We start from the raw sequence: 46,205 nt of genomic DNA on the forward strand, positions 1-46,205 counted from the left end.
CACGGGGAAGCGTCCTCGGGCGCAACTCCCCCCTTGCGTGCCTGGGGAGTCCTTTGGTCCTCTTGGGCCACCGCCGTATGCCCATGGAAACCGCCGCCGACAGCCGAGAGTACCGCGTGGTCTTCTTCTGCCCCGCGTCGAACGCCCGGCTCGAGCGGCTGGAGGTCCCGGTGCGCCGGCTCTTGTCGCGCATCCAGGCACCGCCGGCGGAGCTGGCCCCACTGAGTGAGGCCGGGGCGCTCACGGAGGCCGGGTGGCAGGTCTACCTGGTGCGTTCGCTGACGGAGCGCTCCGCGGCGCAGGCCATGGCGGCCTACGTCAGCGAGGCCACCTGCGCGCTGGCCGCGGAGGTGGACGCTGAGGTGCTGGGGCTCTACGTGGACGTATCCGGGGACTCCGCGCGCATCTGCCGGTGCGGCCCAGAGGACGGGCCGGAGACCTTCGCCGGGCGGAGGCAGGCCGCGCTCACCCGCACGTCCGAGTGGCTGGAGGTCGCCCCAGCGAGCCTGTCCGCCCTCTTCCAGTTGGATCCGCCGGACGCTGAATACGAGCCGGACGCGGACGACCGCTTTGTCGAGGAGAAGCTGCGTGAGGCGCGAGCCCTGATGGAGCGCTACCGCACCGCGGCGAAATGAGGTCGAGCACCCCGGAGGACCTGTCGGGCCGCTGTGAGCGGTGCTATCTGCCCACGGCCCTGTGCCTGTGCGCGGACGTGCCCGTCATCCCCACGCGCACGGAGCTGCTGATCATCCGGCACAACAAGGAGTCGCAGAAGAGCACCAACACGGCGCGCATCGCGGCGCTCGCCCTGCCCCGCTGCCACATCGTGTCCTATGGAGCGCCCGGAGCGCCCTTCGACGCGTCGGTGCTGGACACGCCGGACACGTGGCTCCTGTTCCCGGACGCACCGGAGGCGGAGGGTCCTCCCCCAAAGCGGCTCGTGGTCATCGATGGGAGTTGGGCGCAGGCACGACGCATGGTGCAGCGAGTCCCCGCCCTGCGCAGGCTGCCGGGCATGAGGCTACCGCCACCCGCGCCGGACACGCGCCGCCTGCGCAAGCCGCCACACCCGGATGGGATGTCCACGCTGGAGGCCATGGCCGGCGCGCTCGCGCGGCTGGAGGGCGAGGAGCTCGCGAAGCCGCTGCTCACCCTGCACGAGCTGATGATTGAGCGCGTGCTCGCGAGCCGCGGTCGGCTGGGCTGGGAGAACTACCTCTAGCGACCTACTGCAGGACCTTCTGCATCTCCGCCGCGAAGGGCACGGGCTCCAGGAAGCCCGTCACGCGCGGCTTCGTCAGCACGGTGCCATCCGGGTTCACGAAGGCCACCGTGGGCAGGCCCTCCACACCCAGCTGCTCCATCAGCGCGTCCAGGCGGTCCTCGCTGTTGGTCGCGTCGATCTTGATGGTGAGGAAGCGGCTGCCCTCGGCCTGGGTGATGACCTCCGAGGACGGATACGTCAGCCGGTCCAGCTCCTTGCAGGCCGCGCACCAGTCCGCGAAGAAGTCGATGAGCACCGGACGGCCTTCCTTCTTCGCCGCCGCGAGCACCTGCTCGAACTGGCTGGCGTCGAACGTCGCCTTCTTCGCCGGCATCACGTGGTGCCACTGCCACGACGGCGCCACCGGGCGCTCCTGGAGGCCCATGCGCACCCACAGCTCACCCGTGGGCCGCGCGTCCAGCGCACCGCCGCGCACCACCAGCGCGCCCACCACCAGCGCAACACCCAACGCCTTGAAGCCGAAGTCGCGCGCGCCCTCCTTGAACGAACGGTGCACCGCGCCCACCAGTACGCCCACCACCACCAGCACCGCGGCCAGCACCGCGCCGGGCACCTGGCCCACCTCGGCGCCCAGCGCCTTCACGGTGTCGCGCGCCCAGGGGAAGGCGTCCTTCACGTACGAGAACGCGAGCGCCACCAGCATGATGCCCAGCACGCTCTTCACCCACTCCATCCACACGCCACCGCGCGGCAGGCGCACGGTGAAGACGCCGATGAGGAAGAACGGCACGCCGATGCCCAGCGCGTAGATGAACAGCAGCGTCGCGCCCAGCGTCGTGTTGGCGGACTTCGCCACGAAGGCCAGGAGGCCCGTGAGCACCGGCCCCGTGCACGGCGCCGCCAGGAACCCGGACACGCTGCCCATCACGAACGCGCCCGCGATGCCCGCTCCGCCCACGTTGCTCAGCTTCGTCTGCATGGACGACGGCAGTGCCAGCTCGAACGCGCCGAACATCGACGAGGCCAGGAGCAGCAGGAACGCCGCCAGCCCCAGCACCACCACGGGACTGCCCAGCATGGAGCCGAAGGCCTGGCCCGTCTTCGCCGCCAGCACGCCCAGCGCGCTGAACACCACGCCCATGCCCACGATGTAGGACGTGGTCAGCGCCAGCGAGCGGCCCCGCGCCTCCGCCTTCCTCGCGCCGAACACCGACACGGTGATGGGGATGAGCGGGTACACGCACGGCGTCAGCGCGGTGAGCAGGCCGCCGGCGAACACCACCAGCGCGCCCCAGGCGAGGTTCCCCGACTCCAGGAACCGGGCCGCGTCCAGCCCGGCGCTCGGCCCCGTGGGCAACAGCCACGGCACCACCGCCACCGCCACTCCCGCCACCACCGCCGCCAGCGTCAGCTTCTTCGTGTCCATGCGTGCCTTACGCCTCCGCGCGTCCGGACCTTCGGAGGCTCCCTTCTATATGCGGAGGCCGGGGACGCGGCTACCCCGCCGGCATCTGCGCGGGGGCGGCAGGCACCTTCAGCCCCGCGGAGCGCGCCAGCCCCATCACGCCCTCCACGGCGGCGGCGATGTAGCCAAAGGGGTTCGCTCCATCCACCGCCGTCACGTGCACCTCGCCCATCCGCTGCTGGAAGGCGGCCGCCACCTGAGGCAGCTGCTGCGCTAACGTCAACTGGATGACCTCTGGACTCACCGAGTTCTCGATGTCACGCAGCGTCTGCGCGCGCTCCATCTCCAACCCCTGCTGCGAGCGGGTGCGCCGCAGCTCCAGCTCCGCGATGCCGGCCTCCGCCTCCGCGATGGACTGCTTCGCCAGCAGCACCTGGAGCCGGGCGGACAGCTGCTCGGCCTCCTGCCGGGCCACGGCGAGCTGAACTTCGTGACGCGCGGCCTCCGCTTCCTGCTGGCGGCGCATCCGCTCCAGCTCCACCTGGGCCTTGGCGGCCTCCGCCTCCTGCTCCCAGCGCAGCTCCTCCAGTTCACCCTGCGCGCGGTTGTACGCGAGCTGCCGTTCGCTGGTGAGCCGCGCCTCCTCCAGGCGTGCGTCCGTGGCCAGCGCCTCCAGCCGGGCCTGCTCCTTCAGCGCCTCCGTGCGCGTGCGGACCTCCTCCTGTGCGGTCAGCTTCGCGAGCGCCACTTCACGATCCACGGAGGTGCGCTCCTGCTGCTGCTGACGCGCCTGCTCCATCTTCGCCTGGGCCAGCCGCGCTTCCTGCGCGAGCTGCTCCATCTGCGCCTGCTCCTCCGTGGCCTGCGTGCGCTGGCGGACCTCCTCGCGCGCGGCGAGCTTCTGGAGGTTGAGCACGCGCTCGGCCTCCGTCTCCTCGCGCCGCACGAAGCGCTCCTTGGCCAGCTCCGCCTCGCGCGCCTGCCGCTCCTGCTCCCGGCGGAAGCGGGCCTGCATGTGTTCGAAGACGGAGGAGGACAGGACGCGCACGTCCTGGATTTCAATCGTGTCCAGCAGCACGCCCCAGCCCACGTCGGTGCGGTCCTCCAGCCGGCCCCGTCCGGAGAGCACGGGGGCAATCTCGCGCATCAGCTCCGCCGCGATGCCCTCCTTGCGCCGGGTGAGGCACTCCTCCACGGTGAGGTTCGCCACCAGCCGGCGCGCCGCGCCCACGAACATCTCCCCGAGCAGCTCCGCCAGCTTCTCCTGCGCGCGCTCCGGGTAGCTGAAGTTGAGCATCCGGAAGGCCACCAGCGGATCCGCGATGCGGTACACCGCCAGGCCCGTCACCGCCACGCCCACCTTCTCGCTCGTCACCTGATCCGCGGTGAACTGGAACCGCTGGATGCTGGTGGGCACGATGGCCACCGAGTCCCCCGGCAGCTTGAAGCAGCTGGCGCCCTGGCCGCTCACCTCGCGCACGCGCCCCCGGCGCATGTGGATGAGGAACTCGCTGGGCCGCGCGGTGATGAGCCCCCACTTCTTCACCTTGTCGGGGTCCTCCGCTGGCTTGCCCGCCCGCCAGCCGTCCACGTAGCGGGAGCGATCCAACCCTCCCTCCAGGCGGACCAGCGACGGCCGCCCCGTCCCGTCCTGCTGCGTGTCCTGGGCGTTGCTCCGGGCCTGCGTCTTCGCGTTGGCGCTCATGTCTGGCACCCTCCGCGCTGGCTCCAGTGCAGGCGCCCGGCCATGCCCCGGGGTGCCACGAAACGGGCACTTATGGGCGCGCGAAGCACCGTTTCGGATCACCCCGCTCCAACCCGGCGCGGCCGGAGTGCTCCATTCCGGAGGAGCGTTGAACCCGGCCGGCGCATCCCACGACCCGGTGCGTCGCGGACAGAGGCCCTGGACCCCATGTTCCCTTGACCCGAGGGGGGTCGATTTTATAATTGACCAGTCCGGTCCACATTCGTGTGGGCCCATGTAGACCCTGCCGCTGCGCGCGGACCCACCGCGTCGCCGGGGAGCGGAGGGGTGTTCCACCCTCCTGCGTCACTTCTTCCTGAGGACTTCATGCTGAGCCTGCCCATCTACATGGACAACCACGCGACCACCCCGCTCGATCCGCGGGTGCTGGAAGTGATGTTGCCCTACCTCCGCGAGGACTTCGGCAACGCGGCCAGCCGCAATCACGCGTTCGGCTGGAAGGCCGAGGCCGCGGTAGAGAAGGCGCGCCGGCAGGTGGCGGACCTCATTGGCGCGTCGGAGAAGGAGATCGTCTTCACCTCCGGCGCCACCGAGTCCGACAACCTGGCCATCAAGGGCGTCATCGAGTTCTACAAGTCCAAGGGCGACCACATCATCACCCTGAAGACGGAGCACAAGGCCGTCCTGGACACCTGCAAGCGCCTGGAGCGCGTGCGCCAGGAGCGCCTGGACGAGCTCAAGCTGCTGCGCCTGGGCCAGCTGGCCGAGCGCGACGTCACGCCGGAAGAGGTCCCGGAGCTGGCCGCGAAGCTCAACCTGGACGCGGACGACACGTACAAGAAGTGGGCGGAGATGCCCACGGGTGGCGCGCGCGTCACCTACCTGGACGTGGAGAAGGACGGCCGCGTGAGCCTGGAGAAGCTGGCCGCGGCGATGACGCCCAAGACGGTGCTCGTCTCTATCATGTTCGCCAACAACGAGATCGGCGTGGTCCAGCCGGTGGCGGAGATTGGCAAGCTGTGCCGTGAGAAGGGCGTCCTCTTCCACTGCGACGCGGTGCAGGGCGTGGGCAAGGTGCCTTTCGACGTGGAGAAGATGAACGTCGACCTGGCCTCCATCAGCGCGCACAAGATGTACGGCCCCAAGGGCGTGGGCGCCCTCTACGTGCGCCGCAAGCCGCGCGTGCGCATCGCGCCCATGGTGGACGGCGGCGGTCACGAGCGCGGCATGCGCAGCGGCACGTTGAACGTGGCGTCCATCGTCGGCTTCGGCGCGGCGGCGGAAGTGGCGAGGCAGGACCTGCCGGAAGAAGCGGCGCGCCTGTTCCGCCTGCGTGAGCGGCTGCGCACCGGCATCATGGAGCAGCTGGACATGGTAACGGTGAACGGCAGCATGGAGCACCGCATGCCGGGAAGCCTCAACATCTCCTTCTCCTACGTGGAGGGCGAGGCCCTGATGATGTCCATCAAGGACGTCGCGGTGTCGTCCGGCTCCGCGTGCACGTCCGCGTCGCTGGAGCCCTCCTACGTGCTGCGCGCCCTGGGGGTCGAAGAGGACATGGCGCACAGCTCCATCCGCTTCGGCCTGGGCCGCTTCAACACGGAGGAGGAGGTCGACTTCGTCATCCGCCTCGTGGTGGACAAAGTCCGCAAGTTGCGAGACATGAGCCCCTTGTACGAGATGGCCAAGGAAGGCATCGACCTCAAGAGCATCGAGTGGACCGCCCACTAGGCGCTCCCCTCCCCTCAAGATTTCCCGCCGGGCACGGAACCCCCCGCCCGCCCGGCCGCGCATCGGTTGCCCGGATGGCGCATCAGTTCAAGCGTTGTGTGAAGGAGCGTTAGACGCATGGCTTACAGCGAGAAGGTCATCGAGCACTACGAGAACCCCCGCAACGTGGGGACGCTCGACAAGAACGACCCGAACGTCGGCACCGGCCTCGTGGGCGCCCCCGCTTGCGGCGACGTGATGCGCCTCCAGCTGAAGATCAGCGACTCGGGCGTGATCGAGGACGCGCGGTTCAAGACCTTCGGCTGCGGCTCCGCCATCGCGTCCAGCTCGCTCGTCACCGAGTGGGTGAAGGGCAAGACGGTGGATCAGGCCATGACCATCTCCAACAAGGACGTGGCCCGGGAGCTGGCGCTGCCCCCGGTGAAGATCCACTGCTCCGTGCTGGCCGAGGACGCCATCAAGGCGGCCATCGAAGACTTCAAGAAGAAGCGCGCGTCGCGGCAGGCCTGATGCCCCTCGCGGTACCTCTTCCAGGATCGAGGACGACCCCATGAACGAGCAGGCCCAGACGACCCAGGCCCCTCAGACGCCTCCCAAGCCGGCCCCCAAGGGCATTGGCCTGGCGGACAGCGCGGTGGCGCGCCTCAAGCAGCTACTGGAAGAGCGCCAGACTCCGGACGCCGGCCTGCGCATCGCGGTGAAGGGCGGCGGGTGCTCCGGCCTCCAGTACTCCATGGAGTGGTCGGAGAAGTCCCGCGAGCGCGACAAGGTGTTCGAGCGCGACGGCGTGCGCGTCTTCGTGGACCCGAAGAGCTACCTGTACCTCATCGGCACGGAGCTGGTGTTCGAGCAGACGCTGATGGCGTCCGGCTTCAAGCTGAACAACCCCAACATCAAGGCCGCCTGCGGCTGCGGAGAGAGCTTCTCCGTCTAAAGCCTGAAGCGGCCTTCCCGCCCGCCCTGTCGGTCAGGGAGCGGGCAGCAGGGGTCCGGCCCGGTGCCGGGCCCCTTTTTCGTTTCCCCCATGAGGATGTGCGCACCGTGAGGACCCACTTCGACGTGTTCGGGCTGCCCCGCTCCCACGCCGTGGACGTGCCGGCCCTGGAGAAGCAGTACCGGGAGCTGTCGCTCCAACTGCATCCGGACCGCGTCGGACCCGGTGACGCGAAGGCGCGCCTGGCCGCCGTGGAGGGCACCACCGCCCTCAACGGGGCCTTCAAGACGCTGAAGGACCCGGTGCGCCGCGCCTTCTACCTGCTCAAGCTCCACGGCGTGGACCTGGACCGCGAGGACGCGGGCGCCCAGAAGGACATGCCCCTGGAGTTCCTGGAGGAGGTCATGGAGCTGCGCGAGGCGTTGGATGAAGCCATCGCGGCCAGGGACCTGCCCAAGGCCCAGGCCATGGCGAAGGACGTGGCGGGCCGCAAGGCGGCGGCGCTCCAGGAGGCCGTGGCGTCGCTCGGCACGCTGGAAGGCGCTGGGGATTCTCCGGACGGGGTGAGAAAGGCGTCGCACGCGCTGGGGCGGGTGCGCTACTTCACGCGCTTCCTCGAGCAGGTGGACGCGTTCGAGGAGGAGGTGCTCGCGTGAGCAACAACGGCTATCTGCAGATCCACGACCCGCTCAAGCCGAAGGGGCACGTGGTGGGCATCGACCTGGGGACCACCCACTCGCTGGTGGCGTCCGTGTCCCAGGGCAAGCCCCGGTGCGTTCCGGTGGACGACGGCGACTCGCTCTTGCTGCCCTCCGTCGTGCACTACGGTAGGGACGGCGGCGTGGTGGTGGGCGCCCGCGCGCGGAAGCTCGCGGCCGAGGCCCCCACGGACACCATCGTGTCGGTGAAGCGCTTCATGGGCCGCAGCCCGGACGACCCGGAGACGCGCAAGCTGGGCCACTACGACTTCGCCCCCGGCGCCAACGTGGTGCGCTTCAACGTGGCCGGTGGCCAGCCGGTGACGCCCATTGAAGTGTCGGGCGAAATCCTGCGCGCCCTGAAGCGCCGCGCGGAGGCGCACTTCTCCGGCAAGGTGGAGCAGGCCGTCATCACCGTGCCCGCCTACTTCGACGACGCCCAGCGCCAGGCCACCCGCGACGCGGGGAAGCTCGCGGGCCTGGAAGTGCTGCGCCTGCTCAACGAGCCCACCGCCGCCGCGCTGGCGTACGGCCTGGACAAGGGCAGCCAGGGGATGTTCGCCGTCTACGACCTGGGCGGCGGCACGTTCGACATCTCCATCCTCAAGCTGGAGGACGGCGTCTTCGAGGTGAAGTCCACCGGCGGTGACTCCGCGCTGGGCGGCGACGACTTCGACCGCGCCATCGCGCAGCACGTGCTCCAGAAGATGGGCGTCCAGGCCCCCACTCCCGCGCAGGTGGCGGAGCTGATGGTCGCCGCTCGAAAGGCGAAGGAGGCGCTCACCGACGCGGCGGAGGTCACGCTCAGCGTGGAGGGCCATTCGCAGCCGCTGTCCCGCGCGGACTTCGAGGCGTGGATCCAATCGCTCGTGGCGAAGACGGGCACGGTGTGCCGGCGGGCCCTGAAGGACGCGGGCGTGGCGGCGGGCGAGCTGGACGGCGTCATCCTGGTGGGCGGCTCCACGCGCGTGCCCGCGGTGCGCCGCTTCGTGGCGGAGCTGTTCGGCCGCGAGCCCCTGGGCGACATCGATCCGGATCAGGTCGTGGCGCTGGGCGCGGCGGTCCAGGCGAGCCTCCTCACCGACGGCGACCGTCAGGACGAGGTGCTGCTGCTGGACGTCATCCCCCTGTCGCTGGGTCTGGAGACGATGGGCGGCATCACGGAGAAGCTGATCCCTCGCAACTCCACCATCCCCACCGCGGCGGCGCAGGTGTTCACCACGTTCAAGGACGGCCAGACGGGCCTGGACGTGCACGTGGTGCAGGGCGAGCGCGAGCTGGTGCAGGACAACCGCAGCCTCGCGCGCTTCACGCTCTCCGGAATCCCCACCATGGCGGCCGGCATGGCCCGCGTGGAGGTGCGCTTCCAGGTGGACGCGGACGGCATCCTGTCCGTCACCGCCAAGGAGCAGAGCACCGGCGTGGCGCAGGCCATCACCGTGAAGCCCAGCCACGGACTCACGGAGGAGGAGATTGAGAAGATGCTCCTCGACTCCATCGACTTCGCGGAGGACGACATCCAGGCCCGCCAGCTGCGCGAGCAGCAGGTGGAGGCCGAGCGCGTCCTCTCCGAGGCCGACCGCCAGCTGCGCGAGAACGCGGCGCTGCTCCAGGCCGGCGAGCCGGAGGCCATCCAGGCCGCCATGGCCCGCGTGCGCGAAGCCGCGCAGGGCAAGGACTACATGGCCGTGAAGGAGGCCCTGCACGCGCTGGACGAGGCGTCCCGGGCCTTCATCGAACGGGTCATGAACCGCGCCATCACCCAGGTGGTGTCCGGCCATTCCGTGGAGGAGTACTGAGCCGTGCCCAAGGTCACCTTCAAGAGCCCCCTGGCCGAGGTCGCCGTGGACGTGCCCCAAGGCACCACCCTGCTGGACGCCGCGGAGAAGGGCGAGGCCCAGGTGGGCCACAGCTGCGGCGGCGTGTGCGGGTGCTCCACCTGCCATGTCTGGGTCCGCAAGGGGTTGGACTCGCTGAGCGAGCAGCGGGACGACGAGATGGACCGCCTGGACATGGGCTTCGACGTCCGTCCGTACTCCCGCCTGTCGTGTCAGACGGAGGTCGGCGGCGAGGACGTCACGGTGGAAATCACCGAGGAATCGCTGGTCGCCTTCATGGACGAGAACCCGGCCATCCGCCGGAAGCTCGAGTCCGAGGGCCGCTGGCCGCTGAAGAAGTAGCCTGAAAAAGGGTGTTGACCGGGCGGGGGAGGTTCTTTATACGTCTCGCCCATCACGGCGCCGCAAGGCACCGCGAGCCACCTGCCCAGGTGGTGGAATTGGTAGACACACTAGATTCAGGGTCTAGCGCCTGCAAGGGCATGGAGGTTCGAGTCCTCTCCTGGGCATGAAGTAATCGAAGGGCCCCGACCACAAGTCGGGGCCCTTTTTGTTTTCCGGCCCTGCCCTCTTCGCGCGGCTCAGGGCGGCGCGGGTTCCACCGCTTCATGCGCCACGTGGTGCGCGGCGGCGTTGGCCAGCCGGCCGCCCTTGCGCAGGTCGCGGATCCGCAGCTTGGAGCGGTGCACGCACCAGGCGCCCACGGCCACCTGGCTGATGACGGTGCCCAGGTGGGTGAGCGTGGCGAAGGCCGCCGCGTCCTCCGGGTTGGAGCCCAGCGCGCGCGCCGCCCAGCTGGTGACGAAGTAGTAGATGCCCATGCCCGCCGGGACGCCCGGCAGCGACTGCCCCAGGGAGATGGCGCCCAGCACGACGGCGCCCGCGAAGAGGCCCCCGGGGATGTGCACGCCGTGCAGCGCCAGGCCGTACGCCAGCGCGGAGGCGAACACCGGGAAGATGGAGAAGAAGAACACCTTCGTCATGCCCTTGAAGGAGCGCGCGGTGCCCAGCCCCTCGCCCACGTGATTCAGGAAGCTGTCCACGCGGGGCATGGTGTGACGCTGGTGCAGCCAGCGGCCCAGGGGCGCCGCCCAGTGGGCCAGCAGCACCACCAGCGCCACCAGGCCGATGCACAGCGACAGCGCCACGTGCAGCTCCGTCCGGAAGTGGGCCATGGTCTCGCCGAAGGGGCCCAGGAAGGACAGGGCCACCAGCAGCATCAGACAGGCGAACTCCATCAGCTTGCACACGCCCACGGAGCCCAGGCTCCGGATGAAGGCGATGTTGTGCGTGCGCGACAGGAGGAAGGAGCGCGTCACCTCCCCCAACTTTCCCGGCAGCGCGTTGTGCACGAACACGCCAATGCCCACCATCTGGAAGCGGTCCTTGAACGGGATGTGCTTGCGCAGCGTGGCCTGCCACTGCACCGCCCGCAGCGGAACCAGCGACGCCTGCAGGAGCATGAACGGCACCAGCCACACCAGGTGTCCCGGCAGGTCGCGGACGAACTTGTCCAGCGGGAAGCGCGGCGTCAGCAGGTCCCCGGATCCGCTCAGGTTCCACTTGAAGAACGCGGTGGATAGCAGGAGCAGGGACAGGACGAGTCCCACCACTCCGCCCAGCACCTTGAGCCACGTGCGTCCACTGGCGTTGGGAAGCCGCATGGTCCTCCCCTTCCTCGGTCTCAATGGAGAATCCGCGGTGAGCCGGTGTCCAGGTAGGCCTCCGCCAGGCGCTCGTGCAACCGCGCGCAGTGGCTCAGGCCAGACAGGTCCACCGGGCCGTTCGCGGGCCACATCACCAGGCTGTCGGACTCCACGCGCGTCAAGCCTCCGTGCGAGCCGAACTCCCACGCGAAGCCCACCGTGCCGCCCTTCTGCACGGCTTCACCGAAGAGGACCAGGTCCCCCGCGGTGTCCATGCGTGGCAGTCCCTGGAGGAAGTCCGCCACGGCGCGCTTGCTGTATTCGGTGGTGAGCGGCGCACGGTCCAGGTCCTCCAGGCTGTAGACGCCTCCGCCCATCACCACCACCGCCTCGGTGCCCCGGCGCATCGCCACCATGCCGATGTCCGGGTTGTGGGTGGCCCGCGCCAGCACCTCCGGATGCAGCGCCAGCAGCTCGCGCGCCTCCAGTGGCGCGGGACGGCCGCTCAGGTAGATGTGCGCGAAGTTACCGGCCTCCACCACCACCGGGATGAAGGGCTCGCGCGCGGCGGTGTCCGGGGCTGGAGGCTGGCGCCCATCCAGCAGGCCGCGGCGCACGTCCGCGCGCAGCTCGGGCACCTCGCCTTCGAAGAGGACGGCCTCCAGGCGCCGGCCCTGGCGCTGCTCCAGGGGCAGGCTGTCCACGTGGCCGTGATCCGACAGGAGGATGACGTCGTAGGGCTCCGGCGCGGCGCGGGCCACGGCGAACAGCTCCGCCAGTGACGCGTCGACACGGTGGAGCTCCTGCATCGCCAGCTCCGAGCGCGGACCGCGGCGGTGCGCCACTTCATCGTAGTTGCCGTACACCAGATAGATGAGCGGCACGCCGCGCACCATGTCCACCAGGGACTTGGTGTACGCGAAGCTCCAGCCCAACCGCTGGAGGAGGATGCGGCTCAGGAGGAAACCCTGCTCGTGGCGCCAGTCGTTGAGCTGGCGCGCCCATTGGCGCACCTCGCGCACGGCGTGCCAGGACTCCATGCCGAAGGAACGCAGGAAGTCCCACGCCCCCCTCGTGCGCGCCGAACCCAGGCCCTGCATCTCGTACGCGAACGAGCGCGCCATCAGCTTGAAGCTCGACAGCGTGCTCATGCACATGCGGTTCGTGGCGCCCGCGTGGAAGAGCGAGAAGTACGTGTGGCCGCCGTGGTCCAACAGGCTCGTGCGGCCGTGTCCGCGCAGGCGCGCGTCAATGGCCATCGCGTCGCCCGGGGTGTTCATCTGCACCTTGCGGCCGAGCGCCCGGTCGTACCAGCTGTAGCCCGGCAGGTTCGGATGCCGCAGCCCGTAGAGCAGCCCCGCCTGGAAGAACGGCGTGGACGTGGGCGCTCCCCAGAACGCGTTCTCCAAGTGATACGCGCCAGAGCGGACCAGCTGTGAAACAAAGGGCATGCGCCCCGTGACAATGGCCTCGTCGAGGAGCGCCTTGGGCACACCGTCCAGATGGACGAGAAGAGCGTTCCGAGGCCGACGCGCCGCCACGGGCGGAACTTTCGATCCAATCCTCCGGACGAGGGTATTCGCCCAATTTCGTGAATTCTCGCTGACGAGCTCGTTGAGACTTTCGCGCACGTTGACGGCTCCCCCATCCCCCAAGGCAAAATGGGCATTCAGGGGGACAGGAGCTTCCGAGGCCGCGCTGCTCTCTTGGAGAGCAGGCGGGCGGAAAGGGTCTCTGTCCCGGGCTGGAATCGATGCGCCCCCTCGGGGCTTCACGGGGTTTCGATGCTGGCTCCAGTCGTCTTCCTGTTCTTCATGCTGCTGTCACTGAGTGCCGTGGCGGCCAGCCGCACGGCGCCCGGGCTCTCGCCCGTGAAGCGAACGCCTACGATGGACGGCATCGCGCTGCCGCTCCTGTCCTTCAGCTCGGATCAGGGCTTCGGCTACGGCGCTGTCGGCGGCATGTACCTCTATGGCGACGGCAGCAAGGCGCCCTACGCGCATGCCCTGTCCGCGCAGGTGTTCTTCACCGCGCGCGGCGCCATGAATCATTACCTCCGTTACGACGGGCCGCAGTTGCTGGGGCCCCTGCGTTTGGAGGGCCGGCTGGAATACCGGCAGGAGAAGAGCAGCCCCTTCTTCGGCGCGGGCAACCTGTCCGCCCCGGACTTCCGGGGTGACGTGGACGACCAGCGGTACAACTACGACAAGGGCTCGCCGGGCCTCTGGGTGCGTCTGCGCGGGCGGCCGTTCGGTGAGAATCACCCGTTCCAGTCGTACGTGGGCTACGGCTGGCGCTACACGCGCGTGTCACCCTACGAGACGTCCATCCTGGCGCAGGAGCGGCCCATCGGCATCGAGGGCGGGCCCAGCGGGCAGCTGCTCGCGGGCGCGCTCTGGGACACGCGCGATGACGAGGCCGACCCGACGTCAGGCGGCGTGGAGGAGGTGGCGCTGCGCGTGTCGGGCCTGGCCACCTTCAGCCGCTACCAGTACGCGGGCGTGACGCTGAGCGAGCGCCGCTACATCCGCATCACCCCGCGGCTCGTCTTCGCGCAGCGGCTCACGCTGGACATGCTCTTCGGGGAGGTGCCGTTCTTCGAGTGGATGACCACGGGCGGCGTCAACGTGTCCGAGGGCATTGGCGGCATGAGCAGCGTGCGCGGCATCGAGCGCAACCGCTTCGCCGGCAACGTGAAGGCGTTCAGCAACTCCGAGCTGCGCTTCCAGGCGGCGCGGATGGGCTTCTTCGGACAGCCGCTGGCGCTGGGCGCGGTGGTGTTCCTGGACCTGGGCCGCGTGTGGCATCCGGGTGTGACGGACGGCAAGTGGCATGAGTGGCACCCGGGCATCGGCGGCGGCCTGCGCTTCTCGCGCCGCGCGGCCGTGGTGCGCATGGACTACGCGCGCTCCACCGAGACGGGCCGTCAGCGCTTCTACATCACGTTCGGTCACATGTTCTAACGGCGCACCCGGGCGCGCGCCGCGCTGATTTCAGGTGAGCGCGTCCACCCAGCCGCGAAGCCGCGCATCCGTCTGCGCTTCGCCGCGCACGCCCTGTTCCACGTCGAGCGTCAGCGTGAGGAAGCCGCGCGACTCCAGGCCCTCGCGCAGCGCTTCGCGCGCCTGTGCGTCCGGGGCGAAGAGGATGCAGCCGTCACCGCCGCCCGCGCCGGAGAGCTTGCCCGCGCAGTGGTAGGACGCGGCGATGGCGAGCACGCGGCGCATGCCTTCGGTCTCCAGCGGGCCCAGTTCCAGCAGCAGCGCGTGCTGGGCCTTCACGGCTTCGGAGAAGGCACGGAAGTCGCCGCCGCCCAGGCCGTCTTCAATCGTGTGGCCCAACGCGTCCGAGCGCTCCACGAAGGCCCTGCGCCCGGCGTCCGCGAGGCGGGCTTCCACCTGGCCGATGAGGAGCTTCGTGGACGCGCTCTCGCCGGTGAAGGCGTAGAGCATGGACACGCGCGGCACGGGCATGCGCCAGAGGTCCACTGGAGGGGACTCCGCGAGCGCGGCGTTGAAGCGGCCGGTGTTGGCCGCGTCCGCGAGCGCGGTGATGTCATAGCGACGGTAGCGCACGGCACCGCCAGCGAAGCTCGTGGCCACGTCACCGCCGCTGCCCTTGCCGCCCTGTCCCAGCGTGTGCGCGGTGAGGGCGAGCTTCAGGACGTCGAACTTCTCCTCCAGCACGAAGCGCGCGGCCTCCGCGGCGAGCACCGTCGCGGACGCGCTACCTCCGATGCCCAGCTTGTGACCGCCCGGGCCGAGCGCGCCCGGAGCCACCGCCACGTCGAAGCCCACGCTCGCGCGGCCGTGCGCGCGCAGGGCTTCATCCAGCGTACGGGCGACGAAGGAGAAGCCGGCGGGCACTTCGCGGTCCCACTTCACGCCTCGGGGCGTGGTGAGCCCCTGGAGCGTCCCCTCCTCCAGGCAGATGTGCACGCGCGAGTCCTGACGCCTGCGCACATATGCGGCCGTGCGCGGCGCCACGGCCGCGAGGCGCGACACGCCGCCCCACAGAACAGCGTACTCGCCAGAGATGAACAGCTTGCCCGGGGCGGAGAGCGCTCGGTCCATCAGAACAGGTGCTCGGTGAGCAGCGTCGCGTCACCACCGGGCACGCAGCGCACCACGTCCACGGCTCCGCAGGCGCGGGCCAGGGCCTCCGCCGCGACCTCGTGGGCCGCGGTCGTCAGCAGCACCGGGTTCGGCCCCGCGTCGAGCGTGAACCACACCGGCACGCCCTTCTTGCGCTGCTCGCGCAGGTGCTGGATGAGCCCCAGCGTCGCCGGGCTCAGGTAGGACAGCGGCGGATCCGCGGAGAGCGTCGTGCAGTGCATGCGCCACGCGTTGCGCTCGCACAGCTCGCCCAGCGCCTCCAGGTCCTTCTTCGCGATGAGTTCCCGGGCGCGGGGCACTTCGGCTTCCGCGTCCTTCACCCACGCCGGATAGTAGGGGCTCGTCTCCACCGTGTTCTTCATCCCGTCCCGCGACTTCACCTCTTTCTCGCCGCGGTCGAGGATGGCCACCACCATGCGCAGGTCCGACCATTGGCCCGCGTCGAAGCGCTGCACGGCGTAGCTGTCCTCGCCGTCCTCGCGCTCACCGCGCATCCACTCGCAGAAGCCGCCCTGCACGCTGCGGCACGCGGAGCCGCTGCCCCGCCTCGCCAGGATGCTGGACGCCCGCGTGTCCTGGGGCAGCCCCGCCGCCGCGCGCCCCGCCACCGCCAGCGCCGCGAAGCCCGCCGCGCTGCTGGCCAGGCCCGCCGCCATGGGGAAGTCCCCGCGCGACACCACCTTCGCGGGACCCAGGTCGCGCCCTGCCTGCACGCGCACCTCGTCCAACAGGCGCAGCACGCGGTCGCGCTCGCTGCCCTTGGCCACGTGGCCGTGCAGCTCCACCGTGTCCGACGGCGCGCCGAACTCCACCGTCGTCGTCACGTGGATGGGGGCCAGCGTCAACGACAGGCTGGACTGGTGCGGGAGGATGAGCGCCTCGTCGCGCTTTCCCCAGTACTTCACGAGCGCGATGTTGGGATGCGCCCGGACCGTTGCCTTCATGGAATGTCTCCCTGGACCCGCGGCCCCGCGAGCTGGCTCGCGAAGCAGCGCACGCCGTCACGCGTCAGTTGCGCGACCACGGGCTCCGGTTCGGGGAAGAGGCCGATGACCGCGCCACCGTCACCTCCCGCCCCGGTGAATTTGGCCCCCAGCGCGCCCAGCGAGCGCAGCCGGAACACCATGTCCTCCAACGCTGGTGACGACAGCCCCAGCGCGTTCAGGAGGCCCTGGTTGACGTTCATCGCGTCCCCCAGCCCCTCCAGGTCGCCCGCCTCCACCGTCTTCGCCGCCTCGGTGACGAGCCTCCCCACCTGACCGAAGAGCCGCTTGTAGCGCTCCGGCCACCGCGCCTGCCGCTCGCGCAGCGCCCCCACCGTCAGCTTCGTGGGACTGCGCGCGCCCGCCAGCGCCACCACCACCGACACTGGCCGCGGACTCTTCAACTCGCGCGCGCGGCCCGTGACACCCGCCGGCGACTGCACCCGCCGGTAGAGGATGAGCTTCTCCTCCGCGCTCGTGGTGTGGTCCACGCCCGACGGCGTGCCGTGGAACTCCTGCTCCATCTCCCACGCCAGCCGCGCCGTCGCCTTCGCCGTGGGCGCCTGCCCCGCCGCCTGTAGCAACACACGCGACGTGGCCACCGCCAGCGCCGCGGAGCTGCCCAGCCCCGCGGACAGCGGCAGCTGCGGCTCCAGCGTGACCTTCACCTTCGGCTCGCCCACGAGCTTCGCCGCGCGCGCGAAGGCCTTGCGCATCATCCGCTTCTGCGCCGCGTCCGCCGTCACCGGCACGTCCAGCACGCACGAGCGCGACGGCCCACCGCGCGCCACCACGCCGATGGTCAGGGGACCGGCGATGGCGGGGTAGCCGTACACCACGCTGTGCTCGCCCAGCAGGATGACCTTGCCAGCACCGAAGGCGACCAGGGGATTCATTGCGGAAGTCATGGCACCAGGCTCGCGAAGGGGGCGGGCGCCTTCATTCCGCGCACCGCCCTGCCCCGTCAAGCGCTCCCGCATCAAGGGAGCGCCCGGGGGCGGACGTCAGCCGTTGGTGAGGGTGGCGACGACGGGCGTCTCCGGCGGCAGGCTCGCGAGGATCTCCCGCGCCTTCTCCACCTTCACGTGCCCGGCCTTCACCAGCAGGTTGGCCACCTTCTCCACGTCCCCACCGCGCGCGCCCGCCGTGACGGCGACGCTGCGCGCGTGCATGGCCATGTGGCCCTTCTGGATGCCCACGGAGCCCAGGGCCCGCAGCGCCGCGAAGTTCTGCGCCAGGCCCACCGCCGCGAACACCATGGACAGCTCACGCACGCTGGTGGCGCGCATCAGCTTGAGCGCCACCTGCGCGCCCGGGTGGATCTTGATGGGGCCACCCACCAGGCCCAGCGCCAGCGGCAGCTCGATGCGGCCCACCAGGTGCCCCTCTTCCAGGTACCAGGTGGACAGCGGGCGGTACTGCCCCTTGCGGCACGCGAACGCGTGGGCACCGGCCTCGATGGAGCGCCAGTCCTGCCCCGTGGCGATGGCCACCGCGTCGATGCCGTTCATCACGCCCTTGTTGTGCGTGGCGGCGCGGTACGGGTCGGCTTCCGCGAAGCGGCTCGCCTGCGCGATGCCCTCGGCGATGACCTCTCCCGGCAGGCCGAAGTCCGCCAGCAGAGGCAGCGGGATGCGGCACGTGGCGCGCGCGAGCCGCTTGTCCGCCAGGTTCGACAGGATGCGCAGGTACACCCGGCCGCCGGTCAGCTGCTCGATCAGCGGCGCCACGCCCTCCGCCATGGTGTTGATGAGGTTCGCCCCCATCGCCTCCTGCGCGTCGATGAGCAGGTGGACGATGAGCAGCGGCTCGCCGCGCGGTCCTTCCGGCGCGGGCAGCAGGCGCACCTCCACGTCCTTCGCGCCACCGCCGCGGGCCACCATGGCCGGGTGGAAGCTGTTCGCCAGGGCGAGGATTTCATCCTTCGCATCCAGGATCTTCTCGGACGCGATGCCAGGGTCGCCGTAGTTGGAGACCTGCACCTGGCCGATCATCATCGACGCGTCGGCCTCCGCGATGAAGCCGCCCGACTCGCGGACGATCTTCGACGCGAACGACACCGCCGCCACGACGGACGGCTCCTCCACGGCCATGGGCACCAGGTAGTCGCGCCCGTTGACGTTGAGGTTGAGGCCCAGGCCCAGCGGCAGGGAGAACGTGCCCACCGCGTTTTCGATCATCTGGTTGGCGATGGACAGGTCCAGGCCGTTCTCACCGCGCAGCTGGTCCAGCTCCGCCTCGGTCAGCCGGAACATCTGGCCAATGCGCGCCAGGCGCTCCTCCAGGGGCAGCTTGTGGAATCCGGCGAGCCGGGACGTCACGGTGTCAGACATGTTCTTCCTTCCCAACCTGGGATCCACCCGGCATCACAATGCCGCCAACCAATCCTTCAACGCGCCGGTCACCACGCGAGGCCGCTGCCGCAGCTGAGCGACGGAGCGGCTACCCGTCAGCACCAGTGCCTGCCGCAGGCTCGTGAGGATGACCTTCAGCGCCTCCTCCGCGGCCGGCAGCCCGCCCTGCTGCTGCGCCCGGAACAGCGGCAGCGCCATGCCCGCCAGGTCCGCGCCCAACGCGAGCACCTTCGCGGACTCCAGCCCGCCGCGCACACCGCCGCTGGCCACGAGCCGGACCTCAGGCCCCACCGCCTTGCGCACGCTGGCGATGGCCGCCGCGGTGGGGATGCCCCAGCCGCTGAACTCCGCACCCACCTGCGCCTGCGAGCCCACCGCGCGAAGCTGCTCCACGCGCACCCACGACGTGCCGCCCAGCCCGGAGACGTCCACGTTGCGCACGCCCAGCTCCACCAGGCGCCGCGCCACGTCCGGGCCGATGCCGCACCCGGTCTCCTTCACCATCAGCCGGTCGCCCATCGCGCGCGCCAGCTCCTCCACCACGCGGTAGCCGCCGCGGAAGTCGCGGTCGCCTTCCGGCTGCGTCAGCTCCTGGCCCGCGTTGAGGTGCAGCGCCATGCCGTCCGCGCCAATGGCGTCCATCAACCGCCGCACGCCATCCACGCCCAACCCGATGGCCTGGTACAGCCCGATGTTGCCCAGGAGCGCCACCGTGGGCGCCACGTCGCGCACCGCGTACGACGCCGCGCGCGCGCTGTCCTCCGCCATGGCGCGCTGGCTGCCCACGCCGAAGGCCAGGCCGTGCCGCTCCGCGAGCAGCGCCAGGTCCCGGTTCACCGCGCCCGCGCGGTCCGTGCCACCCGTCATTCCGGTGACGAGGAGCGGGGCCTGGAGGCGCTTGCCCAGGAACGGCGTGGACAGGTCCACATCCTCCACCGCCATCTCCGGCATGGCGCAGTGGATGAGGTGCACGCACTCCAACAGCGTGGAGTTCTGTGCCGGTTCCACATCGCCGGTCGCGCACAGGTCGAGGTGGGCATCCTTCCGCTTGGCTGTCGTCTCGTCGCCCATGTCGCTGAAAGCCACCCGCGCTGTCGCTGCAAAAAACCTGTAAGCCTGGAAGGTCGTTAGGTTCCTACCAAGCGCCAGGGCCGAGGTGCAAGCCAAAGGGCCCCGCCGGTCGCGCTCCGGGTGTGAATGGACGCGCTGTCTTCTGGACGGTATGAGCCACCGCGTGAGCACGCCGGACAACAGGGTCATCGTCTTCCTGCACAGTGGCGAATATGACCGTGTGCACCAGGGTCTCGCCATCGCGGCGGCGGCGACCGCGGCCGGGCGGCGGGTCGAGGTGTACCTGTTCTGGTGGGCCCTGGAGCGCTTCCTGTTGGACAGGTTGGACGAACCGGATTTCGCCGGACGCGAGGACGTGGCGGACCGCTTCGAGGCGCGCGGCATGCCCACCGTGCGCACGCTCCTGGAGCATGTGCGCGAGTCCGGGTTGGGCATGGTGGCGGGCTGCACGGGCTCGCTCGGTGCCCTGGGGAGCGAGTCGAAGGCGGGCGACAGTGGCATTGACGTCTGGCTCGGGTGGAGCGCCATCCTCCAGCGTACGGCCGGCGTGACGGATCGTTTCTATCTTTGAAGACGGCTCTACCTTTGGGACGGGCGGCAGCCGGGGCCATGGGCCTCCGGGGTAGCCTGGACCCGTTACGTTGACGCCTCCCTGCTCCTGCTTACGTTTCGTGTGGCCCCCATGGCGGGGCGAAAGGCACGGAACGAGGAACATGGCGCAGCGTGACCCCCACATGACAACCCGAGGACCGGCCGCACCGGCGCTCAAGGGCAGCGGGTGGCACCGGCTGGGCAACGCATTGAAGACGACCGTCCTGCTGGCGGGCTTGACGGCCCTGGTGCTCGTCATCGGCCAGCGGCTGGGCGGCGCGCAGGGGCTGATGATGGCGGGCCTCTTCGCGGTGGTGATGAACTTCGGCTCGTACTGGTTCAGCGACCGCATCGCGCTGGCCATCCACGGCGCGCAGCCGCTGTCCTACGAGCAGGCCCCGTGGCTGCATGAGATGGTGGAGCGGCTGGCCGCGCGCGCGGGCATGCCGAAGCCGAAGGTCTACCTGCTCCCCACCGCGCAGCCGAACGCGTTCGCCACGGGCCGCAACCCGAGCCACGCGGCCGTCGCGGTGACGGCGGGCATCATGGACATCCTGGACCGGCGCGAGCTGGAGGGCGTGCTGGCGCACGAGATTGGCCACGTGCGTAACCGGGACACGCTCATCGGCACGGTGGCGGCGACGCTCGCGGGCATCATCAGCTACGCGGCGCAGATGCTCTTCTGGTTCGGCGGCAGCATGCTCAGCCGCGGCGACGACGACAGGGACGGTGGCGTGGCCGGGGCGCTGTCCAACCTGGGCCTGCTGCTGGTGGCGCCCATCGCGGCCACGCTGCTGCAACTGGCGGTGAGCCGCTCGCGCGAGTACGGCGCGGACGCCACGGGCGCGGAGTTGTGCGGCGACCCGGATGCGCTGGCGAGCGCGCTCTTGAAGATGGAGCGCGGCGCGGAGGCCATGCCGTATGACCGGGCCCCCGCGACGTCGCACCTGTTCATCGTCAACCCGCTGCACCACGGCGGGGTGATGTCGCTGTTCTCCACGCACCCGCCCATCCCGGAGCGCGTGCGCCGGCTGCGCGAGATGAGCGCGCGGATGGGCCAGGGCACTCGCGGCCGTGGCGGCTGGGAGTACGCGTACTGACAGGCTCCCGGCCGTTCTTCATGCCGACCGGGCCAGCGCCACCGCGTCTGGCCCGGCGGGGAAGCGGAGCGTCCCGGACGTGTCGTTCGCGGCACGCCAGATGGCCTCGGCCACGTCGGACTCGCGCGTCACCGCGGAGGGCTGTCCCAGCGAGGCGAAGATGCGCTGGGCGAAGGGCGCGTACGCTTCGGGGAACAGCCCCTCCATCCGAGGGGTGCCGTTGCTCGTGAAGCGGGTGCCCGGGCAATAGCCCGGCTCGACGAGCTTCACGCGCAGGTTGAAGTCCGCGAGTTCGAAGGCGAGCGACTCCGTGAACCCTTCGATGGCCACCTTGCTCGCGGTGTAGACGGCCACCAGCGGCATGGGAGCCAGGGTCGCGCTGGAGGTCACGTTCACGATGACTCCCGACCTGCGTGCGCGAAGCCGTGGCAACACCGCCTGCGTCATCGCCATGACGCCGAAGACGTTGGTCTCGAACACCTCGCGCACCGTGGCCATCGGCGTGGCCTCGAAGGCGCCCATGAGCCCGATGCCCGCGTTGTTGACGAGCACGTCGATGGGCCCGCTCGCCTCCAGCGCGGCGGCGATGCTCTCGGGCTTCGTCACGTCGAGCGGCACCACGCGCAGCCGGTCCGATGCAGGGAGCACATCCTCACGCGGCGTTCGCATGGTGGCGACCACGTTCCAGCCCTGGGCGTGGAAGTGGCGAGCCGTCTCGAGTCCATAACCGGAAGAACACCCCGTGATGAGCACCGTCTTCATGCCGTCTCCTTTGGCCGCGATTCGCGCGGCGTTGATGTTCTGAAGGTACCGGCGACAATCAGGACGCTCCACTACGCGGAGTCCGCATTTCTTTTGCTAGCGTCCGGGCATGACCGACCCCCTTTCGGAAGTCATCGCGCTGCTTCAGCCCAGGGCCATCTTCTCGAAGGGCATCAGCGGAGCGGGCGCATGGGGAGTTCGTTACTCGGACTTCGGTCAGCCCAGCTTCTGTGCCGTGCTCGAAGGGAGCTGCCGACTGGCCATCGACGGGCATCCGGCCGTCACGCTCGAGGGGGGCGACTTCGTGCTGCTGCCGGCGACGCCGGGCTTCACCATCTCTGGCTTCGAGCCGGTGACTGCCGAACGTGTCGACCCCAAGGTGGCCCCTTCCCCTACCGGGGAGGTGCGTCACGGTCGGCGTGGTGGCCGCCCGGATGTGCGACTGCTTGGGGGCTATTTCGTCTTCGACTCGCCTGACGCGGCCCTGATGGTGTCGCTGCTCCCAATCCTGGTGCACGTGCGCGGCGTGGAGCGGCTGTCCACGCTGGTCCAGCTCGTCCGCGACGAAACGAGCGAACAGCGCTCGGGGCGCGAACTCGTGCTCACGCGGCTCGTGGAGTTGCTGCTCATCGAAGCGCTGCGGTCCACGCCGAGCGGCGACACACCTCCGGGGCTCCTCCGCGGACTGGCGGATGCGCGGCTCGCGCCCGCGATCCGGCAGATGCACCGCCACCTCACGCGTCCATGGACCGTGGCGCAGCTCGCGAAGAGCGCGGCGCTCTCGCGCACGGTGTTCTTCGAGCGCTTCACGCGCACCGTGGGTTTGCCCCCGATGGAGTACCTGCTGGACTGGCGGATGGCCGTCGCCAGGGGACTGCTTCGCGGCCAGGAGCTCTCCATCACGGAGGTGGCCGAGCGCGTTGGCTACAGCTCGGCGAGCACCTTCACCGCGGCGTTCAGCAAGCGCGTGGGCCAGCCTCCCGGACGCTTCGCTCGCGCGAGCGGACACCGTTGACGGCGGGCTATTCCACCGATGGATCCGGGAGCGGACCGAAGGACTCCACCGGATGCTCCAGCATCTCGCGCAGCGTGTTGGCGATGACGCCCGCGTGGTAGCCGTCGAGGAAGCGGTGGTCGAAGGACGCGTTGATGTTCATCACGTGTCCGGGCACCACCCTCCCCTCCTCCACCACCGCCACCTCGCGCACCGCGCCGGGCGCGAGGAAGATGGGCACGCGGGTGAAGGGCGCGAGCGGCAGATACGCCGTGTCCAGCCCCAGCTCGCCCACGTCCACCACCACCGCGGCACCGAACGGATCCCTGGGCAGGCCGAGCCACGATGGATCCAGGTTCAACGTGTACGTGAGGAACGACACGAGCCCGGTGAAGCGGTGCAGCAACAGGTGCGGCACGCGCTTGAGCAGACTCCGGCCCTGCTCCACCTGCGCGTCCCGGCCCTCGCGCACGCGCGCCGCGGTGGACGCCACCTCCAGCGCCAGCTCATGCACGGACTTCTGGTCCACGCCCTCGATGCGCACGGGCGTGAGGCCGCGTTGATCCGCACCTGGCAGCACCGCGCATACGGTGATCCGCTGACGCAGGTAGATGCGCTGGTAGCGCAGGAGCGCGTTGGCGTCCGGGCAGCGGCGCAGCGCTTCACCCATGGCCTTGAGGACCAGGTGGGTCGCGGTGAGCCGCACGCCGGTGCGCTGGTGGAAGGCATCCATCCAGGCGAGCGCCGCGTCCATGCGCACGGTCAACGTGCCGTAGACCGTGGGGTCATACGCGGTCGCCCAGCTACCGATGGCGAGCTTGCGGAAGCTCGACACGTCCCGCTTCGGCTTCAGCTCCAGGTGCGCCATGGGGCCCGAGCGTGCCCCAGGATGGCGCTGACGGGGGAGCCGGAATGCAGGCGGGCGCCACGGCTCGGCCGGCGCGTCGGGTGGGGCCCGCCGGGTTGCCTGCCAGTGAAGCCTTGACGCGCCATGTCCCAGCGGTAGGCTGCCCCGCTTTTTGCATCCTTCTGTGGAGGTCGTTCCCTTGCTGTTTGCACTCATTCTCGTATCGATCGGGTTCGCAGTGACGCTCGGTCTGCTGCTTTTCCGAGACAAGAGCGGCGCTGGTGCCAACGCGGGCCGTCCCTCGCTCTCCTCTTCCTCTTCCGCGCCGTCGTTCCGGGGCGAGCTGGAGTCCGAGAGCAAGGCGCGCGCGAAGGCGGAATCGGAGGTCCAGCGCAAGCAGAAGGAGCTGGACGAGCAGCGCGCGCAGCTCCAGGAGGTCAAGGAGCAGCTCAAGCAGACCAAGCGGAAGCTCTTCGAGCAGAAGGAAGGCGAGAAGGGCTCGAACGACCTGGTGAAGGCCCGGGCCGAGGTGGAGCGCAACGCCAGCATGCAGCTGGAGCAGACCCGCGCGGAGCTGGCGCAGGCCCTGACGGAGAACTCCCGGCTGCGCGCGGAGACCGAGTCGCGCAATGGCCCCCGCCGCCGTGAGGCCCCGGCCGCCGCCCCCGCGCAGACGACCGCGCCCGCCGCGGTCCCTGCCTCCGTCGAGGCGCCGGCTCCGGCGGATCAGATCGCCGCCCCCGCGAGCGAGCCCGTGGTGATCGCGGCGGTGTCCGTGACGCCCGCGCCCGTGGCCCCGGCGGAGCCCGTGCGCCGCTACCGCGAGCTGAACGACGCGGACCGCGAGAAGATGAACCGGCTGGAGCAGGCGGCGAACAAGGACCGTTCGCGCGCCGCGGAGCTGGAGAAGGAAGTGCGCCGGCTCAAGGGCCGCGCCGACACGCACGCGCGCATCCTGTCGGTGACGAAGTCCGAGGCCGACCTGGGCAAGGACAAGTACAAGGCGCTGGAGAAGCGCCTCAACCGCACGCTCCTGGAGCGCGACCTGCTTCGCCGGGCCATCAAGGACCTGGAGAAGAAGACGGGCATGCTCGCGGACCGCACGGAGCTGACGCCGGACGAAGTCGCCGCCAGCGACCAGCGCAGCGACGAGCAGGCCCGCTCCCGCGCCGAGGCGGAGGCCCGCGCCACCGCGGCAGCAGCCACGCCCACGGAAGCCCCGGCCGCCACCGAGCCGACGACCACCGAGGGCGAGGCGAAGCCTTCCGAGGCCCCGCCGACCAACGCCTGAGCCGTACGCTGGCGTGAAGCAAGAAGGCCCCGCTGTCCCTTCACCGGGACGCGGGGCCTTCGTGTTTCCGGGGCCAGTCTTCGTCAGTCGCGCGGAGGCGGCATCACCACCATGGCTTCGGTGTTGGCGCGGATCTCCCCGGTGCTGTCGTCCACGCCGCCCACCACGAGCACGGAGCCGTCCGGCAGCGCGGAGCACGTGTGCCACACACGCGGCTGCGGCATCAGCGACAGCCCCAGCACGGTGGGCTGCGCGCCCGCGTGCGGGGTGATCAACTCCACCCACGGCACTGCGTACGTCGTGCCGATGCCGGTGCCCCGCCCGCCCAGCGCCACGATGCGACCGTCCGGCAGCGTCACCGCGCACAGGTTGCTCCGGGGCATCAACGCGGGGCCGTCCTCCGCGAGGATCACGCCCTTCAGGAACTCGGAGGCGCCCACGGGCCGCGCGCCCTTCTCCGGGTCCACGCCGTCGAAGCCCCCCATGACCAGGGGCAGTGGATCCTCGTCCGCCCGGCCCAGCAGCGCCACGGCGGCGCCCACCCGGGGGACACGAAGCTCAGCCCCCGTGGCCAGTGAGGAGATGTCGTCGTCGCCGAACGAGAAGGCCACCACGTCCCTCACGGCCCCCACGACAGTGCCTCCGCCCACGACCTGGAAGATCTGCCCGCTCGGATCCACCGTCAGCGCTGCGTCCACGAAGTCAAACGGTGCGGGGTGATAGACAAATCGCCCCGTGGCCGAGTCGAAGCCTTCCAGCGTGTCCACCGTGCCGCCATCCGCCGCGCGTCCGCTGACCAGCAACACGTGGCCTTTCGCATCCACCGCCGCCGCGTGCTGGTAGCGCGCCACCTTGTGCGTGAACTCACTCCTTGCGCCCGTCGTCGGGTCAAGGAGGCGTGCCGTGGACTGCAACGCCACCGGGGCGAAGGACTCCGCGCCGCCCGCCAGGAACACGCGGCCGTCCGGCAGCAGCGACGCCGTGTGGAAGGCCCGCGCGCCCACGTCCGGTCCGGGGATGAACGTGCCCTCCGCCGGGTTGAACAGCTCCGTGGTCGCCGACACGGGCCGCGTCCCGTTCGCCTCGGGCCTGTAGCCTCCAGCGATCAACACCCGTCCATCCGGCAGGGTCGTGGCCGTGTGCGCCGCGCGCGCTTCGGCCGGCAACGAGCATGTCCTCGGGTCCGACGCCAGGTTCACCGGCACGAACTCCCCCAGCCGCCGCAGGACCACACGCACCCGCGGATTCGGCTCATCCTCCCCGTCCAACACGGTGAACGGCACGGAGCGGCCCAGCGAGACCAGCTGGCCGCCCTGATCCGGTACCCCCACGTAGGCCCGCACCTCAAGCACCCGGTCGAGGCCAGGCGGAAGGGTGGGCACGTCCTCCATCCAGGTCCAGTTCACCGTCGACACCCGCTCTCGGGGCGTGTCCAGGCCAGGGCCCGTCACGCGGAAGCGCAGGTGCGTCACCCCGGCCAGCGGCTGGGTGCCAGCGCAGGAGGCGGTGAGCAGGTCCAGGGAGGGGCGGACCTCCTTGTCCCCGCAGGCGGGGGTGAGGGACGCCAGGGCGGCGGCGAGGAGCGTGGAGCGGACGAAGCGCGGAGCCATGCGGCGGACGCTACCAGCCCCCCTCCCCGGAGAGGTGGAGTCCAGGCGGCCGGAAGCAGGCGGCGCGGTGGGGATTGCGCTGTAATGCGACCGCTCCAGGACGTATGTCCTGTCCCCTCCTCCATGAAGCTCTCGCTCGCCACCCGCATCTTCCTGGGCTACGCGCTGGTGCTGCTGACGTTCGGGGCGGTGTCCCTGTTCAGCGTGGCGGAGCTGCACCGCAACCGTTTGGAGATCCGGCTCGTCAGCCAGGGCTACCTCCAGCTGTCCCAGGACGCCGCCGCGCTGGAGACCTTCCAGACCAGCCAGGAGAAGGACACCGAGCGCGTGCTGGAGCAGAACAGCGTGGAGACGCGCCGCGCGCTCATCCGGCTGGCGAGCCTGTACTACGCGCCCCAGATGGCCCAGCGCCTGGAGGCCGCCCGCGCCAAGGCCCGCGAGGTGCTCACCTTCGCCCCGGAAGGCGAGGTGCCCTTCGTGATGGAGCTGGACTCGCGCTTCGCGGAGCTGTCACGCAACTCCAAGGCCTACGGCCACGCGGTGGAGGCCGTATTTACCTCGCTCGCGTCCGAGTCCCCTGAAAGCCAGGAGGTGGCGCGCGCCACCGCCGAGCTGCGCCAGTTGGAGAGCGCCATCGGCCGTGAGCTGCGCGTGCTGCGCGCGACGCTGACCAACCGCATCCGCGAGCGCGTGGACGGAGCGGAGGAGCGCGAGCGCAGGACGGGCCTCACCATCATCGCGCTGTCCATCATGGCCATTGGCGTGGGCGTGGGCGTCACCGCGTGGTCCGCCCGCACACTGCGCCCGGTGCGCACCCTGATTGAAGGCGTGTCCCGCATCGGCCGGGGCGACTATTCCGCCCAGCTGGGTGTGCGCGGCGCGGACGAGGTCGCGCTGCTCGCACGCGAGTTCGACCAGATGGCCCGCTCGCTCCAGGCCCGCGAAGCGCAGCTCAAGTCCCAGGCGGAGGCGCTGATGCGCGCGGAGCAGCTGGCCGCGGTCGGCCGCATCTCCGCTCAAATCGTGCACGAGGTGCGCAACCCTCTGTCCTCCATTGGCCTCAACGTGGAGCTGCTCCAGGACGCGGTGGACAGCGCGCAATTCGACTCGCAGGACACCGCCACGGAGGCGCGCGAGCTGCTCTCCGCCGTCACCCATGAGGTGGACCGCCTCACCGACGTCACCGAGCAGTACCTGCGCATGGCCCGCCCCGCCCGGCCGGACCTGGAGCCGGAGGACATCATCGCGGTGCTGGACGGCGTGCTCGACTTCACCCGCGAGGAACTGGTGCGCGCGGGCGTGGAGGTGGTGCGGGACTTCGCGCCCGGCACACCCCGCGTGCTCGCGGACCAGGGCCAGCTGCGGCAGGTGTTCCTCAACCTGCTCCGCAACAGCCGCGAGGCCATGCCCTCCGGGGGACGGCTCACCGTGGCGACCCTCCCGAAGGAGGGGGACGTGGAGGTCACCGTGCGCGACACCGGCAACGGCATGACGGAGGAGGTCCGCCGCCACCTCTTCGAGCCCTTCTTCACCACCAAGGAGGGCGGCACGGGCCTGGGGCTCGCGGTGAGCCAACAGATCCTCCAGGCCCACGGGGGCTCGCTCTCCTGCCAGAGTATTCCCGGCCAGGGGACGACCTTCGTGTTAAGGCTTCCTCGCGCATGAGCTTTACACCGTACCGGGACGTGCTGCCCTCGGGGCTGCGCGTCGTCACCGTCGAGACGCCCCACCTGCACACCGCCCTGCTGGCCGTCTACGTGAGGACCGGCAGCCGGCATGAGTCGGTGGAGAACAACGGCGTCAGCCACTTCCTGGAGCACCTCTTCTTCCGGGGAAGCGAGGCCTGGCCAGACACGGTGAAGATGAACGCGGCCGTGGAGGAGGTGGGCGGCAACCTCAACGGCGCCACCACCCGCGACCACGGCTACTACTACACCCCGCTGCACCCGTCGCACCTGAGCGTGGGCCTGGACGTCATCGGCGACATGCTCACCCGCCCCCGCCTCACCGACATGGAGGTGGAGCGGCAGATCATCCTGGAGGAGATGCTCGACGAGGTGGACGACAAGGGGCGCGACATCGACCTGGACAACCTGTCCAAGCGCCTGCTCTTCCCCGGCCACCCGCTGTCCCTGAAAATCGCCGGCACCCCCGAGTCCGTGAAGTCCCTCACCCACGCCCAGGTGCTGGAGCACTTCGCCCGGCACTACGTGGCCGGCAACCTGGTGGTGTCCGCCGCGGGCAGCGTGAAGCACTCGGAGGTGCTGGCCCTGGCCGAGCGCGCCTTCGCCCACCTGCCCACGGGCAGCGCCACCACGGAGAGCGCGCCGCCGCCGCTGGGCCCCGGGCCGCACTTCCACTTCGTCTCCCACGACGAGTCGCAGACGGAGTTCAAGCTCACCTTCCGCGCCGTGCCGGAGCAGCACGAGGACTTCCCCGCGCTCCAGATTCTGCGGCGCCTGCTGGACGACGGGCTGTCGTCGCGGCTGCCGTTCGAAATCGTGGAGAAGCGCGGCCTCGCGTACTCGGTGCAGGCGGGGCTGGACACGTACCACGACCTCAGCCTCTTCGAGATTGAAGCGGCCAGCGCGCCGGAGAAGGCGTCGCTCGTGGTGGCGGAGTCGCTGCGCGTGCTCTCCGAGCTCTGTGAGAAGGAGGCGGGCGAGGAGGAGCTGAACCGCGCCAAGCGCCGCCACCGGATGCTGCTGGAGTTCTCCCAGGACTCTCCGGGAGAGCTGGCCGGTTGGTTCGGCGGCGTGGAGCTGTTCCGCCGGCCGGAGACGTTCGGCCACCGCGCGGATCAGGTGGACCGCCAGACGGCCGCGCGGGTGCGGGAGGTGGCCCGGCGCTACTTCACCCGCGAGAACCTGCTCGTGGTGGCGGTGGGCCAGCGCAAGGGGCTCAAGGCGCTGGAGAAGGTCGTCATGGACGCGGAGGGGCTGCCCTCCTCCGCGCCCGCCGTCAGCGCCGCCCGCGGATGATGACGGGCCCCGTCGGGCCCGCCTTCTTCTTCTTGGGCGTCGCCTTGTCGATGGCCTTCTGGATGCGCAGGTAGTCGGGGTTGTGCGGCTCGCGCTTCAGGGCCTCGTCGATGAGCTTCTTGCCGCGCGGCAGCTGCGTCTCGAACTGGGCGTAGAGGTTCGCGAGCGCGGCCTTCTCCTCCACGGTCGCCTCGTTCAGGCTCGTCAGCCGCTCAAGCACTTCCTGCGCCTCCGGCTTTCGGCCGGCCTTCAGGTGCAGCCGCCACATGCGCGACAGCGCGGGCGGGAAGGCGGGCTCCGCCTTGAGGGCGAAGCGGTAGCTGTCCTCCGCCCCGCGCGCGTCGCTCTGCTCCTCCAGCACGCGGCCGCGCACGTACAGCGCGCGGGCGAAGCGCGGGCGCAGGTGCAGCGCGCGGTCCACCAGCTGCTGGGCCTCCGACGCGCGGCCCTGGGCGCAGACAATCTCCGCCAGCCACGCGGTGGCCTCCGCGTTGTCCGCGTCGTCCTCCAGCAGCTTGCGCAGCGCGCCTTCCGCCTCGGCCGGGCGCCCGAGCGCCATGAGCACGCGGGCCTTCATCGCCACCACGTCCGTGGAGTCCGCGTCCTCGGGCGGCACGGACTGGAGGTCCGCCTCCGCCATGTCGTTGACGCCGCTCATCAGGAAGAAGCGCGCGCGCAAGAGCCGCGCGGGCGTGAAGCTGGGCGAGCCCTGGAGCACGCGGTCCATCAGGTTGGCCGCGAGCAGCTCCTCGCCCTTCATGAGCAGGATTTCGGCCTCCACCGTCTTCGTCGGGGCGTCGTCCGGGTTCTCCCGGAGGATGCGCTCCAGCGTGGTGAAGGCCGCGTCCGGGTTCCCCTGCCGCGCCTGGAGGCGGGCCAGGGACAGGATGTCCTCGTTGGACAGCTTGCCCTCCTCCCTCAGCGACACGAGCGTGGAGATGGCCTGGGGAATCTGCCCCTCCCCCATGTACATGTCCGAGAGCTGCTTCTGGATGACGGGGTCGGTGCCCGGGATGAGGCCCTCCGCCTGCTTGAGCGTGAGGATGGCCGCGCCCGGGTTGCCGGCGCCCTGGTGGGCCTTGGCCAGGAGGAGGAGCGGCTCCACGCTCTCTGGCGCGGCGTTGGCGGCCTTCTGCAGCTCGGAGATGGCGCGAGCGTACTGGCCCTTCGTGAGCGCCTCACGCCCCTGGAACAGGGAGTTCTGGACCTGTACGGCCTGTTTCTGCGCGGCCGCTGTCTCTGGGTCCTTGCAAGCAAGCGGCAGGAGCAGGACGAGCGTCCAGGGACGGGGGAAAAATCGATGGGGCATCGCTGAGGGACAGGGTACCGGATGTTATCCTTCCCCGTCGATGGACCCTTTCGTGCGCCGCCTCGTGGAGAGGCTTCATGATCCCAGCCGGCCGCTGTCGCGGAACCGGCATTTCCACACGTTCGACACCCCCGAGGGTCGAATGGCGCTGAAGGTGTTCCGCCGTCTCCGCAGCCTCCAGCAGGACATCCTGGCCTGTCACAAGGAGGGCCGCCGCGCCCGCATCTCCCGCCAGCTCAACCCGGACGGAGACCACCGCATCGAGCTGTGGATGGAGCGCGTCGCGGGCCGCCGTGTGTCCATGCTCCAGCCCGCGGAGTACGAGCTGCTCGCCCGGCTGCCGGGTGTCCGGGACGCGCTGGAGATCCTGGACGAAGCGGCCTGAAGCCCCGGTACGTCTAGAAAACCCAGGGCCCCAGCCCCGTGGGAGCCCCGTCGCACGCCGCCCGCAGCCGCGCCTGGGCGTCTTCGTAGGAGAGCCGGGCCGCGTCCGCCTTGAGGTTGGGAGAAGCCCAGGCCCGCCACGAGCGCAGCACCGCGACATGGCGGCCGTCTTCATCCTGCGCTTCGGAGAAGTGGACCAGCAGCCGTTCCTCCAGCGCCTCGCGCGCCTTGGTCCAGGGGCCTTCCTTGTCCAAGGGGACGCGCTTGTCGCGCTCCACGGTGGAGAGCAGCGCGCGTGCGTCCGGGGACAGGCCCTGGAGCGACGGGCGGCGGCGCGCGGGCTCCATGGCGACGCGGTAGACGGCGGGCCAGAGCGTGGGGTCCACGAAGGCGACCTTGCCCTCCACCAGCCGCACCGCGAGCACGTCCTTCGACGCGCGCAACATGCGCCCCAGCCGGTACGCGAGGCGCCCCTTCGCGTGGTCGCGCCAGCTGCCGGTGGGCCTGCCACCCATGACCTGTTCGACGAGGGACGTGGGCCCGTGGGTGGGCACCTCGGTGATGACGTGGCGCGTGCGCACCAGTTCTTCCGCGTCCCTCAGCGTCTTGATCATCCGTGTTCCCCTCTCCGGTGCGGCCATGTGCCGCGCCCATGTGGAAAACATTCCGTGCGAGGGACGGATTCCGGCGTCCGCCTCCTTCACGGCTTCGCGGCCTGGGACACCTGCCACTGTCCCGGAGTCGTTCCGCTCCAGCGGCGGAAGGCGCGGGTGAAGGCGCTGGGGTCGCTGAAGCCCAGGAGGAAGGCGATCTCGAAGTGGGGCAACTGTCCGTCGCGCAGAAGCTGGAAGGCGCGGTCGCGGCGCACGGCGTCCTCCAGGCCCGCGAAGGTGACGCCCTCCTCCCGCAGGCGGCGCTGGAGCGTGCGCTCACTCACCGCGAGCCGCGTCGCCACGTCCGCGGGGACAAGGTCCCCTGTGCGGGGCTGGGCCGCGAGCACCTCCTCCACGCGCTCGCGCCAGGAGCGGACCTCGTGGGCCTCCACCCGCGCCAGCTCCGCCTCCGCGCGGGCATGGAGCAGGTTGCCCAGCTCGATGTCCGCGTGGCGGATGGGGAGGTTCGCGGCGGCCTCGTCGCCCTGCACGAGATTGGCGCTCGCGCTGTATTCGATGCCGACGCCGAGGAACTCCTCCACGCTCGGCGAGGCCGCATGGCGCGGATGCGTGACGCACACGCGCGTGGGTCGCCAGTCCTCGCCGCTGAGCGCGCGGCCGCTGGCCACCATCGCCACGAGCAGCCCCTCCACGGGGTGCTTCAGGCGCGAGGCCCATTCATCCTGTGGGTCCAACTCCAGCTCCACGCGCATCATCCCGGGCAGTTGGAGGACGCGCCACGTCGTGCGCGGGTCCAGCAGCGCGTGGATGCGGCAATAGCGCTGGAGGGACGTGCGCAGGTCGGGGCTGTTGACGAGTACGTAGCCCACGAGCCCCACGTGGGTGGGCTCCAGCGCCTGCGCGAGCCGCACGGCCAGCGGCTCGGAGCCGCCCACCTCGACGAGCAGGGTCCACACGCGCTGGAGCGCCGCGTAGGGAAGCCGCACGTCCGGCCGCGCGAGCAGGGCTTCGTCCACGCCCACCGCTTCGAGCAGCCGCTCCCGGGCGATGCCCAGCGACATGCCCACCTGGAACAGGGGGCGGAACAGCGAGGACTGGAGCGTCTGGGGACGCATGGCGGACCAGCATGGCCTGACGTCCCCTCGCCTCGCAATGCGCGGTGGCGCCCGCGGACAATGCGTTGGCGCCCCGGGACCATGCACGCGGGGCATGGGAGCGCGATACCTCCCTTCAGGAGGAAGCGCCCGATGACCACCGCCACCGCCGCCGTCACCCGCCAGCCCCCGGGTCCCCGGGGCCACCTGCTCATGGGCATCCTGCCCGACGTGCGCCGCGACATCCTGGGCTGCCTGGGCACGCTCCATCGCCAGTACGGTGACGTGGTGCGCTACCGGCTGGGCCCCATGCGCTCGCACCTGGTCGCGCATCCGGACGCCGTGAAGCACGTGTTGCAGGACCACGTGAAGAACTACACGAAGGACCACCTCACGTACCGCATGGGCCGGTGGATCACCGGCAACGGCCTGCTCACGAGCACAGGGGACTTCTGGCTCCGTCAGCGGCGGCTCGCGCAGCCCGCCTTTCATCGACAGCGCATCGCGGGCATGGCCGCCGGAATGGTGAAGCAGACACAAGGACTGCTCCAGCGCTGGGACACGGCCGCCGCGAACGGGACGCCCGTGGGCATCAACGAGGAGATGATGCGGCTGACGCTGGCCATCGTCGGGGAGGCCCTCTTCGGCACGTCCGTGGAGGACCAGACCGAACGGGTGGGCGCGGCCTTCACCGAGCTGAGCCAGCAGATCGCCGAGCGCTTCCGCACCTTCCGCATGCTGCCGCCCGTGCTGCCCACCCGCTACGACCGCGCCTTCCGCGACGCGCGCGCCACGCTGCTGGGGACCGTGCGGGGCATCATCGCCACGCGGCGTCAGCGCGGCGACGACACGGGCGACCTGCTCTCCATGCTGATGCTCGCGCGCGACGAGGACACGGGCGAGGGCATGACGGACGAGCAGTTGGGGAGCGAGGTGATGACGATGCTCCTCGCCGGACACGAGACAACGGCCACGTCGCTGAGCTGGGTGTGGGGACTGCTGTCGAAGCACCCGGAGGTGGAGGCCCGGCTGCACGCGGAGCTGGACGCGGTGCTGGGAGGACGCGCGCCCACGGTGGAGGACGTGCCGAGGCTCGGGTACACGAAGCAGGTGGTGGAGGAGACGATGCGGCTGTACCCGGCGGCGGTCATCTTCAGCCGCAGCGTGGAGGAGGACGACGTCATTGGCGGCTTCCGCATCCCGAAGGGGACGTCGGTGGACGTGAGCCCCTACGTCACGCAGCGCCATCCGGACTTCTGGGAGGAGCCAGACGCGTTCCGTCCAGAGCGCTTCGCCCCCGAGGCCGCGGCGAAGCGCCACCGCTTCGCGTACTTCCCCTTCAGCGGCGGGCCCAGGCAGTGCATCGGCAACAGCTTCGCGATGATGGAGGCGCAGCTCGTGCTGGCCACCGTGGCCCAGCGCTACCGCCTGCGCGCAGCGCCCGGCTTCACGTTGGAGCCGGATTCACACCTGACGCTGCGGCCGAAGGGCGCGCTCCCCATGAATCTGGAGCGCCGGACCTGAGCGCTCACTGAGGCGTCACGGAAGCGCGCTGCACCTGCGTGACACCGGGCAGCGTGGGCGCGGGGTTGAGCGCCTGGACCAGCATGGCGCGCAGGGCCTCCGTGAGGTCCTCCCCCGGGGCGATCACGCCCGCCGGAGCGCCCTGCAACGGCGCCGGCACTTCCGTGCCCACCACCACGATGGGGATGCGGACCTCCCAAGCAAGGTAGTGCGCCAGCCGCACCGCCGGCTCCGAGTTGTCCATCAACAGCGCGCCAATGGATCCCGCGCTGAACGGACGCCACAGCGGGCGCGCGGCCTCCGCGGGCGGCAGCACGCAGAAGTCCACGTTCAGCACGTCGCTCAGCTCCAGGCGCCCCAGCGTCCCGAAGCCGCTCTTCACAGCGGTGGGGTCCGCCGACATCGCCTCCAGCCCCGGCACCCGCGCCAGGATGCGGCGTGCCGCGGATGAACCGCTGCCACAGACGAAGACCTTCGCCGTCGCCACCTTCGCCAGCGTCCTCGTGCGCAGCAGGCGCCCACGCAGCGCGTGCACCTCCGCCGCGCCGATGAGGTCGCTCGCGCCCAGGTTCTGGCCTTCGCTCTCCGTGGGGCGCGCCATGCCCTTCTGGAGCAGCGTGGACAGCACGCCCAGGACCTCCATGTCCGTGGCGGGCGCCAGGTCCAGCACCTCGCCCAGCGCTCGCGGCTGACGGAGCAACTCCATCACCTGCGCCGTCACCGGGTGCTGCTCCTCGGACAGGTCCACCTCCGGTGCCAGCATCAGCCGCGTGTGGCGCGGCGGCAGGCCCGGCAACAGGCGGTTCACCTCGTCCGACTGACGCATGCCTTCCAGCAGCGCGTCGTCCATCGCGCGGTTGATGCGCGGGCGCGCGGCGCTGGTGCCGGGCGTGAAGGTGAAGTTGCCCTCCGTCCACGACAGGAGCCGGAACAGCGCCTTCTCCCCTTCCACCCTCCCGAGCCGCGCGTTCACCGTGCGGCCGTCGGAGACGGTGATCTCCCCGCGCTCCGCGCCGCGCTCCAGCGACAGCTTCCCGTTGCGCTTGTTCATGCCCAGGATCTGCATGAGGTCCGGGATGCTGAGCTGGCTGAGCGAGCCTTCGATTTCCTGCTGCTCGCTCTTGAGGTCCTTGGCCGCTTCGTTGCGCCGGAAGATGTGCTCGATGCGGCTGAGCACTTCGTCCAGGTTGAAGGGCTTGCGCAGCGTGCCGTCCCGCATGCCCCGCGCCCGGTCCGAGTCCAGGCTGGACGTGGTGAGCACCACCGGGATGTCTTCCGTGCGCGGGTTGGTGCGCAGGATTTGAACGAACGTGCGCGCGTCCAGCAACCGGCACGCCTCGTCGAAGAGCGTCAGGTCCGGGTGCCGGAGCACCGCGACCTCCAGCGCCCGCGAGCCATCCGGCGCGTAGTGCACCTGATAGCCCTTCGTGCGCAGCGCCCGCGACAGGGCGCGCACCGAGTCGAGGTCGGGGTCGGCGATGAGGATCTTCCGCACCGTGGCCAAGGTCGCTTGCTCCGCTTCGTGACGTCAGTAGGGCTGCAGGTCGTATTCGGCCTGCAGCTTGGAGATGAGCCCGTCCACCACCGCGGTGTCCGAGGTGTGGAACCCCCACGTCGCGCCCCGCCCGCGCCGCTGGATGAGCGCGTACGACGCACTCTCCGACAGCCAGAGGATGAACTCGTGGCGCGCCACCCGTTCGTCCCCTTCCAGGAACACCGGCGTGAGCGCTGCGTGCGACTCCAGGTCCACGCGGCGGCCCAACAGGTAGATGCGAGACGACAGGTCCGGCGGCGCCTGCTCCAGTCCCACCGCCAGCGGCAGGTCCGCTCGAATCTCCGGGCCGCCCACGTAGAGCAGCCCGCGTGAGCCCGGGTCGCGCACCAGCTCCCGGGCGATCTCCACCTGGAGCTCGTCGAAGAGCACGTCCGCCACCTTGCCCCGGCGGCTGGGTTCCGCGCGGTCATCCGTGGGCAGGCGCGGGCTGTTGGGCGTGCCCAGCAGCAGGTCCACCTCGTCCCAGAACGGCAGCCCGTCCAGCATCAGCCGGCGCTGGAGCGACGCTCGGCGCTCGTCCATGCGGCGGCGACAGCGGTGCACCAGCTCGTCGAAGTCCTCGCCGTCCTTGGGGAAGGTGCTGGCGCCACCCACGAGCGCCAGCGGCAGGCGCTGCTCCACATCCTGCACGTCCGGCTCGTCGCGCACGGCGGCGACGGCGCGGCGCACGAACATCATCGCGCCGAAGAAGTCCGTCTCCGGAAGGAGGAGGTAGAACTCCTGGTCGCTCGCCTTCGCGATGACGTCCGAGTCGCGGATGATTTTACTGAGCGCCTTGATGATGCCGCGCACGGCCTTCTTCGCGTCCTGCGCGCCCAACCGCACGCGCACCAGCGGCAGGTTGTCGATGCTGAAGGTCAGCAGCGAGAACGTGCGCCCGTACCTGCGCGCCTTGTAGATTTCCTTGGACGCGTAGTCGGTGAAGTAGCTGAGGTTGTACGCGGCGGTGTCGCGGTCGCGCAGGCCCAGGCGCTGGAGCGCCATCAGCTTGCGGCCGTTCTTCACGCCCACCGCGGCGAAGTCCGCCAGCACCTTCGCGTCGCGCGTGTGCTCTACTCGGAAGTCACCGGTGAGCGGGTCGGACAGCTGCGCCAGACCCATCACCTCCCCGGCGGCCACCAGCGGTACGTACAGCACCGGGGAGCGCTCATCGCGCGCGAGCCACGGGGCGGCTTCGCGCAGGCGCAGGGACAGCGGCCCCTCCGGGCTCATCTTCTCCGGCAGGAACTGCTTGTCGAGCAGGCCCCGGTAGGAGCGCAGCGCCAGGTCTCCCCGGTCGTCCACCACCCACAGCGCGGCGCTCTGCGCGTCGCACACCGCGCCCAGGTCCGCGATGACGCGCTCCTGGAGCCATTCCAGGTCCGGATGGGAGAGCAGCTCCAGGCAGCGCTGCTGGAGGTTGTGGAAGCGGGCGAACTCCAGGTTCTCGTCCTGGAGCCGGGCGCGCTCGTGGCGCAGCTGGGCGCGCTCCATGGCGCGGTCCACCGCGAGCAGCAGGTCCGACTCCTCCACGGGCTTGACCAGGCAGTCCGCCACGCCCAGGCGCAGCGCGACCTCCGAGCCCTGCACGTCATCGCGCGTGCTGACGAGGATGACCTCCTGCTCGGGGTCGCGTTCGCGCAGGCGCGCGGTGAGCGAGAAGCCGTCCACGCCGGGCATCACCACGTCGGTGAGCACCAGGTCAAACGTCGCCCGGGCCACCTCTGCCAGGGCCAGGGTGGCGTTCTCCACCGCCACCACGCGGTGCCCCCGGCGCGACAGCAGGTCCGTGGCGAGTTGTCGGAAGAACAGGTCGTCGTCGACGACGAGGATGGGACCGGCCACGGCGCTCGGGGGGCGAAGGGAGGAAAACCGAAGGCTATCGGGCCCTTGGAAGCACGACAACGCCTTCGAAGACGAAGGCCACGGGGCCTCGGAGCCGGATGTCGGACAGGTCGTCCGGAACGCGGATTCTCAGGTCTCCGCCCGGCAGGGTGACTCGCAGCCAGGCATTCGAGGGCAGGCGCTTCGCCAGCACGGCCGCCACGGCGGACGCACACGCCCCCGTGCCGCAGGCCTGGGTGAGGCCGCAGCCACGCTCCCAGACGACGACGGTGAGGCCGTCCTCGTCCACGCGGACGAACTCCACGTTGGTGCGGTCCGGGAAGGCAGGGTGCCGCTCCAGGCCGGGGCCCAGGCGCTCGGCGGCTTCCAGGGGCTGGTCCAGGAGCACCAGGTGCGGGTTGCCCATGTTCACCGCGGTGCCGAGCAGGCCTTCATGGCCGGGCACGGGGGCGCTCACGAAAGGCTGGCCGGTCGTCCCGGAGGGCAGGTTCGCGGCCACCAGCCGGGCCGGGCCCATGGAGATGTCCACGCCGACGACGCCGCCATCGCCGTAGCCGGGCTCGCAGGTGAGCACGCCGGCCCCGGTCTCCACGTCGATGAGCGCGGGGTGCTTGCCGGAGTGGTCCACCAGATACTTCACCGCACAGCGCAGGCCGTTGCCGCACATCTCCGCGACGCTGCCGTCGGCGTTGTGGACGACCATGCGGGCAAGGCCGCGAGACGACGGGAGGATGGCGAGCACCCCATCCGCGCCAATGCCCCGGCGCCGGTCACACAGCCAGCGGGACTGCTCCGCGTCGATGTCCAGGCCCGTGCGGCGCCGGTCCAGGACGACGAAGTCGTTGCCCAGGCCGTGGTACTTGAAGATGCGTTCGCTTGCGTCCACGGGGGGAAGTGTAGACGCCCGCGTTTATTCGCGCTCGCCGACCTTCTTGGGCGCGGTGGGAACGTCCAGGGCGGGCATGGCCCGGCGCGAGGCTCCTGGAGCGGCGGGGGCACTGGCGCGGCGCAGCTCGGCCAGTTCGGCCTCCCGGGCGGCGAGCTGGTCCTGCATCTTCTCCACGTGGGCCTGGAGGACCTCCATCTCCGCGGCCATCTCCAGCACGTCCTCCGGAGGCGGTGCGGCGGCGGACTTCGATTCCTCCAGGGCCTGGAGCAGGGTCTGTCGTTCGGTCTCCAGCGCGTCCAGCCGGGCCTGCTGTTCGCGGATCCGGGTGGAGAGCTGGTCGCGTTCAGCGCGCTCGATGTCCAGGAGGCGCGCGGCATCCGCGGCGGTGGTCTCCAGGGAGTTGGTCCGGCCCTCCAGGCGGACGCGGGCGGCGCGGGCGACCGTGAGGTCCGACTGGAGGCGCTCGCGTTCGGAGGCCATGGCGGTGCGCTCGGTGTCCGCGCGGCGGGCATGGGCTTCAGCATCGGCGGCGGCCTGGGTCAGGGCGGCGACGCGGGACTCCAGCGCGGCCTGTTCGGTCCGCGCGTCCTCGAGCGCCGTGGCGAGCCGGGACTCCATGGCGGCGAGCGATTCGCGGGTCTGTTCGGCGGATTGGGCGAGGCGGGCTTCGAGTTCGGCCTGTTCCGTCGAGGCGCGGGCCTGGGCTTCCGAGAGACGGGCGTCGCGCTCCGCGTTCGCGGAGTCGGATTGAGCGGTGAGGTCCGCGATGCGGGCTTCGAGTTCGGCCCGTTCCGCGGCGGCCCGGGCGGTGGCGTCCGCGAGCTGTGCCTCGATGGAGGCCTTCTCTTCGCGGGCCTGCTCCGTGAGTTCGGCGAGACGGACTTCGAGCTCCGACCGCTCCGTGCCGGCCTGGGCGGTGGCTTCCGCGAGCCGCACTTCCAGTTCGGCCTTCTCCGTGGCGGCCTGGGCGAGCGTTTCGGCGAGGCGTGTTTCGAGTTCGGCCTTCTCCGTGCCGGCGTTCGCGAGGAGTTCGTTGAGCCGCGTCTCCAGTTCGGCCTTCTCCAGGCCGGCTCGCGCGAGCGCTTCGTTGAGGCGCAGCTCCAGCGTGGCCTTGTCCGTGCCCGCGCTGGTGAGCGCTTCGGTCAGGCGAAGCTCCAGCTCAGCCTGCTCCGTGCCGGCCTGAGAGGTGGCCTCCGCGAGCCGGGCTTCCAGGTCGGTCCGCTCCTGCTCCGCGCGAGTGGTGAGGTCCGCGAGCTGTGCTTCCAGGGTGGCGGTGCGCTCGTTCCCGGTCTGGACGGTCTCCGTGAGCCGGGCCGCATCCGCGCGAGCGGTTGCCAGTTCCTCGCGCAGACCTTCCAGCGAGGACTCCAGGTTCGTGGCCTTGCCCGCGAAGCGGCGCGCGGTTTCGAGCTGCACCACGAGCACCTCCGCATGTTCGCGCGTGGCGGCGAGCCGGTCGCTGGCGTCCACCAACTCCGCTTCCAGCCGGCCGACCTGCTGGCTCCGCTCATGCAACGCGGCGTGCGCCCGTTGCAGTTCGGAGCCCAGGCGCATCAACTCCTGGTGCGCGGCGCCCAAGCGGGCCGTCTCCGCGCGCAGGGCCGTCAGCTCCTGCTCCTTCAGCCCCAGCTGCTCGCGCAGTTCGTCCAGGTCCTGCTGCTGCCGCTCGGTCCGCGAGAGCGCGCCTTCCAGCTGCGCCTCCATGGAGACCCGCAGGGCGCTGGCTTCGCGCAGTTCCTGTTCGCGAGCGCTCAGGGACTCCGTGAGACGTGCGGCCCGAGCTTCGGACTCGCGTGCCGCGTCCTGCGACTGCGAGCCCTCCGCGAGACGGGTCTCCGCCTGCGCGAGTGAATCCTCCAACGCGCTGAGGTTCGAGGTCTCCGCGGCGAGCCGGAACTCCACCTCCGTCAGGGAGGCTTCCAGTCCGACGCGGCGCGACGTCTCGGAAGAGGCGCGCTTCTCCGCGTCCGCCAGGGACTGCTCCAGGGTGGCGAGGCGGGCCTCCGCGTCCTTCAACGAGGCTTCCAGCTCGGAGCGGCGAGCGGTCTCGGCGGCAATCGTGGACTCCGCCAAGGCGATGGATGCTTCCAGTTCGGAACGGCGGGTGGACTCCGCGGCCTGCCGGACGTCGACCTCCAAGAGCGATGCTTCGAGTTCAGCACGCCGCGTGGACTCCGTGGCCTGCCGGGACTCCGCCTCCGCGAGCGCCGCTTCCAGCTCGGAGCGCCGCGTGGATTCAGCAGCCTGCCGGGCCTCCGTCTCCGCGAGCGCCGCTTCCAGCTCAGCACGCCGCGTGGACTCCGCGGCCTGTCGGGCCTCCGCCTCTGAAAGCGCCGCTTCCAGTTCGGAGCGCCGCGTGGACTCCGTGGCAAGCCGGGCCTCGGCCTCCGCGAGCGTCCGCGCCAACGATGCATGGCGCTCGGTCTCCGTGGTCTGCCGGGACTCTGCCTCAGCCAGGGCCTGCTCCAGCGCAGTCAGACGCGCGGCATCCGCGGCATGGCGGGCCTCTGCCTCCGCGAGCGACTGCTCCAGCGCGGCCCCTTGCGAAGACGCGGCGGCATGGCGGGCTTCGGCCTCCGCGAGCGACTGCTCCAGCACGGCCCCTTGCGCGGTCTCGGTCGCGAGGCGGGCCTCGGCCTCCGTGAGGGCCTGCTGCATCGCGGTGAGACGGGCGGCCTCTTCAGCGAAACGAGACTCGGTGTCCGACAGCGACGCTTCCAGTTCGGCGCGACGGGCTTCGACTTCCGCGAGCCGGGTCTGGACGGATGCCCGCGCCTGCTCCGCTTCGGCCAGGCGCTCGCGCTGAGCCGAGGCCTCCGTGCGCAGGGTCTCCAGTTCCAAGCGGAGCGCAACCTCATCCGTCGCGCGCGACTCGCGGTCGCGAACCTCCTGCGTACGCGCATCATCGAGCGAGGACAGCGCCTCCACCTCGGACCGCCGCGCCTCGGTGAGCTCCGCGCGCAGCTCACGCACCGTCGCATCCAGGGCCGCCTGCGATTGCTTCGCCTCCGTCAGCGCGGCACGGGCCTCTTCCAGCTCCCGGGCGTATCCACGCGCCTCGTCCGCCGACGCCGCGTGCGACTGCCGCAGATCTTCGTTCGTGCGCTGCGCTTCGGCGAAGGAGGCCTGGACCTCTGAAAGGGTCTGGCGCGTCTGCTCGAAGGCAGCCTCGGTGGACAGCCGCGCGGCACGCGCCGCCGACAGGTCCGTTTCGAGCTGGCCCCGAGCCTCCTGTGCCGAAATCCGCGAGGCTTCAGCCCGGGCGCGCTCCTCGTCCAGCGCCGAAGCGGAGCTCTGCTGGAGCTGGGCGAACGACGCCTCCAACCGGGCCCGCTGCGCGCGCTCCTCCTCCAAAACCGTGCGCGCCACGCCCAGCGCGGCATCCAGCCGCAGCCGGTCCGATTCCAGTGCGCTCTGCGCCTCGTTCCACGAGGACTCGGAACCCTCCAGTCGGGAGCGAAGGGCCCGCTCCGCGTCGAGCGACTCCTGAAGGTTCGCGAGTGCCACCTGCGCGCGGGCCTGCTGCTCGCGCTCCGACAGCAGCTGCGCCTGGGTATCGGCGAGCAACGCCTCCCAGCGAGCCCCCCGCTCCTGCTCGTGGGTCAGGGACTCGCGAGCCGCATCAAGCTCCGCCTGCACCGAGGCCCGGGCCTTCTGCTCCCGAGCCAGGTCCTCCTGGATGAGCGCGGCCAGGGCTTCCGAGTCGGTCAACTCCTGCCGCAACGAGCGGAGCGTTGCCTCCAGCTCCGTGTTCTTCGCCTCGGCGGTCTCGCGCGCCTGGTTCGACTCCGCGAGCCGGACCCCGTGGTCCCACACTTCACGGGCCAGGGTGTCCCGGGCTTCGGAACGGGCCTGTTCGACCGCGGCATCGAGTGCCTCCGCGGCACGCGCCTCCGCCGCCGTGAGCCGGGCCTCCGCCTCGGCGCGCACGTCGGCGAGCACCTGCTCCGTCTGGCCGCTCGACACGGCGCGGGCGTCGGTGAGCGCGGTGGCCGAGCGGGCTTCGGCCTCTTCCAGCCGACGGGCCAGGAGCGCCTCGGCTTCGGCACGCACCTCCACGAGCATCCGCGCCGCGCGGACTTCAGCTTCTTCCAACTGCCGGACCCGTTCGGCCTCGGACTCGGCGCGGGCTTCGGCCAGCGCCTGGGCCCGTTCGGCCTCCGCCTCGGCACGCGCTTCCGCGAGGGCCTGCGCTGTCCGTGCCTCGACATCCGCCAGTTGCCGGCTCCGCTGAGCCGATGCCGTGGCACGGACTTCGGTGAGCGCCTGCTCGCGGCGGCTCTCCGCTTCCGCCAGGGCCGCGGCCCGTTCAACGGCGGCGTCCGCGAGCACCTTCGCCACCCGAGCGTCCGCGTCGGCCAGAGCCCGCTCGACACGGGCCTCCGCATCCGCCCGAGCCGCATCCAGCGCCTGAGCCGCCTCCGCCACCGCGCGTTCGACACGGGCATCCGCATCGGCCCGAGCCGCATCCAGCGCCTGAGCCGCCTCGCGAGCATCCGCCAGCGCACGCTCGACACGGGTATCCGCGTCAGACCGGTTCGCCTCCAGCGCCTGAGCCGCCTCGCGAGCATCCGCCGCCGCACGCTCGACACGGGCATCCGCGTCGGACCGGGCCTCCTCCAACTCCCGAGCGAGCCGGGCCTCCGCGTCGGACCGGGCCTCCGCCAACGCCTTCTCGAGCCGGGCCTCCGCCTGCTCACGGGCCTCCTCCAGCGCGAGCTCCGCGAAAGCCCGTTCCTCCTCCAACGCCTGCGCGAGCCGAGCCTCCTCCTGCTCGCGGGCCTCCGCCAGCGCGCGTTCCTGCCGCGAATCCGCGTCGGCATGCGCGGCGGCCAGCGCGTTCGTCACCCGCTCGTCGGCCTCGGCGCGGGCCTGGGCCAGCGCCTCCTCCAGCCTTGCCTGCGCCTGGGCCCGCTCCGCGTCGATGGCCTGGACGAGCGCGGCTTCCACACGGACGCGCTCCGTCTCCGCCGCCACCAGCCGCTGCCCCGCGACGTGCTGCGCGGACTCGACCCGCTTCTGCTCCGCCTCCAGAGACTCCAGGCGCAGCCCGGCCGCGTGAAGCTCCTCTTCCAACCGCGCCGCCAGCGCCCGAGCCGCCGACTCCGACTGAGCGCGGCCCTCCAGCTCCTGCCGCAGCCGGCCTTCCGCCTCACGCGCGCTGGTGAGCTCCGTCTCCAGACCGCGCTGCAACGCCTCGCGCTCGGAGAGCCGAGCCTCCGCGTCCTTGCGCGCCCCTTCGGCGGAGTGCATCCGCTGCTGGGCCTCGGCGAGCTCCCGGCGCGCTCGCGCCAGCTCCGCGTCCTTCACCGGAACCGCGTCGCCCGCCGTCCGCGCCGACTCCTGCGCGCGCGCCAGCTCCGCCTTCAGGTGCTCCACCGCCGCGAGCGCCGTCGAATACTGCTCCGCGATGCGCAGCTCCCGCTCGCGAGCCGCCTCCGCCTGCCGGCGCTTGTCCTCCGCGCCGTCCTGCGCGCGCTCCGCCGCCAGCCGGTCCCGCTCCCGGTCGATGCGCAGCGAGCCCAGCTCATCCTGCAGGTCGCGCAGCTCCGTGTACGCCTGCGTCAGCCGCTCGCGAGACTCATCCAGCGTCGCCGCCGTCTCCTCGCGCCGCGCCCGCTCCAGCCGCAGAGTCTCCTGCGCGGCAAGCGCCTGCACGCCCGCGTCCGCCTGCGCACGCTGCGCCGCCTCCACCTCCAGGCGCTGCGCCGTCAGCCGCCGGTCCGCATCGGCGATCCGCTCCGTCGCGACCTGCAACTCCAGCTCACGGCGCCGCAGCCGGCTGCTCAGGTCGTCCCGCTCGCGCGCGGACTCCACCGTGCCCCGAGCCTGCTCCAGCTGCGCGGTCAGCCGCGCCATGTCCTGCCGGGCGCCCTCCAGCGCCGGCTTGAGCGACACGACCTCCGCCTCGCGGTCTCCAATCTCCGCGCGAAGCTTCGACACCGCTTCCTTCAGCCGCCCTGCCCGCTCCTCCCACGTCTTCGCCCGGGCCGCGACCTCGTCCAGCTTGCCGCGCGTGAAGGCCAGCGGCTCCGGCGGCAGCTGCACCCACGTGGGGTCCACCACCCGCGTCGGCTCCAGGCCCGCCATCACCACGAAGTACGCCGCCTCGCTGTGCCGCACGAGCGAGCCGTCCACCTGCAACCCGTCGCCCCGCTCGAACGCCAGCTGGTAGCCCAGCACCGGCGACTGCGTGGCCACCTCTACATGCGGGAAGTGCGCCGTCAGCGCGTCCAGCAGCTGCCCGTACGTGGGCGGCACCGTCTCTTCCGGCTCCAGCAACTGAGGCAGCGCCAGCCCCGCGATGTTGCGCAGGCCGCCCACCAGGAAGCCCTGCCGGGCCACCAGCCGCGCCAGCTCCGCCAACAGCTCCGGCGCGCGCACGTAGGGCGCCAGGTCCGTCACCAGCACCAGGTCGAAGCTTCCCGCCTCCAGGTCGTCATAGACGTTGGCGCGGAAGCGCAGCTGCGGGTGCGCATGGGCCTTCTGCGCCGCCTCCACCGCGGACACGTCCGCGTCGCACGCCACCACGGTGCGCGCGCCCCGCTCCACCAGGAAGCGCGCGCTCTCGCCGCCCGTGGACGCCACGGCGTCGACCTCGAGCACGCGCCGGCGCGCGAACAGGCTCTCCGCGAAGATGTAGCGGGGCAGCAGCTCGCTGGGCCCCATGCGACGAAAGGTGGATTGCAAATGATGATCCCGACAGGGCGGTAATCGTAGCGTTGGAGTCCCAGAAGACCCAATTTCAGGTTTCGACCCTCACGGGCCCAAGCCCGTCCGACCGGAGAGCAGGCGACATGACCACCCATTCACCGCAGGGATTCGGCTACCGGGCCCGCCGCACCTTCACCCGGCTCGTCGTCTTCCTCGTCATCCTGGGCCTGGGTGGCGGCGTCGTCTTCCTCCTGGGCCAGCTCAACGCCCGCACCTTCACCGTCCTGCAGGAGAACGGCGAGCTGGTGGTGATGAAGGGCCGCGCCCTGCCCACCGGCGCCGCCGCCTACCGCCCCGGGGACCCGCGCCTCGCGGACGCCTACGCCCCCCTCCCCCTGGAGGGCCAGGACGTCACCCTGCTGACGCAGCAGAAGTTCACCGACCGCGACGACCTGGACCGCGCCCTCTTCCCCCTCC

Annotated in this window: 36 protein-coding genes, 1 tRNA gene and 1 pseudogene; 19 read left to right on the top strand and 19 right to left on the bottom strand. The window is 70.9% G+C overall.

What is annotated here, in order from left to right; all coding sequences use genetic code 11:
- The first annotated feature begins 83 nt into the window (after positions 1 to 83).
- Together D7V77_RS09610 and D7V77_RS09615 are read left to right on the top strand one after the other, a co-directional pair.
- A complete protein-coding gene (locus D7V77_RS09610; RefSeq protein ID WP_014395291.1) occupies positions 84 to 635 on the top strand; it encodes a hypothetical protein in 552 nt (183 codons plus the stop codon).
- Positions 632 to 1,222 (top strand): tRNA-uridine aminocarboxypropyltransferase, encoded by a 591-nt coding sequence (locus D7V77_RS09615; protein ID WP_120564061.1) that lies wholly within the window; start codon positions 632 to 634, stop codon positions 1,220 to 1,222. Before D7V77_RS09610 ends, D7V77_RS09615 begins: the two co-directional genes overlap by 4 nt.
- Positions 1,223 to 1,226: 4 nt before the next feature.
- Here D7V77_RS09615 and D7V77_RS09620 read toward each other — a convergent pair whose 3' ends face one another.
- Positions 1,227 to 2,651, bottom strand: coding sequence for a protein-disulfide reductase DsbD (locus D7V77_RS09620; protein ID WP_120575971.1), 1,425 nt, complete (start codon positions 2,649 to 2,651; stop codon positions 1,227 to 1,229).
- A 70-nt stretch (positions 2,652 to 2,721) separates the two neighbouring features.
- Positions 2,722 to 4,335 (bottom strand): SPFH domain-containing protein, encoded by a 1,614-nt coding sequence (locus D7V77_RS09625; protein ID WP_120575972.1) that lies wholly within the window; start codon positions 4,333 to 4,335, stop codon positions 2,722 to 2,724.
- 369 nt (positions 4,336 to 4,704) lie between these two features.
- Between D7V77_RS09625 and D7V77_RS09630 the strand changes: the two genes are divergently transcribed.
- The 7 genes from D7V77_RS09630 (at position 4,705) to D7V77_RS09660 (ending at position 10,045) form a co-directional block, all read left to right on the top strand.
- Positions 4,705 to 6,066 carry an IscS subfamily cysteine desulfurase gene (locus D7V77_RS09630; RefSeq protein ID WP_233596782.1) on the top strand — a complete coding sequence of 454 codons (1,362 nt, stop codon included), beginning with the start codon at positions 4,705 to 4,707 and terminating at the stop codon, positions 6,064 to 6,066.
- A 117-nt stretch (positions 6,067 to 6,183) separates the two neighbouring features.
- Complete coding sequence (gene iscU, locus D7V77_RS09635; protein ID WP_120553652.1) at positions 6,184 to 6,576, top strand: Fe-S cluster assembly scaffold IscU; 393 nt, start codon at positions 6,184 to 6,186, stop codon at positions 6,574 to 6,576.
- Between the two features lie 40 nt (positions 6,577 to 6,616).
- Entirely contained in the window at positions 6,617 to 7,000 is a 384-nt protein-coding gene (locus D7V77_RS09640; protein WP_120575974.1) for an iron-sulfur cluster assembly accessory protein, read from the top strand.
- A 107-nt stretch (positions 7,001 to 7,107) separates the two neighbouring features.
- The gene (gene hscB, locus D7V77_RS09645) at positions 7,108 to 7,656 is read left to right on the top strand and encodes a Fe-S protein assembly co-chaperone HscB (RefSeq protein ID WP_120576000.1); all 549 of its coding nucleotides are present in this window, start codon (positions 7,108 to 7,110) and stop codon (positions 7,654 to 7,656) included.
- The gene (gene hscA, locus D7V77_RS09650; protein WP_120575975.1) at positions 7,653 to 9,497 is read left to right on the top strand and encodes a Fe-S protein assembly chaperone HscA; all 1,845 of its coding nucleotides are present in this window, start codon (positions 7,653 to 7,655) and stop codon (positions 9,495 to 9,497) included. The genes hscB and hscA overlap by 4 nt, the downstream gene beginning before the upstream one ends.
- Before the next feature lie 3 nt (positions 9,498 to 9,500).
- Positions 9,501 to 9,878 (top strand): 2Fe-2S iron-sulfur cluster-binding protein, encoded by a 378-nt coding sequence (locus D7V77_RS09655; protein WP_120575976.1) that lies wholly within the window; start codon positions 9,501 to 9,503, stop codon positions 9,876 to 9,878.
- Positions 9,879 to 9,961: 83 nt separating this feature from the next.
- Positions 9,962 to 10,045 (top strand) — tRNA-Leu (locus D7V77_RS09660).
- A gap of 72 nt (positions 10,046 to 10,117) precedes the next feature.
- Here D7V77_RS09660 and D7V77_RS09665 read toward each other — a convergent pair.
- Positions 10,118 to 11,200, bottom strand: coding sequence for a lysylphosphatidylglycerol synthase transmembrane domain-containing protein (locus D7V77_RS09665; protein WP_120575977.1), 1,083 nt, complete (start codon positions 11,198 to 11,200; stop codon positions 10,118 to 10,120).
- 20 nt (positions 11,201 to 11,220) lie between these two features.
- The gene (locus D7V77_RS09670) at positions 11,221 to 12,813 is read right to left on the bottom strand and encodes an alkaline phosphatase family protein (RefSeq protein WP_120576001.1); all 1,593 of its coding nucleotides are present in this window, start codon (positions 12,811 to 12,813) and stop codon (positions 11,221 to 11,223) included.
- Positions 12,814 to 12,966: 153 nt separating this feature from the next.
- Here D7V77_RS09670 and D7V77_RS09675 point away from each other — a divergent pair, with 153 nt between their 5' ends.
- Positions 12,967 to 14,145 carry a BamA/TamA family outer membrane protein gene (locus D7V77_RS09675; RefSeq protein WP_120575978.1) on the top strand — a complete coding sequence of 393 codons (1,179 nt, stop codon included), beginning with the start codon at positions 12,967 to 12,969 and terminating at the stop codon, positions 14,143 to 14,145.
- 30 nt (positions 14,146 to 14,175) lie between these two features.
- Here D7V77_RS09675 and D7V77_RS09680 read toward each other — a convergent pair whose 3' ends face one another.
- The 5 genes from D7V77_RS09680 to fni all read right to left on the bottom strand — a co-directional run bounded on the left by D7V77_RS09680 (position 14,176) and on the right by fni (position 19,705).
- A complete protein-coding gene (locus tag D7V77_RS09680) occupies positions 14,176 to 15,255 on the bottom strand; it encodes a mevalonate kinase (protein WP_120575979.1) in 1,080 nt (359 codons plus the stop codon).
- Positions 15,255 to 16,241: a diphosphomevalonate decarboxylase gene (gene mvaD, locus D7V77_RS09685; protein ID WP_120575980.1), complete on the bottom strand. Its 987-nt coding sequence runs from the start codon at positions 16,239 to 16,241 to the stop codon at positions 15,255 to 15,257. Before mvaD ends, D7V77_RS09680 begins: the two co-directional genes overlap by 1 nt.
- Positions 16,238 to 17,176: a mevalonate kinase gene (gene mvk, locus D7V77_RS09690; RefSeq protein ID WP_120575981.1), complete on the bottom strand. Its 939-nt coding sequence runs from the start codon at positions 17,174 to 17,176 to the stop codon at positions 16,238 to 16,240. The genes mvaD and mvk overlap by 4 nt, the downstream gene beginning before the upstream one ends.
- A 108-nt stretch (positions 17,177 to 17,284) precedes the next feature.
- Positions 17,285 to 18,613, bottom strand: a complete 1,329-nt coding sequence (locus D7V77_RS09695; protein WP_120575982.1) for a hydroxymethylglutaryl-CoA reductase, degradative — start codon at positions 18,611 to 18,613, stop codon at positions 17,285 to 17,287.
- A 33-nt stretch (positions 18,614 to 18,646) separates the two neighbouring features.
- The gene (gene fni, locus D7V77_RS09700; RefSeq protein ID WP_120575983.1) at positions 18,647 to 19,705 is read right to left on the bottom strand and encodes a type 2 isopentenyl-diphosphate Delta-isomerase; all 1,059 of its coding nucleotides are present in this window, start codon (positions 19,703 to 19,705) and stop codon (positions 18,647 to 18,649) included.
- A gap of 163 nt (positions 19,706 to 19,868) precedes the next feature.
- On the opposite strand from fni, the gene D7V77_RS09705 reads away from it, so the two are divergent.
- Both D7V77_RS09705 and D7V77_RS09710 read left to right on the top strand, forming a co-directional pair.
- A complete protein-coding gene (locus D7V77_RS09705) occupies positions 19,869 to 20,276 on the top strand; it encodes a hypothetical protein (protein WP_233596781.1) in 408 nt (135 codons plus the stop codon).
- A gap of 163 nt (positions 20,277 to 20,439) precedes the next feature.
- On the top strand, positions 20,440 to 21,396 hold the full coding sequence (locus D7V77_RS09710; protein WP_199733759.1) for a zinc metalloprotease HtpX: 957 nt from the start codon (positions 20,440 to 20,442) through the stop codon (positions 21,394 to 21,396).
- Positions 21,397 to 21,414: 18 nt separating this feature from the next.
- On the opposite strand, the gene D7V77_RS09715 is transcribed toward D7V77_RS09710, so the two are convergent.
- Complete coding sequence (locus D7V77_RS09715) at positions 21,415 to 22,158, bottom strand: SDR family oxidoreductase (protein ID WP_120575986.1); 744 nt, start codon at positions 22,156 to 22,158, stop codon at positions 21,415 to 21,417.
- Between the two features lie 109 nt (positions 22,159 to 22,267).
- Between D7V77_RS09715 and D7V77_RS09720 the strand changes: the two genes are divergently transcribed.
- Positions 22,268 to 23,173: an AraC family transcriptional regulator gene (locus D7V77_RS09720; RefSeq protein ID WP_120575987.1), complete on the top strand. Its 906-nt coding sequence runs from the start codon at positions 22,268 to 22,270 to the stop codon at positions 23,171 to 23,173.
- Between the two features lie 7 nt (positions 23,174 to 23,180).
- Here the strand turns inward: D7V77_RS09720 and D7V77_RS09725 are convergent, their stop codons facing one another.
- On the bottom strand, positions 23,181 to 24,020 hold the full coding sequence (locus D7V77_RS09725; protein ID WP_120575988.1) for a 2-oxo acid dehydrogenase subunit E2: 840 nt from the start codon (positions 24,018 to 24,020) through the stop codon (positions 23,181 to 23,183).
- Positions 24,021 to 24,198: 178 nt separating this feature from the next.
- Here D7V77_RS09725 and D7V77_RS09730 point away from each other — a divergent pair, with 178 nt between their 5' ends.
- Positions 24,199 to 25,290: a cell envelope biogenesis protein TolA gene (locus D7V77_RS09730; RefSeq protein ID WP_120575989.1), complete on the top strand. Its 1,092-nt coding sequence runs from the start codon at positions 24,199 to 24,201 to the stop codon at positions 25,288 to 25,290.
- Between the two features lie 83 nt (positions 25,291 to 25,373).
- Here D7V77_RS09730 and D7V77_RS09735 read toward each other — a convergent pair whose 3' ends face one another.
- On the bottom strand, positions 25,374 to 26,900 hold the full coding sequence (locus D7V77_RS09735; protein WP_120575990.1) for a hypothetical protein: 1,527 nt from the start codon (positions 26,898 to 26,900) through the stop codon (positions 25,374 to 25,376).
- Between the two features lie 123 nt (positions 26,901 to 27,023).
- On the opposite strand from D7V77_RS09735, the gene D7V77_RS09740 reads away from it, so the two are divergent.
- Together D7V77_RS09740 and D7V77_RS09745 are read left to right on the top strand one after the other, a co-directional pair.
- Entirely contained in the window at positions 27,024 to 28,565 is a 1,542-nt protein-coding gene (locus D7V77_RS09740; RefSeq protein WP_120575991.1) for a HAMP domain-containing sensor histidine kinase, read from the top strand.
- Positions 28,562 to 29,881, top strand: a complete 1,320-nt coding sequence (locus D7V77_RS09745; protein WP_120575992.1) for a pitrilysin family protein — start codon at positions 28,562 to 28,564, stop codon at positions 29,879 to 29,881. The genes D7V77_RS09740 and D7V77_RS09745 overlap by 4 nt, the downstream gene beginning before the upstream one ends.
- On the opposite strand, the gene D7V77_RS09750 is transcribed toward D7V77_RS09745, so the two are convergent.
- Entirely contained in the window at positions 29,862 to 31,190 is a 1,329-nt protein-coding gene (locus tag D7V77_RS09750) for a tetratricopeptide repeat protein (protein WP_120575993.1), read from the bottom strand. The genes D7V77_RS09745 and D7V77_RS09750 overlap by 20 nt on opposite strands.
- Positions 31,191 to 31,332: 142 nt before the next feature.
- Between D7V77_RS09750 and D7V77_RS09755 the strand changes: the two genes are divergently transcribed.
- Positions 31,333 to 31,575, top strand: coding sequence for a hypothetical protein (locus D7V77_RS09755; protein WP_233591618.1), 243 nt, complete (start codon positions 31,333 to 31,335; stop codon positions 31,573 to 31,575).
- A gap of 13 nt (positions 31,576 to 31,588) precedes the next feature.
- On the opposite strand, the gene D7V77_RS09760 is transcribed toward D7V77_RS09755, so the two are convergent.
- Positions 31,589 to 32,188 carry an RNA methyltransferase gene (locus tag D7V77_RS09760; protein WP_120575994.1) on the bottom strand — a complete coding sequence of 200 codons (600 nt, stop codon included), beginning with the start codon at positions 32,186 to 32,188 and terminating at the stop codon, positions 31,589 to 31,591.
- 86 nt (positions 32,189 to 32,274) lie between these two features.
- Positions 32,275 to 33,303 (bottom strand): AraC family transcriptional regulator, encoded by a 1,029-nt coding sequence (locus D7V77_RS09765; RefSeq protein ID WP_158624370.1) that lies wholly within the window; start codon positions 33,301 to 33,303, stop codon positions 32,275 to 32,277.
- A gap of 132 nt (positions 33,304 to 33,435) precedes the next feature.
- On the opposite strand from D7V77_RS09765, the gene D7V77_RS09770 reads away from it, so the two are divergent.
- Entirely contained in the window at positions 33,436 to 34,806 is a 1,371-nt protein-coding gene (locus D7V77_RS09770; RefSeq protein ID WP_120575996.1) for a cytochrome P450, read from the top strand.
- 4 nt (positions 34,807 to 34,810) lie between these two features.
- On the opposite strand, the gene D7V77_RS09775 is transcribed toward D7V77_RS09770, so the two are convergent.
- The 4 genes from D7V77_RS09775 to D7V77_RS45665 are packed head-to-tail and all read right to left on the bottom strand — an operon-like array spanning position 34,811 to position 45,743.
- A complete protein-coding gene (locus tag D7V77_RS09775) occupies positions 34,811 to 36,310 on the bottom strand; it encodes a DUF4388 domain-containing protein (RefSeq protein ID WP_120575997.1) in 1,500 nt (499 codons plus the stop codon).
- A 24-nt stretch (positions 36,311 to 36,334) separates the two neighbouring features.
- A complete protein-coding gene (locus D7V77_RS09780) occupies positions 36,335 to 38,185 on the bottom strand; it encodes a response regulator (RefSeq protein WP_120575998.1) in 1,851 nt (616 codons plus the stop codon).
- A gap of 34 nt (positions 38,186 to 38,219) precedes the next feature.
- Complete coding sequence (dapF, locus tag D7V77_RS09785; protein WP_120575999.1) at positions 38,220 to 39,071, bottom strand: diaminopimelate epimerase; 852 nt, start codon at positions 39,069 to 39,071, stop codon at positions 38,220 to 38,222.
- Positions 39,072 to 39,095: 24 nt separating this feature from the next.
- Entirely contained in the window at positions 39,096 to 45,743 is a 6,648-nt protein-coding gene (locus D7V77_RS45665) for a methyltransferase domain-containing protein (RefSeq protein ID WP_158624371.1), read from the bottom strand.
- 128 nt (positions 45,744 to 45,871) lie between these two features.
- Between D7V77_RS45665 and D7V77_RS09795 the strand changes: the two are divergent.
- Positions 45,872 to 46,205 (top strand): annotated as a pseudogene (locus D7V77_RS09795) (IF-2 protein); the annotation flags it as partial.

It is taken from the genome of Corallococcus sp. CA041A, from assembly GCF_003612075.1.
GTDB lineage: Bacteria > Myxococcota > Myxococcia > Myxococcales > Myxococcaceae > Corallococcus > Corallococcus exiguus.

Excerpts from the sequence above, each read along its gene's own strand:
- D7V77_RS09610 (WP_014395291.1), top strand. The coding sequence starts at position 84 with ATGGAAACCGCCGCCGACAGCCGAGAGTACCGCGTGGTCTTCTTCTGC.
- D7V77_RS09615 (WP_120564061.1), top strand. The coding sequence starts at position 632 with ATGAGGTCGAGCACCCCGGAGGACCTGTCGGGCCGCTGTGAGCGGTGC.
- D7V77_RS09620 (WP_120575971.1), bottom strand. The coding sequence starts at position 2,651 with ATGGACACGAAGAAGCTGACGCTGGCGGCGGTGGTGGCGGGAGTGGCG.
- D7V77_RS09625 (WP_120575972.1), bottom strand. The coding sequence starts at position 4,335 with ATGAGCGCCAACGCGAAGACGCAGGCCCGGAGCAACGCCCAGGACACG.
- iscU (WP_120553652.1), top strand. The coding sequence starts at position 6,184 with ATGGCTTACAGCGAGAAGGTCATCGAGCACTACGAGAACCCCCGCAAC.
- D7V77_RS09640 (WP_120575974.1), top strand. The coding sequence starts at position 6,617 with ATGAACGAGCAGGCCCAGACGACCCAGGCCCCTCAGACGCCTCCCAAG.
- D7V77_RS09665 (WP_120575977.1), bottom strand. The coding sequence starts at position 11,200 with ATGCGGCTTCCCAACGCCAGTGGACGCACGTGGCTCAAGGTGCTGGGC.
- D7V77_RS09675 (WP_120575978.1), top strand. The coding sequence starts at position 12,967 with ATGCTGGCTCCAGTCGTCTTCCTGTTCTTCATGCTGCTGTCACTGAGT.
- D7V77_RS09680 (WP_120575979.1), bottom strand. The coding sequence starts at position 15,255 with ATGGACCGAGCGCTCTCCGCCCCGGGCAAGCTGTTCATCTCTGGCGAG.
- mvaD (WP_120575980.1), bottom strand. The coding sequence starts at position 16,241 with ATGAAGGCAACGGTCCGGGCGCATCCCAACATCGCGCTCGTGAAGTAC.
- mvk (WP_120575981.1), bottom strand. The coding sequence starts at position 17,176 with ATGAATCCCCTGGTCGCCTTCGGTGCTGGCAAGGTCATCCTGCTGGGC.
- D7V77_RS09695 (WP_120575982.1), bottom strand. The coding sequence starts at position 18,613 with ATGTCTGACACCGTGACGTCCCGGCTCGCCGGATTCCACAAGCTGCCC.
- fni (WP_120575983.1), bottom strand. The coding sequence starts at position 19,705 with ATGGGCGACGAGACGACAGCCAAGCGGAAGGATGCCCACCTCGACCTG.
- D7V77_RS09710 (WP_199733759.1), top strand. The coding sequence starts at position 20,440 with ATGACAACCCGAGGACCGGCCGCACCGGCGCTCAAGGGCAGCGGGTGG.
- D7V77_RS09715 (WP_120575986.1), bottom strand. The coding sequence starts at position 22,158 with ATGAAGACGGTGCTCATCACGGGGTGTTCTTCCGGTTATGGACTCGAG.
- D7V77_RS09720 (WP_120575987.1), top strand. The coding sequence starts at position 22,268 with ATGACCGACCCCCTTTCGGAAGTCATCGCGCTGCTTCAGCCCAGGGCC.
- D7V77_RS09725 (WP_120575988.1), bottom strand. The coding sequence starts at position 24,020 with ATGGCGCACCTGGAGCTGAAGCCGAAGCGGGACGTGTCGAGCTTCCGC.
- D7V77_RS09735 (WP_120575990.1), bottom strand. The coding sequence starts at position 26,900 with ATGGCTCCGCGCTTCGTCCGCTCCACGCTCCTCGCCGCCGCCCTGGCG.
- D7V77_RS09740 (WP_120575991.1), top strand. The coding sequence starts at position 27,024 with ATGAAGCTCTCGCTCGCCACCCGCATCTTCCTGGGCTACGCGCTGGTG.
- D7V77_RS09745 (WP_120575992.1), top strand. The coding sequence starts at position 28,562 with ATGAGCTTTACACCGTACCGGGACGTGCTGCCCTCGGGGCTGCGCGTC.
- D7V77_RS09750 (WP_120575993.1), bottom strand. The coding sequence starts at position 31,190 with ATGCCCCATCGATTTTTCCCCCGTCCCTGGACGCTCGTCCTGCTCCTG.
- D7V77_RS09755 (WP_233591618.1), top strand. The coding sequence starts at position 31,333 with ATGGCGCTGAAGGTGTTCCGCCGTCTCCGCAGCCTCCAGCAGGACATC.
- D7V77_RS09760 (WP_120575994.1), bottom strand. The coding sequence starts at position 32,188 with ATGATCAAGACGCTGAGGGACGCGGAAGAACTGGTGCGCACGCGCCAC.
- D7V77_RS09765 (WP_158624370.1), bottom strand. The coding sequence starts at position 33,303 with ATGCGTCCCCAGACGCTCCAGTCCTCGCTGTTCCGCCCCCTGTTCCAG.
- D7V77_RS09770 (WP_120575996.1), top strand. The coding sequence starts at position 33,436 with ATGACCACCGCCACCGCCGCCGTCACCCGCCAGCCCCCGGGTCCCCGG.
- D7V77_RS45665 (WP_158624371.1), bottom strand. The coding sequence starts at position 45,743 with ATGGGGCCCAGCGAGCTGCTGCCCCGCTACATCTTCGCGGAGAGCCTG.